The organism is Gracilimonas sp. BCB1 (assembly GCF_040117685.2).
Lineage (GTDB): Bacteria > Bacteroidota > Rhodothermia > Balneolales > Balneolaceae > Gracilimonas.
Genome location: NZ_JBEDYP020000014.1, coordinates 230,685 through 288,355 on the forward strand (window position 1 = coordinate 230,685; position 57,671 = coordinate 288,355).

A 57,671-nucleotide genomic window follows, 5' to 3' on the forward strand; every position below is an offset into this window, starting at 1 on the left:
TGGCAGTAAAGTACTTACCATCAAATAAAAGAGATGTCACTATGCTGTTAATCAGCAACCGGACATTTATCCAGTGAGGTTTTATAAGCCTTCTCAAGTATATCCAGTCCTTCATCAATCTGGTCTTGGGTGATCGTAAGTGGCGGACGGAAACGTACGGTATTGGATCCACAGGAAAGGATCATCAAGCCGTTGTTTACACATTCTTTGATTACTGCATCGCGGGAGTGACCATCCGGCAGGTCAACGGCGCAGAATAGTCCTTTTCCGCGTGGATTGGTAAAATGCTCGTGCTGGTCGGCAAGGGCCTCCAGTCGGGTTTGCAGATAATTACCGACGGTGGCTGCATTATCAACCAGATTCTCTTCTTCTATTACATCCAGAATGCGCCCGAAGCGAACCATATCCACCAGGTTACCGCCCCATGTAGAATTAATCCGGGATGAAACATGAAAGCAGTTGGTTTCAACTTCATCCACTCGTTTTCCGGCAAGAATACCGCACACCTGGGCTTTCTTTCCAAAAGCAAGGATGTCGGGTTTCACGTAATGCTCGTGAGCCCAGAATTTTCCGGTCATGCCAACCCCGGTTTGTACTTCATCGTAGATGAGCAGGGCTTCATGTTTGTCAGCCAAATCCCGAAGCGCCTGGTGGAATTCCGGACGGAAATGACGATCGCCGCCCTCTCCCTGAATCGGTTCAATTAAAATGCAGGCAATGTCATCTTTGAACTGCTCAAAATAACGTTCGGCCTGAGCGATGGCTAAGTCTTCCTGAGAAGCGGTATGCTGTATATTTTCTTTGGTGGCAGGATAGGTCATAGCAGGACTGATAACCCGCGGCCAGTCGAATTTTGGGAAATACTTAACTTTGTTGGGAACCGTATTTGTTACCGAAAGGGTATAGCCGGAGCGGCCGTGAAACGCTTTTTCAAAGTGAAGTACTTTATGCCCTTTTTCTTCCCGGTATCCCTTTTCAAAATTCTTCTGCACTTTCCAGTCGAAGGCAACTTTCATGGCGTTTTCAACAGCTAACGCTCCACCGGATATGAAAAAGGAGTAGGGCATGTAATCGGGAATTCCGACGCGGTCAAAAGATTCCATAAACTCGGCCATATCCTGTGTGTAGATGTCGGAATTGGAAGGTTTATTGATGGCGACGCGTCCCAATTTGGCTAAAAAATCATCATCCTGAGCCAGTTTGGGGTGGTTCATCCCTAAAGGATTGGAAGCAAAGAATGTAAAGAAATCAAGATAGCGCTTCCCTGATTTGGAATCGTACAGATAAGGTCCTTCGCTTTCCTCAAGGTCAAGTACCATTTCGTAACCATCGGTAAGCATATGTTTACTTAACACGGATCGAACCTGATCAGGGGTGATTGTCATACTATCTCGCATTGTTAGCTCCTGCTGTAAATTTCACGTTTCTTGGAAGCTACCAAATAGAGCGTTTTGCCTCAATAGCTTTTAAATACACTAAAGTTAGAAATGCCCATTGTATGGCTGATGACGGTGCACGAAGCAGGAGGCTAATCTTCTTTTTTACAATCGGTAAAAATTTGGGGTGCTTATTCTGAAGAAAGGTTAAATAACAAAACTCCTTCCTATAAAGAATTGCCAAAACTCTGTAGTATTCAGTATTGACTAAAATACTTAGTACGTGAATGTAGCTATTCAACATATGCCGTATTGGAGACTGCAGGTTTTGGCTTCTTTTCCTCTACATATATATGAATGATTACTCCTGTTTAATAAAATATTAAATACAGGGTGCTCTCAGGATCATTTTTAAAATTAAGGACACCAGCCCATCGGCACCTGTACAGTTTCTGAAAGTGTTCGATGCTCAACTAATATCTGAACCTCAGTTTGAGGGTTATTTTTAAAGCCCCCTTCTGTGCCAAGCTCAGCTTCGCCATTCACTACTGAGTATGTGGCAGTGTGTGCCAGTGAGTATTTTACTCCATTACTGAGAGTGACAATGGGGTTAAGTCTTCTGAAGTATAACCCCCGGGTAGATTGGCTGGGAATACATTCAAGGACTACTTCCATGGATTCCGGCTCAGGGTTTTTCATGGGGCTAAAGAAAGCCGCTAAAGGCAGATGTATTCGCTGAAGCCAGTCGGACTGAATATGTGCTCCACTTGGAACTTCATAGTAAAAATTGTTTTGCCCGGGAGTAACACCGTGTTGATCGAGTTCTCTATACAGAGGAACATAGTAATTCCATTCATTGGTGCCGATGTCGAACCAGAATTTTTGTTCTGAATCATAAGACCCTTCAACCTCGGAAAAGATGCTGTAATCAGCTACCCACAGTGAACCGGAAAGTCCGGCTGAATATTTTATTTTATCAGGGAATGTAAGCCCCATCCAGGTTGAGATTAGTCCGCCTAATGAAGCTCCCAAGATGGCAACTTCAGTGGTATCGATGGAATAATTTTCGTCCATGTAAGGAATCACATAATCAAATATGCCTTGTGCATATTCAGAGGCATCAGGAGTATATGGCCCCCAGTTTGTGGTAATCCACCGGTCATCATAGGGAATGTACCAATTCATTCGCTGCCCCTGATTGTAGATGGCTGCGGCAACAACCGGCCTGATTTTTTGATCCGATATCAGATCTTGTAACACCCGGTCCATATTCCAGGAGCCCCCACCGAACATGTCTTCCCCATCATTTAGTAAAAGTAAAGGGTAGGGAGTATCCGGATCATAATCTTCAGGAATAAAAACCTCGATGATCATTCCATTACTCAGGCGAAACTTCTTATCCCATGATGTGCCCGGTTGTTCGTTTCTATCAGTTGAAGCCGGGGTTGAACACCCCAATGTGATACCCGAGAAACAAAGGACTAGTAATATTAAACATAAATGTCTAATCAGCATGGCAGTATCGGTTTGAGGTTAACGAAAATCAGTGTATTCGGTTTACATGGTAATGAACCCATGGTTGCTTAGCTCAGGGCTAAAAATGGAGTGACATTTTTTGTGGATGAAAAGGGATTCATGAAGAAGAAATGCACCATCGCAGAAAAGCTAACGATTATACTTATCAGGCCCATAACTTCATCATAGGAAGGTGAACGTTCATCCTGAAAAATAGAGAAGTATAGCCGGGGACCATTAACTTACCGAAAAATTATACAGACCAGTTGCGATGACTCAATCACTAAAGCTCTTTACGCTCATCACCTTTTTACTAGTATCGGTGAATGTAACCGCTCAATCTTATGTAGAAATTTATAATGAAGGGCAGGAAGCTCTAAAGAACGGGGATGTTCAAACATTCAGAGAACGTATGGTGCGCGCCAACAAGCTTCGCCCAAATCATCCGGTTATCATGTACAACCTTGCCAAAGGGCACATGTTGAACAATGAGAACCGGCAAGCTTTTCAAACCCTTGAAGTGTTGATACATTTCTATGCTTCTCCGTCAATATTAGATACGTCAGAGTTCAGCATTCTTAAAATTTTACCTGAGTGGGAGGAACTGTCAAAAGCCGCATCGGAAAAACAAAGAACCACTATCACCAGTGAGGTAGCCTTTGAATTTGATAAGCCGGGTTTTCATCCTGAAGGAATAGCCTATGATGGGGAAACCGGAGATTTTTACCTGACAGACATAAGAGAAGGATTGATTTACAGGTTCAATCCAAAAGTGGAAGAACTTGGGTTGTTCGTGGATTTGAAAGAATCGGGATATTGGTCGGCATTGGGAGTTGCCATCGATCCGGTTGATTCTGACATACTCTGGGTTACTTCTTCTGTAATGCCCCAATTTTCTGACTACCATGAGGAGATTGACGGGAAGTCTGCCGTGTTGAAAATCAACAAAAAAACCGGGCAGGTAATCAAAAGTTTTCAACCGAAAGGCGAGCGGATTTTTGGTGACCTGACCATCACTGACGATGGTATTGTATATATATCAGATAGTAGAAACCCTGAGGTATTTACCATTGACAGTAATGACGCATTGAAAGTAGTGTATCAACATGAAGGATGGTGGAACCTGCAGGGGTTGGCCTTCTCCGATGACGAGAAATTTTTATACCTGTCGGATTACATCACCGGAGTGTACAGCATTGAAATAAGCTCAGGAACAATTCGGCCGATAATGGATGAAAATGAATGGCTGAGGGGAGGAGATGGCATTTACCAAAAAGGCGGGTTGCTAACTGTTCTTCAAAATGGGACTACGCCAAAAAGAGTGGCTCAGATTCGGTTGGATGACAAGGGAAAGGCAATGGCTGAGACCCTGGTTTTCCCAGATCAAGCCCGGGAAGATATCAATGAGCCAACGCTGGGCACTTGGGTAAATAATGATTTGTACTATATTGGGAACAGCCCCTGGGGGTACTACGGTGAAGACAGAAATCCTGTACTGGATAAATGGCCGATACTCAAAATATTCAAACTTAAAACACAGCCGGCAAGCCCATGAGGTTTAACACCCTGAAAAACAGACTTATCATTTCCTTTGTGCTGGCGATGCCGTCGTACACCTTCTTGTATTTGATAAGGGGGTATGACTTTGCAGATATGACCCTGTATTCGCATGTGGAGTATTCCATTGCTGTTTTTATCATACTGATTGCCCTTTTTGAAGTGCATACCCTGAAAAGCCACCGGCTGGAAGCTTGGCTGCCCTGGCAGCAAAAAATTCCACAGCGATTGTGGTCTGAAATTGCATTAACAGCCCTATTAACACCGGCAATTGTAACCCCTGTTATGGTGCTGTTGTATCAAACCCTGTGGGATATGAGCGTTTGGTTTCCCGGGATGATAGAGTACAATCTCTTTGCCCTTAGTTTCTCGCTTTCTATCGGGGCCTTTGTAAATGCGGATGTGATTATAAAGGAGTGGAAGAAATCGTTATTGGAAAATGAGATCCTTGAAAAGGAAAATGCAAAAGCAAGGTTAAGTGTACTTCAGGCGCAGATAAGTCCTCATTTTTTATTCAATAACTTCAACGTACTGAACGCCTTAATTGACGAAGATCCGAAATTGGCTCAAAAATACCTGGATGCGCTCAGCGATATTTACCGGTATGTACTGAATCAAAAAAATGAAGAGCTTGTTTTATTGCAGGATGAAATTGAGTTCATTAAAAAATATCTGTTCCTGCTCCGAATTCGGTTTAATGAAAAGCTTACTTGCACGATTTCCGTAAACGGGCACGGCGATTACAGGGTACCATCGGCCACGCTTCAGATTTTGGTTGAAAATGCGGTAAAACACAACGAGATTTCTTCCCGTCATCCTTTGGAGATTTCAATCAAGGTAAAGGATGATGAACAGCTTGAGGTTCGAAATAATCTTCAACCCAAAAAGAGTTCCGTTAAAAGCACCGAAGTAGGATTGAAAAATATTTCGGACAGGTATAAATACTTTACGAACAAACCGGTGCATATTGAGAAAAATGAGCATGAGTTTGTGGTTCAGATACCCATACTAAAAATGAATGCGTGATGAAGATTCTTATTTGTGAGGATGAAGCACCTGCCAGCAAGCAGATTTCAAAACATATAAAGGCCGTACACGAAGATGCAGAGATCGTCGCTGCTGTAGAAACAGGCGAAGAAGCGTTATCCGCAATCAGAAAGCATGAGTTGGATTTAATCTTTATGGATGTGGAACTGGCAGACGGCCCCTGCTTCGAGACGCTGGATAAGATCGAGATTAATACCCCCATCATATTCACTACGGCCTACGATGAATATGCACTGAAAGCATTTAAGCTGAACAGTATTGAGTACCTGGTAAAGCCTATTTCGCGGGATGATGTAGCCAGGGGATTTGAAAAATATAAGCGGGTAAAAAAGACATTTGAGGAAGGCCCGGCTTTTACCTTCACCAAAGAAATACTGACTGAAAATAACTACAAAGACCGGTTCCTGGTGAAGCTGGGAAGGAAGCTGTTTCCATTGCGGGTCAACGACATTGCCTATTTTATGGCCAGTGATAAGTTGGTTTGGCTGGTCACGAATGAGAAGAAAAAATATATCATCAATTTTACCCTAACCGAGCTTGAAGAAATGCTGAATCCTGAACTGTTTTTCAGGCTGAACCGGCAGTTTATCGCGCACATCAATTCAGTAAAAGACCTGGAACCTTACTTCAAAGGACAAGTTACGGTAAACCTTACCCCTCCGGTAGAAGACGAAATCATCATCAGCCGAAATAAAACACCTGAGCTAAAAGAGTGGCTCGGGGTGTAGCTACCACTAAAAAGCCGGAAAGTCACTTATCTTTTTTTATATGATACGCTGTTAAGCCTGATCTGATATTACTCATATTTGTAACAATGTGTTTTTTACATTTCCTTAACCCTTGCCGGCATAAACTTTGAAATTATTACAGTATATATAAGTCCGGTATTCAAAGAGGTGGTTAGTATTATGAGATTTACTTCAGGTATTCTGTTTTTCATTTTATTTAGTTTACTGAGCTCCCCATTCCTGTACGCACAGCCCGACTCCATTTTGCGTTTCATTGTTCAGGAAGAGAGCGGCCAGCCTATTGTAAGTGCAAACGTCTTGTTGTTTGAAGCTGAGGAAGAAGACTACACCGACTATGGCGTTACCAGCCGTGATGGGTTTGTAGAATTTCGGGGCCTTAAAGCAGGACGGTACAGAATCGAAATTTCCTTTGTCGGTTTTAAAACCTTTGAGGAGTTTTTTGAAGTAGAAGAAGGAGAGACGGCCATTCATCGTATTTCCATGGAGGAAAGCATCGGTGAATTGCAGGAGCTTGAAGTGGTCGAAAAGGGTGCGAAGACGGGAATGGCAGGGATAACCCGCATCCGTGCAGAAGATATTTCGAGAGTTCCGTCGGCCAGCCTTGAAGGTGATTTAATGGCATATATCGAAACCATGCCCGGAGTGGTGAGTACCGGCGACCAGGGAGGGGATTTATACATCAGGGGAGGAACCCCCTCACAGAACCTTGTTTTGGTAGATAATATACCGCTGGTAAAGCCCTTCCATATTTCGAACTTATTCTCTGCCTTTCCTGAAAAAGCCGTTAATAATGTGTCGGTGATGGCCGGTGGTTTTGACAACAGCTACATGAACAGCACCTCTGCCGTTATTGATGTAAACCTGAAAACCGGGAACCTTCAAAGGTTCGCAGGCAGTGCTTCGTTAAGCCCGTATTTATCAACCGTGTTTATTGAAACCCCACTGCAAAAAGGAGTGTCTTCGTTATTTGTAAGTGGCCGGGCCTCAACTATAAATCAGTTTTCCGGGTATTTGGGATCCGATGAAAAAGACATGCAGTTCTACGATATCATTTCCAGGTACACCCTTCAGGGTAAAAAATTTAACTGCAGTTTGAGCGCTATTTATACCGAAGATGAGGGACGGATTAACACCCGTCGTAATACCCGGCTGGGATGGACAAATACCGGAGCGGGTATCCGCTGTTTTGGCTTCGATGAAATGTTTGCCCATCCTTTTGAAGTCTCTCTGGGATATTCAGGATTTTCGAATACGGAGGGTAATGAATCCGGAATTGAACGAAATTCAAGAGTTGATCAGGGGTACCTTCGGGTCGACATGCAAGAGGAAGTGGCAAACCTGACTTTTGATTATGGAGTGAATGTCTGGTATCAAAGCTTTAGCGGGCAGGCAAACGAACTCTTTACTTCCTTTGATGAGGGAATTGAAGGCATTTCGGCAATCATACAGCTTTACCTGAAAACCAAATGGCAGGTTACGCCCCGCCTGATTTTAGAGCCCGGGGCCGGCACTCAGATCACGCTGAATTATTCATCCGGGCTGGAGCCCCGCTTAAGGGTGCAATACAATCCGTTCAATAATAACCGAACAGAGTTTAGTATAGCAACGGGTTTATATTCTCAGACACTGGAAGGCATAACAGATCCCCGGGACGCGGGCTCCACCTTCACCTTGTATTCACCCACAGGGTATAATGATCCTCTGCAAAAGGCCTTTCACAGTATTTTTTCCTGGAGAAATCGTTTTGGCCGAAACTGGACCACAAACATGGAAGTGTATTATAAAAAACACACCAACATACCGGTTCCGCGCTGGTCACAAACAGTAGGCCTGGAAACAGAAACGGTTCGGGCCGAGGGAAATACCTACGGTGCCGATTTCAGGCTGGAGTATAGCAATGGTCCCATATTCTGGTATGTAGGATACGGATTTGGGGAGGTGGAGTACACAGCTCAGGGTGCCGATTTGGAAAGATGGCTGGGAGAGGAATTACAGAGTTATAATCCGGGTCATGATCAGCGGCATAAAGTTAATACACTGATTAATTATAAGTTCAAAGGCTTTGACTTAAGCTTTAACTGGGAATTTGGAAGCGGGTTTCCCTACACACAAATTTATGCTACAGACCTGCGGCTTGATGTTCCATATGATGACCCCACCAAAACACCCGGTTTAGGTGCAGCCTATTACGATAAACCCTACGGAAAACGACTTCCTGTTTACCATCGTCTGGACGTTTCATTAAAAAAATATTTCGATCTGTCCCCATCGGTTAGGCTGGGCAGCGAAATTGGGGCTATTAATGCCTACGATCAGGACAATATTTTTTATGTGGATATAGTGGAATATGAGGTGGTAAACCAAACCGGTGTGCTGCCTTATTTATCCCTGAGCGTAAACTTTAACTGATGGGTGAAAGAATGAACGCTGTTAAAAATACTTGTCTGCTGCTTGTGCTGCTGATCTTATCTCTTTCATGTGATACTTCTATCGTACCCATCACAGGCGGAGATCAACAATATTCTATTTACGGCCCACTCAATATTGCCGAATCTCCGAATTATATTCGTGTTCATAACAGTAAGGCTGTGTTGAATGCCGATGCCACATTACCATTGAATGTGACTATGGAGATTACCAACCTGAATTCCGGATTTGCTGAAATACTGGATGACAGGCTGGTTCAATTCAGGGGTATCTATACCCATAATTTCAGAATTGATATGCCTATAGAGTTCGATACCCGCTATAGGGTTGAGCTTGAGGATTTAGAGACCGGCGTCACATCAAGTCTGGTAACTGTGACAACCAAGCAATCTGAGATTACGATTCTTGAGGATAGCGTGGGTTGTAATTCCCCATTCAGAATTCAATTGTCCAATATAGATTTAGAGGCCGGTGAACGCCTTGATACTGAAGTAGCTGTGAAGATCGGAGATGATTGGAGGTGGACACCCAGAATTGTAAACAGGGTTTATGATGATGAGGCCAAGACGCTGATTCTGTCCTGGACTCCAAATGAAATTTCCAGTTATATAATGGGGCCGTTAGATTTTCTTGAGTGCTGCGAATTTACCAGTAAGAAAATTCAATTCCGGTTTACTCATATTGGCTACGTTGAAGGAAATGAGGATGCCTCTTTGCCGGATTCGTCAGAATACAACGGGAATTCTGCCAATAAAAAGATCGTGCTTAGTAAATATTCTGATGAGGCAGAGATTCAGATAAACCCGTGTTTAAATGAAAGCAGTCCGGTGGCCTGTAGTTTTAATTAATTTGAGAGATACATAAATACAATGAACAGATATAAACATCTCTTAGGTACATTCTTATTAGTAATAGTTGGAAGCTTTCTTCAAGGATGTGAATCATCCATCGAACCAATAACAGAGGGAAACAGGACATACTCTATCTATGGGCCTTTGAACATCAATGAAGCACCCAACTACATCCGGGTTCATGACAACAAAGCATTATTGAGCGAGGAAAGTACTTATCCACTCGATGTGGAGATGACCTTCACCAATTTAAGCTCCGGAGAGATGGAAGTGTTGGAAGATAGTATGGTAGAATTTGACAATGTCTATACCCACAACTTCGAAATAAACATGCCTGTTCAGTTCGACCAGCGGTACCGGATAAGTATGCAAGATGAGAAAGGGGTTAGTTATGATATAACCTCGGTAACTACCAAAGAAACGGCACTTACCGTATTAAAGGATAGTGTGACCTGCATATCTCCATTTAGAATCCGGCTAACAAACATTGATTTAGAAGCAGGAGAACGCCTGGATGCTGAAGTGGCAATTAAGGTTGGTCAGCAATGGCTATGGACTCCCAGGGAAATGGGGAGGGTACATGATGAGGATACAGAAAACCTCATTTTGTCGTGGACTCCCTACAGCATTTCTGAATTCGTATTCGGACCATTTGATGCCTTATACTGTGATGAATTCTCCAGTGAAAAAGTCCGGTTTAGGTTTACCCATATCGGCTATATTGAGGGTGACGAACAGTCTGACGAGAGGGATGAAAATCGAATACAGCCGGCCCCGGATAAACAAATCGTACTCAGCAAGTACTCAGGTGAAACGGAAATACAAATTCATCCCTGTGAATTTGATGGTGATCCTCTTTCATGTGAAATACACCATGATCCGGAGTAGAATGGAATTATGGTGTTTACGTGCACCTAAAATTGATTCACTGTTCTTCGGATGATACTCACACAATCCATTAGCTCTTCTTCCGTCATAACAAGGGGAGGAGCGAAACGAATGATATTTCCGTGAGTGGGTTTTGCGAGTAATCCATTGTCTTTCAGAGCCACACAAAATCTCCAGGCGGTATCACTCTCCGGAGAATCGTTGATGATAACGGCATTCAGTAATCCTTTTCCGCGCACCTTCACGAACAGGTCATATTCTTCAACCAGTTTATTCATTTCGTCCCGGAATATTTCACCCAGCTTACGGGCATTTTGAGCCAGCTTTTCTTCCTGCACTACATCCAAAGCGGCTATGGCAACTTTACATGCCAGCGGGTTACCACCATAAGTGGAGCCATGCTGCCCGGGTTGGATGACTTCCATAATATGACCGTCAGCTAACACCGCTGAAACCGGATATGCACCGCCCGACAATGCCTTTCCTAAAATAAGCATATCGGGTTTGGTGTAGGTAGATTGTCGCTCACAATGACCGGCGCAGGTGCAATCTCCGCAAACGGCCAGTAAACTACCCGTTCGGGCAATACCGGTTTGGATCTCGTCAGCTATAAAAAGCACGTTGTTTTCTTTTACAAAGGGCAGCTGCTTTTGGGATGTAGTCATCATCAGGCACTACCACTCCGGCTTCACCCTGTATAGGTTCGGCCAAAACACCCGCTATATTCGGTTGATTTAATGCTTCCTCAAGTGAATCAATATCGTTATATGGAATCTTAATGAAGCCGGGGGTATAAGGTCCGAAATTCTTTCGGGCATCCGGATCATTGGAGAATGAGATTACCGTGGTGGTACGCCCGTGGAAGTTGTTCTCCAGTACGATAATTTGAGCTTCCTGCTCAGGAATGCCCTTTTTCTCATACGCCCACTTCCGGCAAATTTTGATGGCGGTTTCAACCCCTTCAGCTCCGGTGTTCATGGGAAGCACTTTGTCGAAGCCGAAATAATCGGTGATGTACTTCTCGTACTCACCTAGCACATTGTTGTAGAACGCGCGGGAGGTAAGGCTAAGCGTGTTTGCCTGTTCCGTTAACGCCTGAATTATTTTCGGGTGGCTGTGCCCCTGATTGACAGCAGAATAGGCCGATAAAAAATCAAAATACTTATTTCCCTCGGGGTCCCAAACATGCACGCCTTTTCCTTTCGATAATACTACCGGCAGGGGATGATAATTATGGGCTCCGTATTCATTTTCTAACGCGATGGCTTGCTTACTGTCGATCATAAAACTCTTTAATTCAAATTTTCTCAAAATTACTAAATCAAACACTCAAAGATTAGTAAGAAATCTAAAAAATCTCTTGATATCGGTTGGGTAAAAGTCGTATATTGTAAGCCTTCACCGCGGGGTGGAGCAGCTGGTAGCTCGTCGGGCTCATAACCCGAAGGTCGCAGGTTCGAATCCTGCCCCCGCCACTACTTAAGCCTTCTGATTTTATCAGAAGGCTTTTTTTATTTTCACCCGTCTCATCTTGTTTGTTATCATAGATATGTTATTTAGATAGTTCCATAATAAAAAAAGCGTTTGTTGGTTATTGAATGGAATTGTTGGAAGCTTATCTTATAATTCGGCTTAAAATTAAACTAAACGGATACCGTTCAATTCTTGATGCAGGCAGCTATTAGACATTTAAAGCTTTTCTTGTTGGTGCTTTTTGCGGGGAGCGTTCTCACCAATTGTTCCGATTATTATATAGATGATATTGAAAGAGGCGGCGGATACAATTACGAGTTTGGTTTTCCTGAGTTAAGGGTTTCCACCGCTGGTTATTATAATATAGAAGGCACACCCGTGATAGATGTATCCGGAGATATTGTGTATGCGGGTTTGATTTATGCCGAAAATGAACAAGGGGATCTTCAGGCAGATGTTTCTATAGATATTAACATCACCGATCAGGAAAGCGGAGATTTTGTAGCCCGCGAAACGATTTCGGATTCACTGGTCAGCGATAACAATAGCGTCATCTTCAGTCAAAATGTGCATCGGTTTACTAAACTCTTTGAAGTGAGGCCGGGTGCCTTTGATGTTGAAATTGTACTGACAGACGAAAAATCAGGCAAACAAACCACTCAAAATAACAAGGTAACCATTCCTGATTATGCTGATCGGATTGCGGCTATATCTGAAATCCAGATCTTCGGGAAAAACAATACGCTGAGAAATACTGACTTTGTCCCTGTTACCACCTATGATGTTCCCGGTCAGCTCGACTCATTAAAGTTCGTGGTTCAGATTACCAACAGCACCAACAATGATATTACCGTTAACTCACGCCTTAAGAAATTCCGGGCCGATACTTCTATAGCCTGGCCCATGAAGTATTCAGGACTACCCCCGATCCAATATAAGGTACCAGGGAATTGAGTACGATGAATTTGACATTCTTCAGTCCGGAAGCCGGACTTTACAGCAGCAGGGAAATATTTTTATTGAATATGCTTACGAAGACCTGCCTAAGGGGAACTATCGCCTGGAAGTTGAGATAACCGATGGGAATGAGGTTGAAACCATATCGGGGCGGGAGTTTGGAATTAAGCCTCCTTTCTATCCCGCGGTGAAAACGGCTCGAAAAATGGCGGAGTCGCTCTTTTATATTATGGAGGAAGATGAATACGAGGCATTGATGGAGATCGAAAACACCGATTCGCTGAAAAGTGCGATCGACCGGTTTTGGCTCAGGAATATAGGAAACGCTGCTTTAGCCAAAGAGGCCATCTCCATGTATTATAACCGGGTTGAAGAAGCCAACAAACAGTTTTCAAATTTTAAAGAAGGGTGGAAGACCGATCCCGGAATGGTTTATATTCTTTTCGGCCCGCCATGGAGTGTTGATGATGTATTTAACTCTCGTATGATTTGGTACTATACCAATAATCTGGATGATCCTGAACGAGGCTTTTTATTCAGAGTATCTGATTTAAAAAGTAAATACTTCCCCTTTGACAATTACATTTTAGACCGTAATATTTTATACCACAATCTGGAATACAGACAAATACAACGCTGGAGAACCGGTAATATCCTTACAGCAGATCTTTAACGCTATAATTTAAAATCCGATATCATGATACTATCAAAACAAATCAAGAGCACTTTACTTTTTACTTTAGCAGCTTTATTTGCCCTTCCGTTATCTGCACAAACTAATGTTACTACGGATGACATACGTGAAATGGTGAGCTTTAACCTGATTCCTACTTTTCAAACAACCAATGTAAAAGGGAACCCATACATCGCCGATAACTTTGTAACGGGCTCTTTTGAGCTGTACAGTGGAGCGAAGACCGAGAACCTGGAAATGAATTACAATATCTATGAGAACAGAATAGAAATTGTTGATGGTAACCAGGTATATGCTGTTTCCGCTGATGACGTTAAAGAGTTTGTTGTAAAACTGAACGGAGAGGAACGTGTGTACAGAAAAGGGTTTGAGTCAAGAAGGCTGGATGCCAACCATTTTGTTGAAGTGAAGGCAGACGGGGCAATGAGCTTTTTGGTAAAGCAGGAGGTTAATTACTCCGAAAACTCCAGCGCAGGGTATGGCTCGGCATCAAAAGAAGAAGTCTATTCAAAAAACAAACGCTACTATATTGAAAAGGATGGCGAAGTGCATGAACTGAGACGGTTAAGACATCGCCGGGTAGTGAAGCATTTTGAGGGTAATAAACAAGTAAACAATTATATCAAAGAGAACGACCTGGATCTATCAAATCCTGATCATATCAATAAGGCTGTGAAGAAGTACAATGAAATCACATCTTAAAAAGTAAATTATTTAATAAATTTTAAAATTTCAGTTACGTATTAAGTAGTATTGTTAGGCTGCAATTTCAGACTAAGTATTAACTAAGGTCTGCTCTGAAAAAATATCATTTAACATTTTTTAATAACTAATGAAATACAAATTATTAGCTGTAGTTGCCACTATATTATTATTTACGGCTTCTTGTTCAACAACTAACAGTTCTCAATTTTTAGCTCCGGACTATTCAAAAGAAAACACTGTAAGAAATTCTACCATAACCATTTTACCGGTAGAAGCAGAATACTTCTTTAATTTATTTCCTAATTATGTATACGGAGAATTAAGGCCAAACGAGTCTCATATCTTTGATTATTACCTGCCATTCTATATAGAAAGGAATACAGATGCTGATGTGACTTCTATATTCAAAGGAGATTCACTGAATGGTTCTGCTTTTGAAATGAAAGTGTTGAATCTGGGTACGGATGAAAAAATGCAAATCATTGGCCCCAAAGAGGAAACGGCGGTAGCTATGGAAGCTATAAATAGCCGTTTTACTCTTATCCTGGATCAGTACAATTATCAAATGTATACCATTGAAACAGGGGGTGGGAATTACGCTGGTCACGAAATGCAAAAAGAAACACGGCTTAAGTTTGAAACCAAATATCTGATCTGGGATAATGACTTGAAAAAAGCCGCCGCCTGGGGTAAAGTCAATTCAGTAAAAAAATACTCTGTAATGGACGGGGATCAGGTTTACAGAAACTTACTGGGTGATGTGTTGGAGAAAATCATTCAAAAAAGTCCTTTTTCTTAATTTTTTTTACCCGTTTCGGTTGGCACTATCTGAAATCTGATTATATTACAGGGTATGGCAGGACATAATAAATTTCTGCGACCCAGCAATGAAAAACATTTAGGTTAACAGAAAATACTTTTCTCGTAATAATTAATAAGTAGGTATAAAATACCTGTACTCCCTGATTTTCTAACTATCACTTATTCGTGAGTATGAAAATTCGGGTATTATTGGTTTTGTATTTTAATGTTAATCTAATATTATCACTCATTGCCTTTATAGCTACTATAACGTGCTATGTAAAACCTATAACTTAAATCAAAGCTACTATGTTTAAAAAGCTACTATTTACAGTATTTGCTTTGTTATTATCAGCGAGTGCGTTTGCACAGAGCGGATCACTGACAGGGCAAGTTACAGATGCTGAAACAGGTGAGCCATTAATTGGTGCGACTGTTTATATTGAATCGCTTAACAAAGGTGCCCAGTCTGATATTGACGGAAATTACACGATTTCCGGAATCGACGCCGGTGCTTACACTGTGTCCTACCGATACGTTGGATACGAAACGGTTACAAGAAGTGTAGAAATCGGCTCCGGTACCGTAACACTTGATATTCAATTAAGTGTGGATGTTGTTGGTCTGGACGAATTAGTTGTTTCCGGTTATGCTGTACAGCAAAAACGGGAAATCACCGGTTCTATTTCAACCATTTCTTCCGATGAATTTGAAAATGTTTCACTGCAAAGTACAGAAGCTCTTCTTCAGGGTCGTGCTGCTGGTGTAAACATTACCACTACTTCCGGTAACCCGGGTGGTGCATTCAAAGTGAATATCCGTGGTAATGGTTCTATTAACGCGGCTACTGAGCCTCTTTACATTGTGGATGGAGTGCAAATTTCTTTTGCTCAAACTTCTTCACAAGCCAGTACTACTCCACTGAATGCTATTAACCCAGGCGACATTGAGTCTATTGAGGTACTTAAAGATGCAGCTTCTGCGGCTATTTATGGTGCTCAGGCTGCTGCCGGTGTAGTAATCATTACCACTAAGAATGGTAGTGCAGGACCAACCCGAATTACTGCAAGAGCTGAAACCGGTGTTCGTTCTCTGGCCCGTAACGTTGACTATATCTCTTCTGAGGAATACGTACGTTACATGGGTGAAGGATTTGCCCTTAATAGTGGAGTGAGTGACGTAAGTGCCGATGGTGCTGACATTTCTTCTTACGAAGATACTTACAGAAACTTCTTCTTAGGTTTCTTTGGCGCAGATCCTGATTCTGACCCGAATGATCCTCAGCTGACAAACACTGACTGGCAGGATTTCATCTTCTCTGAAGGTGTAACTCAGAAGTACAATGTTTCTGCTTCAGGTGGTAACTCAACAACCAATTTCCTGCTTTCCGGTGGATATGAAGATACTGAAGGAACAGCTTTTGGTAGTGACTTTACCCGTCTGAACTTACGTACCAATATTGATCACGACATGACAGACAAGCTGCGTGCCAGTGTTCGTTTGAATATTTCTCGTGCTACCCAAACCGGTGTATGTCAGGATGGTAACTTTATTAACTGTCCTCCATCTCAGGCTATGTTCGAAGCTCCAATGAGTTTCCCATACCTTGCTGATGGTTCTTACAACCCTAACACTCGTTTTGGGCTATCTACAAACCCTGCTGTTGTGAAAAACGAAGTTGACCGTAATAATACAGTTACTCAGGTATTAAGTGCTTTAAAGCTGCAGTACCAAGCTAACGACTGGTTATCTTTCAGTGGTAGTGCTAACATTGATTACCGAAATACACAGGATGAGCAATACCGTTCTGCTGTTGCAGCTCCGGCCCAAAATGGTTGGATCAGCTTTGCAAACCGAAACGTAGAAAACTATCAGGGTAACCTGGTGGCTAATGCTACCCGTACCTTTGACGGTGTTCATGCTGTTTCCGGTTTCGTTGGAACTGAGTTCCGTTCAGATTATTCCGAAAGCCAGGTTACTCGTGGCGACGGACTTCCGGGACCATTCTTCACTGTATTAAGTGCTACTTCCACACCTACTTCAGCTGCAGGTATTAACAGCCAGTGGAAACAAGCCAGTTACTTTGGTAATGCCAAGTATACCTACGATGAGAAATACATCCTTAACGTTGTTGCCCGATACGATGGTAACTCCCGATTTGGTGAAGAGACTCGCTGGGGATTCTTCCCATCTGTTTCTTTGGGTTGGATTATCTCTGAAGAAGATTTCTTAGACATTGAAGCTATCGATCAGCTGAAACTGCGTGCCGGATACGGTACTACCGGTAACTCTGCGATTGGTAACTTTGCTTCCCGTGGCTTGTATTCTGCTTCAGGTTCATACCTTGGCTCAACAGGCTTGCGACCAACTCAGCTTGCTAATGCCAACTTAGGTTGGGAAGAAGCTCAGGAAATCAATATCGGTCTTGACTATGAATTATTTGAAGGCCGAATCTTTGGTTCTGTTGATGCTTACCAAAAAGATAATACTCAGCTGTTATTCGACCGTCCGCTTCCTTCAAGCAGTGGATACGGTGACATTACTGAGAATATTGGTGAAGTTAGAAACACAGGTATTGAGTTTGAAATCAATACAGTGAACGTAGCTGCTGCCGGTTTCAGATGGCAGTCACGCTTTAACGTTGCATTTACTGACAATGAAATCCTTGAACTTCCAAATGGAACACCAATTGATGAAGATGATTTGTTTGAAAGTCTTCAGGAAGGAAAGCCAATCGGTTTAATTCAGGTAGTACGATGGGCGGGTGTAAACCCTGCTGATGGTCGTCCTATGTGGTACGATGCTGACGGAAACATTACCTACACCCCAACCAACTCTGTGGACGCGGTTGAGTACAAAGATGGTGTAGCCAATGTAACCGGTGGTTTTGGAAACACAATCAGCTACAAAGGATTCAGTGCTGATGCGTTCCTACAATTCAGCTTTGGCCAGTGGGCTTTCCCTGGAACCGACTACTACTTTACAAGAACACCTGATTTCTTGATGAACCTGACTACTGAAGTTAATAAGCGCTGGACAGCTCCAGGTGACATTACTCACTACCCACGAGCTATGGAAGCTGGTACCGACTTTGCAGAAACTGCAAACTACCGTACCCAGCTAAGTACTGGTTCAATCTACAATACCAGTTACATTCGTCTGAAGAATGTATCTCTGAACTACGATCTGCCTGACAGATTTACTCAGAGCTTAGGATTGAACAACGTACGCTTGTTTGCTTCTGCAGTTAACCTGGTAACATGGACCGCATGGCCATGGTACGATCCGGAAGTAGCTGCTGACACCGACGACATCTACGGAAACGAAGTTTACGCTTCTTACCCGACTGAGCGACAGGTGAATGCAGGGATTGAAATCCAGTTTTAATCAAAAAATTAGATAGACATATGAATAATTTAAAAACACTAAAATACGTTCTTGTTGCAGCGCTGATGGTAGGTTTTACCAGCTGCGACAGCCTCTTGGACGATGTAGAGCCTTCTACTTCTGTTTCTTCTGAAGTAGTGCTTACAAGTGAAGAAGGAGTGGACGCTCTGAGAGCTTCCATGTACTCAAAAATCCGTGAAAATTTCGGATTTACGACAGAATATTTCATCGGCCCAAGTGCTTTTGCTGATGAAACCCGTAACCGACCCGGTTCAACCCGGTATCAGGCACTAACTGTAGCTACCGGTACAAGCGGTGGTACAGCTCACCTTAACAATTGGGGCCTGTATGAAATCATTCAGGATGCAAACCTGATTATTGGAGCAGTGGAACCTTCAGTATTCGAAGATCCGGCTACCCTTGATCTGTATCGGGGAGAAGCTTTAGCTCTTAGAGCTTTTGCGATGCATACCATGGTTCGTGTGTATGGATATGAGCCCGGTAACTTTTCAGTAGGCCCGCAAGCCAACTGGAATGCCGGTATTGTAATCCGTACAGAGCCTGTATTGGATCTTGCAGATGCTGATACCCGTGCCAGAAGCACCGTTGGTGATGTGTACACTCAAATATTAAGTGACCTGAGTGATGCCAGAACCTTATTAGCTGGAGAAAATGCTGATAACAGATATGTTACAGAAGCTTTTGTAGATGCACTAAGTGCCCGCGTAAATCTTTATGCCGGAAACTGGGCTGATGCTGCTTCTGCTGCACAGGATGCTATCGACAATTTCCCGGGAACCTTGGTTGATACTCAAACCGGTGTTGCGGAAATGTTCGACGAACGTTCCGGAAACCACCCTGAAGCTATCTTCAAAATCGTTGTAAACAGCGATACCGAGAATTCAACAGGTGGTGGTTCTTTTGCTAACAACGGTCCGGCTACTTATACAGCTGACGGATTCCTGGCTCAACTGCCTACACAATTCCTGTTAGACAAGTACGATGCTGCTGACTATCGATTAGGTTGGTACCAGGACTGTACTACTACTCAGTTGAACCCGTTAACTCAGCCAACAAACTGTACTGGTGTTAACACCAATGGTTTGGTAAGTGTTAAGTTTGGCGGAGAGAAAGGAAACTCTGTAGATGACATGCCAATGATAAGACTTGCAGAAATGTATCTTATTCGCGCAGAAGCGTTGGCTAAAGATGCTAACAGTCCTGCAGCTGGTGTTACACCACTTCAGACTCTGATGACTGCTCGTAACGCAGGTACCGTTCCTGCTTCAGCTCTTACTGATATGACTTCTTTTGAAGATTATATTCTGGATGAGAGAATGCGTGAACTGGGAGTTGAAGGACACCGTTTCTGGGACCTGAAGCGTTTAGCTCGTGATGTTCGAAATCCGGATGGATCTATTAAGATGCGTGCCGATTCTTACCGAATTCTTGCAGAAATCGGTTCAGGATTGAGAAACGTAAACGATCTATTGGAAGAGAATCCAGGTTACGACGAATAATCAGCCTACAGAAATTTTCACATAAAATATTTTATCCAATGAAACTTAAAGCACTAATACTTGTACTTATACCGCTTTTGTTCGTAAGCTGCGACAGCCTCTTCGACAAAGGTGATGTAGAAGGAAAGTTCAATGGACCTGCTCAAATTGAGTTCAAGCCTCTTCAACAAGAAGCAAATCAAAACAGCGGTTCATTTGACGTAGCAATTCAACTGATCGGTAAGCAGAGAGGATCTGATCTTCCGGTTAGCTTTAATGTAGATGGTTCTTCAACAGCTGTTGAAGGAACCCACTACAATATTTCTTCAACCTCAGCTACTATCGCTTCAGGTACCAGCACTGTTTCAGTGACGATTGACCTGATTGATGGGAACCTGGCTGCAGGAGAAGAAGTAACGTTAATTCTGAACCTGGAAGATGCCGGTGATGTAACCGCTGCTCCTAACTTGGATCAGTCTACTACCTTTATCTTTGGTTCTTAATTAAGATCCAATTCGTTATACTTAAAGTCATGCTCCGCGAGGAGCATGACTTTTTTTAATTCATAGAAGTTTGTACACCATGAAATTCAGTAAAACCGCCCTGTTACTTAGTTTTGTTCTGGCATTAGTTATTTCATCTTGCAGCATTTTTAACCCCGATATACAGGTTGAGAAACGTGTGGCTTTATTTTTTGAAGTTGATGAAATTGCTGATACCCTGCAGGCAGGACAGGACACACTCAGAGTTGATGAGTTCAAATTTTCCATAGGTCAGTTTAATCTGGCAGGAAATGATATTGAACTGGGAAGCTCAAATAGTATTCGATCCTTTATATTTGGTTTCGATAAAAATGCTACCCAAGAGCGATTGGTTATTAGTGTAGGCTTATCCATTGCGGATAATGCTACTTTTAATAGATATACCATGTTTTTACGTCCTGTTGCGGAAGGCTCTAACGTAATTGATGATGACTTTAGAAGTTCGAACGGGAACTATTCTATTATTGTGAAGGGTGTATATAACGGAAAGAACTTTAATTTCCGAACTCGGACGAATTTTACAAAGGAGTTATTCTTTGAAGATGTAAAGGTTAATGATGATGATGAAACTATTGTAATCATTAAGTCAGTAGACTTGAAAGACGTGTTTTACGACGAGAATGATAATTTGATTGACCCTACCAATTCTGAGAACAGCTCGCAAATCATTGAGAACATAGAAAGCTCTATAGCTCTTGAAGCCTTTGCTTCAAATTTACTTTAGTAAGCTTATTTCGATATTATTTATTGTCTCTTAATGCAATTATAGGTTTCGGGTCAAAATACTCCCGTTAAGCCACCGGTTAATCTGTTGATATTGTATCTGATGATAAAAGCCATTTCGCTGAAGCAGGTAATTGAAGAACGGATAATACTTTGATTTCAGTTTGGACTGGTTAAAAAGAAAAGTTTTTTCCGGATCGTTTTGGTTATAAGAATAAGACCAAACCATCTGATCCGAAAAACTATCACTATACCATGGCGGGCCAAATAAAATATAGATCATTCCGGGGTCTGTTTTCCAGCCTTCCTTAAAATTAGAGAACTGTTTATTGGCCTCTTCCACACGTTCGTAGTAAAGAGAGATAACATTTCGGGCCATGTTGGAATTCTGAATATTAGAAAGCCAGAACCGATCGATAGCTTTTTTCATTTTTTCCGGATCTTCGATGCCCATTAGTTTTTCATACTCATTCTCCTCCATTAAATAGGCAAGGGGCCGCGCCAGCTCTTTAGCCGTTTTTAAAGAAGGGTAGTTGGGGCTCTTGATGCCAAAATCTCTTGCTTTATAAAGTTCATTTTCTTCCCCTTTATTTGAAGTTACTTCAAGCCGGTAATTTCCCCGTTTCAGATTGGCAAACTCGAACTCTATTAGCACACTGCCGGTTTGGTTTAGTGTTCGGGTTGAGGTTTGAATGACCTGATAATCATCATACTCGATACCCCGATACTGAATGCTGGACGGCGAATAGTTATTGAAGTGCATGGGCCGGGCAATTGAAGTGTCCGTTTCGAATTTGATAAGGCGTGATTCTATTTCAAGAGGGTCATCGGGTTTATTGTTGGTAACCTGGAAAACAAATTTCAAAGAATCTATTTTCGATGGAATATCATAGGTAGTTGCCTGATTAAAGCTGCGTTGTGAGCTGCCCGTATTTTTACCCAAAATTCTGATCTCTGTGATATGGGAAACATTATCAGATGGATCAGGTAGTTCGGTTCTGCTTGTTCGTATAGTACTCTTTCCGGTTTTTTGATCAGTCACTATGGTTTGAATTTCGTATGCGCCTGGAGAAACAGTGAATGACTCTTCAAAACGAAAGACTTCCTGATTATTAATAATACTTTGATCGGCTCTTCTTACAGTTTGAACAAATTCTCTTCTTTTAGGAAGTTCATTTTCATCGGAAGTACTTCTGATGATTATTTCCACAAGGATGCTTGCCTCAAATACACTATCTCTCTGGGAATAGACCAGGCTTCCAAATACCACGTTTCCGGAAACAATGATTCTGGGGGTGTTTGATTCAGTGATTTGACCGGTAGTAGCCAATCTCAGTTCGGGCAATCCCGGCTGATAATTATATCCGGATCCCCGGTCAATATCGTCAACATATTGATTTGAACAACCCTGAAAAATCAAAAGTATGAGAAAACTAAGAACAAAGAGGGTAACTCTATATAAACGAATCATGGGGTATTTACTCAATTATAAATTTGTTCTAAATAGTAGCAGAAGTCTTCAAAGAAGGTATAAAAGTAATTACAAGGCATCATTTATCATAACCTATATAGGCGAGAATATATTTCATTCACAATATTTTTTTCCTAAAAGACTACAGAACAATGAGCTAATCATACAGGCTAATTATTGTTAGCAACTAAGAATGTAAATTAGGGTTGAATCAAGGACGTCATTTGGTTATCATCGCTTACATTCTTTAACAGAAACATTACAATAGAGGTATAATATGTTGAAAAAGCTACTTTTCAGTACGATTATGTCCATGGTTTTTATGTCGGCCGCCTTTGCGCAATCGACAACCATAACCGGGACAGTAACTGATGCAGAAACTGGCGATCCTCTTCCACAGGTTGCGATATACATTGTGGATTTGGCTACTGGTGCTGCTACAAATATTGATGGTGAATATTCAATAAGTGATGTTGATTACGGAACCTACACATTTCGTGTGAGTTCGGTAGGTTTCATTACCATTGAACAAGAAATGACCGTCAATGCAAACAATAACACATTCGATTTTGAACTGGCACAAGATCTTCAGCTACTTGAAGATGTTGTTGTAACTGCTTTTGGTGTAAGCCGTGAGCAGAAATCTATCGGTTATTCCGTTCAGGACGTTGACGCTGAGCAACTTGCACAAGTTGATCAAAACAGCGTTGTTGGCGCTCTTGGCGGTAAAGTTGCCGGTGTTCAGGTTGTTGGAAGCCCGACTATGGGTGGATCTGAGCGTATCCGAATCCGTGGTGTTAACGGCCTTTCTGATGGTCAGCCATTATTCGTTGTAGATGGTACACCTGTTGACAATAGTTCATTCTTAGTATCTGGTGGTGGGTCTGCCCGAGGTCGTGACCTTGGTAACCTTGCATCTGATATTGATCTGAGCAGTGTCCAAAACGTTTCCGTACTTAAAGGTGCTGCGGCATCTGCACTTTACGGTAACCGAGCTGCTAATGGTGTGATTCTTATTACTACCAAGAACGGACAAATGGGTGCTGACCAGCCGGTACGCATCGACTTTTCTAACAGTACACACTTTGAGAACGTATACATTCTCCCTGATTACCAAAACCAATATGGTGGTGGTTATACACAGGATTTCTTACAGTATACAGATCCGGCGGATGGCCAAACTTATAATGGTTTGAACTATGCGGCTGATGAGAGCTGGGGTCCAAAAATGGACGGAACGATGTATCGCCCATGGTGGTCTTGGTTTGATCATGACTTTGATGGTGACGGACAAAGCGACTATGGAACAGAAATTCCAATGGAAGCCAACCCGGACAACATTCGTAACTTCTACGATACCGGTGTTCGTATTTCAAATAAACTTTCTATCTCCGGTGGTTCAAGTAACGCAGCGTATCGCGCTGGTGTGAATAACACGAACCAAACCGGTGTATATCCGAACTCCGATCTTGATAAGACAGCTATTAACTTCAATGGTTCATTGAATCACAATAATAAGCTGACTTCAAGTATTGCATTTAACTATGTGAACACTCAGGGTAAAGGACGACCTGCAACCGGATATTCAGCTGCTCAGGGTAACCCTGCACAGTCTATGAATCAGTGGTTCCAGCGTCAGCTTCGAATGGATTACCTGAAGCAGTACGAGCAGGATAACGGGACTAAAATGTCCTGGAATATTCGTTCCAACACCAACACCCGCCCGCTTTACTGGGATAGCCCATATTTCTCTGTATATGAAAATGTACAGCAGGATGATAGGGACCGTGTTTATGGAAACTACAATCTTTCCTATAACGTAAATGAAAACATTGAACTGCTTGGTAAATTACACCTTGACCAATATTCATTTACTGTAGAAGATCGGATTGGCAGTGGAGGTCTTGAAGAAGACTGGTATTACATTGCTCAGCGTTCCCGCCGAGAGGTGAACTATGAGTTTGGTGCTCGTTTTAACCAGGACTTCGAAGATATCTCAGTTTCAGGTTATGCAGGATCAAATATTCTTACTCAGGACTACAGTTCTGTAATCCAGCAAACGGTTGGTGGTCTTTCCACTCCGAACTTCTTTAATATTGATGCTTCGGTAAACCGACCAGCTGTAACCAGTTATAAAGAGCAGAAAGAAGTACGTAGTTTATTTGGTACAGCTACTCTTGGTTACAGAGACTTTATCTATGTTGAAGGTTCTCTGAGAAATGACTGGTCCTCTGCACTGCCGGAAGACAATAATTCATACCTGTATTATGGACTGTCAGGAAGTTTAATCTTCACTGAATTTAGCATGTTCGATAATCAGGATATCCTGAGCTTTGGTAAGCTGAGAGCTTCTATTGCACAGGTAGGTAGTGACCTGGATCCATATCGTATCCTTCAGACATTTAACAGTGGTACGCCTTATGGAAGCCAGCCTACACAGTCTATTCCTAACGTTCTTTCTAACCCTGACCTGAAGCCGGCAATTTCTTCCGACTACGAGTTTGGTGTTGACTTACGTTTCTTTAACGGAAAACTGCGCACAGACGTTAACTACTATAACTCTGTACGAGAAGATGAAATCATCCAGCTGGATGCTCCGGGATCAAGTGGTTATAGTGCTACTTTAGTTAATGCCGGAGAGTTTGAAACTACCGGTTGGGAAGTTGCAGTTGGAGCCACTCCAATTGAATCCAGAGATCTGTCTGTAGATATGACGGTGAACTGGTCTGCAAGTACCTCCAAAGTAAATGAACTGGCAGAGGGTATTGACACCCGCTTGCTTGAAAGTGCATTCTTTGGCCTTCAGTTATATGCTGAGGAAGGTAAAGAGTGGGGTAGAGCTATTACTTCCGGTGGATATGGCGGAACGTCATACCACGAAAATGGTAAGCCCATTGTTAATGCTTCCGGTACTGCTTATGAGCTGGAATACAACAAAGACTTAGGAAACATCCTTCCGGACTGGAATGGTGGTTTTAACCTTGACGTGAACTACAAAAACTTCTCATTAGGAACATTTGTACAGTTCCAGAAAGGCGGGAAGTTCTATTCTATTTCAAGAATGTTTGGTGCTTACTCAGGTCTGACCCAAGAAACAGTTGGAAACAACTCGTTGGGTAACCCTGTTCGAGACCCTGTTCTTGACTCTAATGGAAATGAAGTAGTTTCCGTACCAGTAGGAAGTGCAAATTCTGCTTCCGGTGGAATGCTTCTTGAAGGTGTTGATGCCAACGGTAACGATGTTGCTTACCTGGTAAATGCACCTACTTACTGGGTGAACAAGTTCTACAACAAAGAAGAGTGGCTGGAAGATGCAAGCTACATCAAGCTTAGAGAAGTATCACTTACCTACAATATTCCGGTAAGTACTATCGAGCGACTCCCTCTGTCTCGTGCAAGCGTTTCGCTTGTAGCCATGAATCCACTCTTGATCTATTCAAGCGTTGACGGTGTTGATCCTTCTGCGATCCAGAACAACGCGAATGGATTCGGATTCTGGGAAGGTGGAACCCTGCCGGGTACCCGCTCCTTCGGATTTAATATCAACGTAGGATTTTAAATCATAGGAGACAGATTATTATGAACTTTTTAAACAACAATTATATGAAAGCTGTAAAAAGCATAGTTCTAGTTACATTAGTGACCGTTCTATTTGCAAGCTGCGATGACTTTGGAAACATCAATACGGATCCAAATAATCCATCTCAGGTAAGAACTGAGTTATTACTCACCAATGCCCAGAAAGGTATGGGCGATAAGGTGGGTGCCGTAATGGGAACTCTTTGGATTCAGTATATGGGGGAAACCCAGTATACCGATGACCAGGAGTACCGAAACGTGAATGCTAACTTCAATGGATGGTACACGGGTGAATTGCAAGACCTGCAGACCATTATTGACCTGAACTCTAATCCGGAAACAGCCGGTGATGTACTTTCAGGTGGTAGCAATGAGAATCAGATCGCGGTTGCCCGTATTCTGAAGGCCTATTTCTACATGATGATCACTGATCGTTGGGGAATGGTTCCTTACTCTGAAGCTCTTCAGGGTAGAGAAAACCTTCAGCCAGCATATGACGCTCAGTCAGCTATCTACTCCGACCTTATTGCGGAGTTGAAAGCAGCCGCCGAGCAGATTGATCCTTCTTCCGCAGCTGTTGTGGGAGATATCCTCTTTGAGGGTGATATGGATCAGTGGGCAGCTTTTGCCAACAGCCTGCGTGCACGAGCTGCACTTCGCTTGTCTGAGGCAAATGCATCATTGGGTTCAACAGAATTCGCAGATGCTGTAAACGATGGCATCATTCAGGAAGATGTTATGTATCCGTACTTAAGTAACGCGGATAATGAAAACCCATGGTACAGCCGGTTCCGTACACGAACTGACTATGCTATCCATAAAACGATAGCGGATACCATGAAAACCCTGAATGACTACCGAATTCTGGTATATGCTAACCCTGCACCGGATCAAGACAACGGAGACAGTGAAGTGACCTTCAATGAGATTGTAGGAATACCGTTTGCTGAAAACGCGGGTGATATACCTAACTCTGAGATTTCATTCCCAGGATCGGCAATAGGTGCCGGTGGTCCTAGTGTAGGCCAGCAAGATGCTCCCCTTCCGATTATTACCTTAGCTGAAATGGAGTTTGCGCAAGCAGAAGCCGTTGAGCGAGGTTGGATTGCCGGAGTGGCTGCTGATCACTATAACGCAGGTATCGAAGCTTCATGGAACCAATGGGGTGTATTCGATCAAGCTAATTTCACCGCTTACCTTGCTAATCCAGAAGTTACTTATGACACTAATACATGGGAAGAGCAGATTGGTTATCAAAGATGGCTGGCTCTGTTCCCTAATGGTTATGAAGCATGGTCTGAGTGGAGACGCTTGGGTTATCCGGATTTAGAGCCTAATGAGTGGGGGGTATTAAATCAAATACCTGTACGTTTTACGTACCCATCTTCTGAGGCGACTAACAATACGGAGAACTACGAAGCAGCTGTAGATGCTCAGGGACCTGATGCCCCTACAACTAATGTTTGGTGGGATCAATAGTCCTTAATTAATCATTTCGATTAAAATTGAAGAGCCACTTTCTTGCGAAAGTGGCTCTTTTTTTATGCCTGATATCTAATCAGGATTTACTAAGAGGGCTCTGGGATAAGATCTAAAGCTCAAAAGATTCCAACAAGCACCTGAGGATACTGATAATGGATTCTATGCCTGCGGGTTGGTCAATAAATAGAACCTCTTATTACTGTCTTGCTTTTCAATTCCATTCGATATGTCATCAATGAAAGGAAGGATATAGAGTATGATATGCAATATCAGAGTCTTTACAGTCTATTTATAATTCTGCTATACAACGTTCCAGATGGCTGACTAAGTATTATGAAGGGTATGAAGAGGAGGAGTTATTAAAATCATCATTCAGGCCAGAAAGAATGCTCGCCTTATTTTTAGAAGGGCAAAATTTAAATTTCCCATCCCTTACAAGTGCAAAGCGATGGGCGAGTTGAGCTCGACTGCTTAAACCTTGAAATAGATCAAATACTGGAATTTAAGATGTTTCCAGACAACCAGAGTTCCTTCACTCTGTATTCTATTTGAAAATAGGTGTTATCTCTTTGCAGGATGTAATGGTCGAAAGGATAGAAATCGGATTTAGATTTGCTCCGCTTAAAATAAAACGTGTACTCAGGTAAGCTCGCATTATAATTGTAGGACCACTGTATCTCATTTAGGCTTCGATTTTGGTAAAGTGGGGGGCCCAGCAAAATGTAAACCATGCCCATATCTGTTTTCCATCCTTCTTTAAAATTAGAAAAAAGCTTATTTGCTTCCTCTACTCTCTGGTAGTAAAGGGAGATTATATTTCTGGTAAGTGCCGCATTTTGAATATTACTAAGCCAAAAACGATCGATAGCTGCTTTTAATGAGTCTGAATCATCAATGGTCATCAGTTCTGCGTATTCCTTGTCCGTCATCAGGTAAATTAAAGGGGCAGCAAGTTCTTCGGCCGATTTCACAGCTGGATAGTTGTTACTTTTGATGGAAAAATCCCTGGCTTTGTACAGGGTTTCTTTATCATTGAGGTTTGGACTCACTTCAAACCGATAATTACCTCTTGAAAGATTTTCGAAGGCAAATTCGATGGTTACATTTCCGGGTTGATTGAGCTGCCGCTGAGTACTTTGTATAACTTCAAAGTTGCGATAGTCAATGCCTTTATACTTAATGCTTGAAGAAGACCTGTTTACAAAGCTCATGGGGGAAGAGTAAGAGCTGTCTGACCGGAATTTTATTAACCGGGCCTGTAAGGTAACCGGGTCGGGGGTAGAATTGAAAAACTGAAACTCGAATTTTAAGCTATCAGCCGCCAGGCTCACATCGTAGGTGGTAACAGGGAAAAAATTATCATTTAGCTCCTCCGCTTTAGCAAAAATCCGGATGTTGGTGATGTTCGTTACATCTTCTCCTAAGTCAGGCAGGTTAACATCGTCGCTTCTTAAAGTTGTTTTCCCGGTAGCCTTGTCGGTAGCTGAGACAATAACGGAGTAGTTTCCTGGGGACACATTGTACTCTTTGTTAAACAAATAAATATCGTCTTCAAAGCCGCTGGATGCCAAACTCCGGTCTAATTTGACGGGGTAGTTGAAAGTCTCAGCCTTATTCTGATCTTTATTTCTAATTTCAATTTCAATGCTAACATTAGCTCGTAAGTTGTCCTCTTCTTTTTTGAATATAAGGCTGTTCTTTGGGATGCTCCCTGAAATTAACAATTTGAGCTGTTGGTTGGAGCTGATCACACCGGCAATTTCAGTTCTTAGTTCAGGGTGCCCGGGTTGGTATGCATAATCAGAACCTCTTTTTACATCCTCTATGTATGAGCTGTTGCAACCTGAGACCACAATAAGTAAACAGATAAAGGAAAGGGTATAAAAAAAATCTCTGGGAAGTAATTTCATGGCGAGGCCTCTTTTTTTAGAAAAACAATTCACAATGATTGTAACATTTAACCTATCTTAGCTATGTTAAAACACTTGCTCACTTTAAATAAACACTCTATATGATATCTGCAAGGCGCCGAACAAAAATTGTATGTACCATTGGCCCCAGCTGTAATACACTTAACAAGATAGAAGAACTTTTATTACATGGTATGAACGTAGCCCGTGTGAACTTTTCGCACGGAACCCACGAAGATCATGCAAAAGTAATTAAGCATATCCGGAAAACAGCAAAGAAATATGAGTATAGCGTCCCGGTTTTGATGGATTTGCAAGGTCCTAAAATCAGAGTGGGCCAGATGAAAGGAGGTGGAGTTGAATTAGAGACCGGCTCTGTTGTAAAAATTACCGGTGAAGATGTAACCGGAGACAGTTCGGTGATTCCCATCGACTATAAAAACCTGTTGCACGAAGCTGAGGTGGGCAACTCCATTCTGCTCGACGATGGCCTGCTTGAATTTAAGGTTATTGAGAAAAAGCCGGATTCTCTTCAGGCGAAGGTAGTTATTGGTGGTGAACTTAAATCCCGGAAAGGAGTCAATCTGCCGAATGTGCGAATTTCAATACCTTCCTTAACCGAAAAAGATCTTAAGGATCTTGAATTCGGGATAGAACAGGACGTGGATTTGATAGCGCTGTCATTTGTAAGATCAGCCAAAGATGTTCGTGATATAATTTCGAGAGTTCGGGCCGCGGGAAGTCAGGCAGCTATTATTGCAAAAATTGAAAAACCGGAAGCTCTGGATGTAATCGATGAGATTATTGAGGAAGCTGACGGCATCATGGTTGCCCGGGGCGATTTGGGAATTGAGATACCCACCGAGCAGGTTCCCATCGTTCAAAAAATGATTATTGAGAAGTGCCGGATGGCAGGTAAGCCGGTAATTACAGCTACACAAATGTTGGATTCGATGATCAATAATCCACGTCCAACCCGAGCTGAGAGCTCCGACGTTGCCAATGCGGTACTGGATGGTACTGATGCCGTAATGCTGTCCGGAGAAACAGCAGCCGGTAAATACCCGATGGAAGCTGTGAATGTGATGGACCGGATCTGCCGATCGGTAGAGGAGAAGCGTCCGCAAATATACAACAGCCTGGGTTATCGAAAACCGGAATGGAAGGAAAAACAGGTGATAGAATCTTTGGCCTATTCCTGCGTTACCATTGCTGATAATGTGGAGGCTAAAGCCATTAGCACGATCACTCATTCCGGAAACACAGCGCGTCGAATTGCTAAATTTCGTCCCAGGGTACCCATAGTTGCTTTTACTGAAAGCCAGAAAGTACGCCGCCAGCTAAATCTTGTGTGGGGTGTATATTCGGTACGCCTGGATGAACTGTTTGATACAGACAGAAGCGTTCGAATGATGGAAAATTACCTCCACGAAAACGGCATGGTCAAAAATGGTGATCGTGTGATTGTTGCAACAGGTATGCCTATTGCCAAACGTGGTCGCACAAACATGATCAAAGTAAGTACGATTGAATAAAGCAGTGCGTTAAAGCAACGATATGATAATGCGGAGACTCCTTCTATTTTCTTTTGTTTTGATTCTATTGACAGGTTGTAAAACCTCATTTCAGTCAAAATGGAAAAATTTCAACGCTTATTATAACACCTATTATAATGCTCAGAAGAGCTATCAGTCAGGGCTCCGAAAGAACCTGGATCAGCAGCGTGAGTATAATCCTCTTCAGCCCATCAGAATTCACCCCAAACCGGTAAACGCCGGTGCTTCGGATTTTGATAAAGCCATTCAAAAAGGAGCGGATGTACTTCGGCGCTATGAAGACACAAAATGGGTAGATGATGCCATCGGTTTAATTGGTAAGTCGTATTATTTCAGGCAGGAATATTTCTCAGCAGATCAGAAGTTTAAAGAGCTGTTCGTAACTACCAAAAACCCTGACATGCAGCAGAAGTCGATTTTATGGCAGGGTAGAGTACTGCTTGATATGGAGCTGTACAGTGAAGGAATCGCCTTTCTGTCTGAACAGCTAACACTTCTTGAAGGGGAATGGAATGAAGGCTATCGTGCAGAAGTAAAGACGTTGCTTGCCCAGCATCATGTTAAGGTAGAGAATTGGCAGGTTGCGGCTAACGTACTTTCTGAGGCTCTTCCTATACTTGAAAAGAAAGAATACCGGGAGAGAGGCTACTTTTTACTTGGGCAGGTTTACGAACGCTTAGGCAACCCCGAAGATGCTTTTGATGCGTATAACAAAGTTCAGAATCATTATGTGGAATACCGCATCCAGTATTTGTCTCAGCGTAAAAAAGCGGAGGTTGCACGGGCTCTTGGCCGAAATGAAGTTGCCTTCCAGATTTTCGACGATATGGTTCGGGATGACAAAAATCTTGAATATAAAGCTGAACTCGATTTCGAACTGGCCCGAACAGAACACGAACGCAATAATTACAAGCGTGCAGAAAAGCTGTACAACAATGTGCTTCACAATAATCTTCGTCAGCCTGCCCCGGATATTACAGCCCGGGCTTATTATGGTCTGGCCGAGATTTACCGTTTTTCTTATGACAATTTTGAGAAAGCCGCCGCTTATTATGATTCCGCTGCCCAAAAGAATGTAGCAGCTGAAAAACTACCGGAAGGGTTTCAGGCAAAAGAGCTGGCGGAATCGTTTGGTAACTATGCCCGGTTTAAATCACAAATAGCTCTGCAAGACAGTCTGCTTCGTCTTGGGCGCCTTTCTCCGGAAGCCTTCGATTCTGTTTTAGTGGAATTGAGAAAGAACAAAATCGCTGAAATGGAAAGGCTTCGAGAACAGCAGGAACAGCAGCAGAACCAACTGGTAACAGTAAACAGGAACGAGGATGAATCGGACGCTACCAACAATATGAGTAACGGATTTCTGAACTCCAATAACCCGGTTGTTCAGGAAAATCAGCAGCAACAGTTCTATGCTATCTGGGGCGATCGGCCTTTAGCTGATAACTGGCGGGTTGAAAGTATGATTGATTATTCAGCTATTTCGAACGAAGCAGATGGTACTGTGGCTGGATCAGGAGGTGCATTAAATCAACAGCAGGTTAACGTAAAAATCGATTTAAGTGCGATTCCATTTACACCCCAGGAGCAGGATTCAGTACAGGAACTTGTTGCGTCTTATCAGTATCAATTGGGGAACTTGTTTTTTCTATCGCTAAACTCACCAGACAGTGCCATCTATTATTTCCAGAAGGCGATAGAGAATCCTTCTAAAGTGAGTATCAATACGGTTTCTCTTTATTCACTTTCTGAGCTTTATTCTATCCAGGAAAACGAAGAAGAAGCTCGATATTATGCCCGCCGTCTCATTGAAGATTATCCTGAAACGGAATATGCCCGCCGGGTATCCGAGAAATTTGGAATCCCTTTCACAATCCGGGAGAAGGAAAACACAAAGAGTCCTTTCGAAGTGTATAATGAAATCAACTCAGAAGACTCGTTGTCACATTCCGAAAAAGCGAACAGGTTGAAACAGTTATCACTCAGTAGACCAACACACCGGATGGCTCCCAAGGCACTTTATGAGGCTATTCAGTCTTATATGTTGGCCGGGAAAGAAGCTCCTGACTATCAATCTAATATATCGGATTGGGTTGAACGAAATGAAAGGTGGGAGCAAAGGCTAACGGCTTTCCAAATGAAACAGGATTCTGCACAGGCTACCCTGAATGACACTACCATTACGGAAAAATCACGCCAGGAGCTGCAGGCCTTGGTTGATTCTTCTTTGGCAAAACCGGTATTCGAAGATTCGTTTCCCTATGAAGGAGCGATGTGGGACAGTGCCCGGACAGTGACAGAAGCTTTCTTAAATATGTTTACAGAGTCGGACTATGTAGGAAAAGTGAGCAGAATAAAGGAAGAACTTGCTGTACCTGTTGTTGAAGAAAAGATTCAACCGGCAGAGCAACCTGAAATTACAGCTGAAGAGGATACATCATCGGCCGAAGGTTATACACGTTGCGAAGATATCGGAGCAGAGCTAAGGGTACGGGGTGGGCTGCAGTCGTTCATGAGTAACCTGACCATCCCGAAAGATATTGAGGTTAATGAGTTAACCTACTTATTCCGGGTGAATAGGCGGGGTATTGTGGATAATTTCGTACTGGAGACCGAAAATGCGCCGGCTGAGCTCACTTCAGTGATAGAGCAGGGGATAGAGTCAGAATTAAGTTTTGAGCCGGTTATGAGCCAAGGACAGGCTGTCTCGGTGGAATGCAGGCTTACATTTCCGGTCAATAATTAATCAGTTGGGTTTAAAGCTGTCTTTTAATCTTTTTCACCAATCCGGGACCCTCATAAACCAGTCCGGTATAAACCTGAATCAGGCAAGCTCCGGCTTCGATTTTCTCGATAGCAGCGCGTGGGCTGTCAATTCCGCCAACGCCGATAATCGGCTTCTCATTCCGGGTGATCTCAGCCAGCCACTTTACAACCTGTGTACTCCTTTGATGAATGGCCCTTCCGCTTAATCCGCCATTGCCGATTTTATTTAACACAGATTCATCGGTAGCTAATTGATCCCGAACAGAAGAAGTATTGGTAGCCACATAGCCGGCCACACCAAAATCCTCACAAATCCTGACCAGATTTTCCAAACTTTCTTTCTCGATATCTACCGTGAATTTGACCAAAGATGGTTTTCGCCCTTCTTTTTCGGGCTCGAGAGCAGCAAGTAAATCCCGAAGCGCGGCCGGGTCTTCAAAGGTTTTACCCTCTCCGGTATTGGGGCAGGAAATGTTGATGGTTATATAATCGGCTATCTTTTGGGCCTTTTCATAGCTGTGTAAATAATCCTGAAGGGCTGCATCGCCATGAATGGATACATCGTTTGTTTTTGCAATGTTCACGCCCAGTGGAATATCCAAATTCAAAGAAGAAAGCCGTTCACTGACTGCATCAGCTCCTTCGTTATTCAATCCCATTCGGTTGATTAACGAGTGATCATCGGGAAGCCTGAAGGCGCGGGGCTTTGGGTTTCCCTCAGAAGGTTGTGCAGTAATACTCCCCACTTCCACAAATCCGAAACCAAGAGCTTGCATTGCCTTGGGAGTGGTTCCATTTTTATCAAACCCGGCTGCAAGTCCAACAGGGTTGGGAAACGTGAGGCCAAAAATTTCCTGTTCTAATTCCGGGCGGGTTTCGTTATACAGGGTTGCTGCCAATGTTTGCAGCAGTGGAGAGTTATTGGTTTTGGATGCAATAGAGAGGGCCCACTCGTGAGCTTTTTCTGCATCTGTTTTAAATAAAAGGGGTTTGAGAAGCTTTTTGTAAATCATTGGCACAATGATACGAAAAAACGTTCAAAAAGAGTGAAAGAAGCCTTATAATCGGTCGCCTATTTTATATGAATAAAGCAGAACAACACATATCGACTTTAGTGCGCGAATCACGGGATGCGGGGGATGTTATTCTGCTTGAATCACAAATGACCGGTCATCCGGCAAGCACAAAAAGCTATCTGGCAATGCAGCCTGCGGCTTATATAAAAGCCAGGGGCAACGAAACCGAGATATGGGACGGAGAGTCGGTACAAGTATTTACAGGCGATCCCTGGGATTATCTGAGCCGGTTCAAAAAAGAGCATAACGAATGGTTGTTTGGCTATCTGGGATATGATCTGAAAAACCATATTGAGAACCTGAAGTCCAATAATAAAGAGCTGATAAACGCACCTGATTTATACTTCATGGTTCCGGAGATCTTAGTTGAGGTTGATGCAACCGGCAAGGTCAAATATATAAAGGGTGAGCCTAACCAGACGTTGAAAAAAGGGAAGGAATCCGGAGAAATATCCATCACCCTGAAAAATCAGATTTCAGAGTCCGAATATATCCGAAAGGTAAAACAGGCGAAGAAGGATATTTATGAAGGCAGGTATTACGAAATTAATTTGTCTCATCCCCTGGAATTTGAAATAAAAGGGGATAGCTGGGATTTGTACGAAGCAATGAAAACAGCAGGGCCGGTTCCTTTTGGTGGCTATGCAAATATCGGTCATTTGTCTATTTGCTGTTCATCTCCCGAGCGATTTTTGGCAAGGTCCGGTAACCGTGTGTGGTCGCAACCGATAAAAGGAACCGCATCACGCAAAGCAGGAAAAAAGGTACTGGTTGATATCGAAAAACTTAGACAATCGGAAAAAGAAAGGGCTGAGAACCTGATGATTGTTGACCTGGTGAGAAATGATCTCAGCCGGGTGGCAGAACTCCAAAGCGTGAAAGTATCCAACTTGTTTGAGATCCAGAGCTTTGAGACGGTTCATCAAATGGTATCTACGGTAGAGTGTACCGTGCCTGATCAAACCGATAGCATCGAAATCATAAAGCATTGCTTTCCTATGGGGTCTATGACAGGTGCCCCGAAGATCGCTTCTATGGAGGCCATCGAGAAGTACGAAGATTATAAACGCGGAATCTATTCCGGGGCAATGGGATATATAACCCCCGAAGGTGATTTCGATTTTAATGTGATCATCAGAACGGCCATTTCGGAGGGTGAAAAGCTGGTATATCCGGTAGGCGGGGCAATCACCAGCGATTCGGACCCGATGGCGGAATGGGAGGAAACGCTGATTAAAGCCCGGGCGATTACAACGATTCTTGAGAATTTGGAGGAAGCTGAATGAAGACTCTTTAATGTGGGTTATGAAAAACAGAAGTTAAAATTACATCACATCGAAGGATCAGAATGAAGGCGAGTACATTAGGTGAACTAAAGGAAAGTGGTTGGGAATCAATATCGGTTAAGGAAGAGATACGAAAGAATTTAATCAGGAAGATGAGGTCCGGTGAGGAACTTTTTCCCGGTATCCTCGGATACGATAAAACCGTAATTCCCCAAGTTCAGCATGCGTTGCTTTCCAGACACGATATGATTCTCCTTGGACTGCGTGGGCAGGCAAAAACCCGAATGTTAAGGCTGCTGGTTAATTTTCTGGATGAGTATATCCCCATTATTAAAGGTTCAGAAATTAATGACGATCCGCTTAATCCGTTGTCGAAATACGCCAAAGAACTGGTAGAGGAAAAGGGGGATGATACACCTATTGACTGGCTTCACCGCTCTTACCGTTATGGTGAGAAACTGGCTACTCCGGATACAACAGTGGCTGATTTGATCGGGGATATTGACCCGATTAAAGCTGCTACCAAAAAACTGACGCTGGCAGATCAGAATGTGATCAATTTCGGGCTGATACCCCGAACCAATCGGGGAATTTTTGTAATTAATGAGCTGCCTGATCTTCAACCCCGAATACAGGTGGCTTTGTTGAATATTATGCAGGAGAGGGATATTCAGATCAGGGGCTTTAATGTCCGTATTCCGCTGGATGTATCGATGGCTTTTTCTGCAAACCCGGAGGATTACACCAATCGGGGGAATATAATTACTCCGCTCAAAGACCGAATCGACTCTCAGATTATTACTCACTATCCGAAAGAGCTGGGCGTGGGAATAGATATAACCAGGCAGGAAGCCTGGCAGGAACGGGAAAGTGGAATCAAGATTCACATCCCCGACTTATATCGTGAAGTAATTGAAAAAGCCGCTTTCGAAGCGCGTGAGTCTGAGTATGTTGATCAAAAAAGTGGAGTTTCTACCCGAATGACAATCACTGCCCTGGAACAGGTGGTATCGTCTGCTGAACGTCGGGCAATTCTTAATGAAGAGAAGGAAACATCTGTTAGAGTAGCTGATTTATATCACATGGTTCCTGCTCTCACGGGTAAAATTGAACTGGTGTATGAAGGTGAGCAGGAAGGGGCCATTAGTGTGGCCAAACATATATTAGGGAAGGCGATCAGTAAGATGTTTAAAATACATTTTCCGGATCCTCAGTCTAAAGCCGAAGATCAGAAATCTTCCTATAAAGAGATTATGGATTGGTTTGCTGACGGGAATGAAATCAGTATTTCGGACACCCTTTCAAACAAAGAATATGAGAAGTCGCTGAACAGAGTGAAAGGGCTGAAGGAGTTGGTAAAGTCTCAGGTTACCGATGCCGGTTCATCCGAAACATTAATCTGGATGGACTTTGTGCTGGAAGCGCTGCATCAGAATTCGATGCTTAGCAAACAAGATCTGGACGACCAAACATTATACACCGATATGTTGGGTTCTATGTTTTCCTCGCTGGGAGATATTGACGAAGAAGGCTACGATGAATTTGAGTGATAATTAGATTGAATTCAGTTTTTGTTAGCCTTATATTTAAAGCCTTTGCAAATTTCAAGCAAGTATAAGACCATGAAAAAAGGAATTCATCCAGATTACAAAGAAATTACGGTAGTGATGAGCGATGGTACCGAGGTAAAAACCCGCAGCACTATGGATACCAAAGACGGAGTGTATCGCAGTGAGGTTGACTCTAAAAACCATCCATTCTATACCAAGAGTAACACTTTTACGTCTACAGCCGGACGTGTTGACCGCTTTAAGCGTCGATACGGTAAAGGCGACGACAAGTAATTTTAGCAATCGTTTTTTAAGAAGGATGTATCTGTAAAGGTGCATCCTTTTTTTATGCAGCCTATGGAAATTCAAAAATTTGAAGTCGGCCCTTTCCTCGAAAACACTTATCTGCTCACAAAGAACGGGCAGCACCTGATTATTGACCCCGGTTTCTCAAATGAGACCGAGTATCAAAGGCTGAAGGAACAAATGAACGGTGAACTGAAGGCGGTTGTGCTTACCCATGCTCATGTTGATCATGTGTTGGGAATAAGCCGACTGAGAAACGACTTTGATGTACCGGTTTATTTGTGTTCAGAAGATCGTTTTCTATGGGGAAATTTCGGTAGTCAAGCTCAGATGTTTGGGATCAGTCAAACAGGGTTTGGGTTTGAACCGGATGATTTGCCAAATGAAGGCTCATTCTCTATCGGAGATTTTGAGTTTGACTGTTTATACACACCCGGACATTCCCCCGATCATATCTCTCTCTATTTTCGGGACGAAGAGTTGGTGATAGCCGGAGATGCCTTGTTCAAAGAAAGCATTGGCCGCACGGATTTATATAAGGGGAATTTTGAATTGCTGGCAAAAAGTATCAAAGAGAAGCTATACACCTTACCTGAAAACACTACCGTTTTCCCGGGGCACGGTCCTGAGACTACAATCGCTCACGAGAAACAGCATAATCCTTTTGTGAAGTAGGAAGTAAGGCTTGATCAATCGGTAGATTCCTGCTTGCTCTTGAGCTTATCAATCTGCTTTTGATAATGCTCTGCCTTATCCTGATCCTTATCGATGAGCCGTTCGTACATTTTAATAGCTTCTGATTTCCGGCCTTGCTTTGAATGAATTTTGGCCAGCGTTTCGGTAACCACATCATCAATTTCTTCGGATTCCTTACTCAGGTCGGAATCATCAAAATCCTCATCATCGACAGGGATCTGAATACGTTTTGATTCAACCGCTTCCAGCATTCCAATGAGTCTGTCCAGGTCCAATACCGGTGAAGTACGTGAGCCCTGCTGTAATTTAAGTTTAGAGGAGGTGTAAGAAGTAGTAGGAATAGCAGCTTCGAATTTTTCGGGGTGTACCAGGAAATAATGTAAGTGTTCCATCAACGGGCTACCGGGTGCATACGTTTTTGCTTTCAAAGCCTCTTTAATAGCATCCTGTTTATTATCCTGAAGGTGGTAGAACCATGATAATAAAAAATGACCAACCGCATCAGGGCCTCGTTTCTTCAAGTGCTTCCTGAGTTTATGGGTAACCTCTTCCGGGTTTTCCTCAAACTTCTCTACATAGGAAGACAATGACTTTGGTATGTTGAATGGCAGTTGTTGCATGGGCTGTATTAAGACTGAACTATAATAAAGTGAAGTAGGGTTACAATCAAAGCTAATTACCAGTTACTTACCGCATCATTGAACATATTATTTGCTGCTTGTTCGAGGGCACTGTTTGCGGCTTGGTTTTCTCCGTTGATGGGGTCGTCAGTAGGATCGTAGGTAAACTTTCCGGAAAAGGTATTGGTCCATTCCGGTTCCTCTTTTGATGCATATTTAAAGGTTGCCCGAACGGTAATTGTAACCTCATTTTGGTCAGACTGTTCATCACCTCCTATACTGAAGGGGCGGTTGGTGTACCCGGTTATTACCCCGTCCAGTACGGCATCAGCATCACTTTCATTATTTGCCAGTTGTAGTTTGCTTTGATTTACGAACCTGTTTATCAGCGCTTCATTCAGCCGATTGCTTAAATCTCCAAGTCCGCTATTCGATTGATCCGGAAAGAAAGGAATGAAAATCGTATTAACGCCCGGTGGAATAGAGGCTCCGGTAAAGCTATATCGCAGGCAGCTGCTGAAGCTCAGGCAGAAGGTGACCGTCAATAAAAGGAGAATTCTATTCCAGGCCATACTGATCCAGTTTGCGGTATAAGGTTCGTTCACTTACACCCAGGGTTTCTGATGCTTTTCTGCGGTTTCCATCAAAGCGTTTGAGGGCTTGTTGTATAAGAAATTTTTCAGCATCCTCTATTGAGGGGATCTCATTATTTTGGAGGAAATCAACGAGCTCTGTTTCTTCATCTTCGTCTAAATCGGGTTGATCGGGCATGGATTGCAGACCCAGAGTGGCATGATCTCCAAGATCAACATTCACACCTGAAATTTCTGATTTATCCATTTCATCTCTCACCGAGGCAGGTAAAGCTTTCAGGTTTTTATTTGAAAAAGTGGAGTAAAGAAAGTTGGCAAACATCTTTTTAACATCAGCAATATCATTTCTTAGCTCAACCAAAGCCCTGTAAACGAGTTCACGGTCTTTTCTTTCAAAATCACTGCCACCCTCCCTGTTCTGCTTTTGATAGGCATCATCAGCTACCATTGGGAGGTTATCTGTTCTGCCCTGTCGCTGCCGGCCTTTAAGGTACTTTTGAAGTTTGTCTTGATCGATGAACTGAGATTTTTCAAGCACAACCAATTGTTCGGCTACATTTCTTAATTCTCTGATATTTCCCGGCCATCGGTAGGATATCAGCAATTCCCGGGCTTCATCAGAAAACCCCTTAAAAACAGAGTCATACCGGGATGAATATTCTTCGACAAACTTTCGAAAAATAGGGATGATATCTTCCTGCCGGTCTCGCAAAGGGGGGAGTTTAATCTGTACGGTATCCAGACGGTAGTAAAGGTCTTCTCTGAAAGAACCATCCTGTACCATTTGCCATAAGTTCTGGTTGGTTGCAGCAATAACACGTACATCAGTGGTTTGAACTTTACTGGAACCCACCCGGAAAAATTCCCCGTTTTCAAGTACACGAAGTAATTTTACCTGTACGTTCTTTGGGGTATCACCAATTTCATCAAGGAAAATCGTGCCGCCGTTAGCTTTTTCAAAGTATCCTTCCCGGGAAGTTTCGGCACCGGTAAATGCCCCTTTTTCGTGGCCAAATAATTCACTTTCAATAATTCCTTCCGGGATGGCTCCACAGTTTACAATAACCAGGTTGTTACGGCTGCGGTCGCTCATGGCATGGATGGCCCGGGCGGTAACATCTTTACCGACCCCGCTTTCGCCCTGTAAAGTTACGGTGATATCAGTTTTAGCGACCTGCATAATCTTGTCGATAACCTGTCGCATGGCTTCTGATTTACCAAGTAAACCAAACTGTTCTTGAAATACTTCTCGATCCATAAAGAAAATAGAATTAAAGTATCAGCTCAGTGTCAGGCAAACTGCATAGATAGTACTGATACCTTTTGAATTACATACTGTCAGAATGACGTAAGTTAACGATTCCTGCTTAAGTAAGTAAATGAAATGTAAAGGGAAATTAGAGCTCTTCTATTTCTTTATAAGCTCCACAGCATGTTCTACAGGTAGCGACCTTGTTTCTTTAAAGCTGGATAGTACAAGGTTCGAGCGGGTTTTGCTTACACCTTGCCAAGCCTGTATTCTGGAAAGCAGGCTCTCAAAAGATCCCGTGTTTTTTGTTCGGACTTTCAGAAAATGTGAACCGTCTCCGGTAATGGAATGGCATTCCAAAATTTCTCTTTCTTCAGCAGCTCTCTCTACAAAATCTTGGTAGTTCTCCGAGCCGTCAACCTGTACAAAAATAAAGGCCGTAATATCGAAGTGAAATTTCTTACTGTTAAGGATGGCTTTATACCCTTCGATAAGACCGCGTTCTTCCAGCTTTTTCATTCGTTCGGAAACCGAAGGGACTGATAAGTTTACCAATTCAGCAATAGTGTTTCGCTGTGCCCGGCCATGCTCCTGAAGGTGGTTTAAAATAGCCAGGTCGGTATCGTCTAATAAATGACTCATGTTTTACCTTAAATTCCCTAAAAATTCTTTGATTGTTGGATGATAGCCTTAATTATTTAGGTAATCAATATAAAAAGCGCTTCCAGCAGAGCTGTTTAACTGAAATTATTAGGTTCAAAAAAGGTGTAACAAAAAGTCGAATACCTCTTATCTTTGATGCTTAAATCAAAAGAAATTTATCGTACTGAAACATGCTCGACATCAACTTCATCAAAGAAAACCGCAAATTGGTAGAAAAGGCGATTATCAATAAGGGGGAGAAGGATACTTCTGTAGTAGAAAAAGTGCTGGCCGTGGATGAAGACTGGAGGTCGAAAGTGCATGAGGGTGATTTACTCCGAAGCGAAAGCAATACCAAAGCCAAGGAAATTGGCAAACTGATGGGGCAGGGAAAGAAGGAAGAAGCTCAGGAGATTATAAAGAAAACCTCTGAAATGAAGGAGCGCATCAAGGAAATTGAAGAAGAGGTGAAAGAGCTTCGTGAAACAAGGGATGACATGCTGCTTCGCATCCCGAATGTTCCTCACCCGAGCGTTCCGGTTGGTGCCACGGAAGATGATAACGAGACGTTCAAAACCTGGGGCCAGCCCAACGATGAGGACTGGAGAAAGCCGCACTGGGAGTTAACCGAACGTCATGGATGGGTAGATTTTGAGAGAGGGGTGAAAGTAACCGGAGCCGGATTTCCTTTTTATGTAGGTGGGGTTGCTCAACTGCAAAGGGCACTGCTTAACTATTTTATTAATGAAGCAGGGAAGGCTGGATATACCGAGCTTCAGGCTCCATATTTTGTAAATGAAGATTCAGCGCGGGGAACGGGGCAGATTCCGGATAAGGAAGATATGATGTATGAAATTCCGCGGGATGAGTTTTTTACAATCCCTACAGCTGAGGTGCCGGTTACGAACTTCCATCGAGATGAAATTATTGAGTTAAAAGAGCTGCCGTTAAAATATGTTTGCCACACTCCCTGTTGGAGACGGGAAGCCGGTTCATACGGAAAAGATGTTCGTGGATTGAACAGGCTGCATCAGTTTGATAAAGTAGAACTGGTGAAAATAGTAAAGCCGGAAGATTCTTACGATGAGTTGGAAAGCCTGCGCGAACATGCAGAAAAGCTACTCGAAGCACTGGATCTACCGTACCGAACCTTGTTAATGTGTACCGGGGATATGGGCTTTACCCAGAGCAAAAAATATGATCTTGAGGTATGGAGTCCGGGGCAACAGCGCTGGCTGGAAGTAAGCTCATGCTCCAATTTTGAAAGTTTTCAGGCCCGCCGGATGCAACTCCGCTACCGAAAGGATGAAAAGGATATTGAGACATTACATACATTAAACGGATCTGGGTTGGCATTACCGCGCGTGGTTTCAGCAATTTTGGAAGCATATCAGGAAGAGAATGGGAAAGTCAAAGTACCGGAGGTACTTAAGCCGTTTATTGGAAGGGATTATTTGTAGAGAAGTTAGGAAGCAGGTTCTCTACTTGTTGTTTTTTTGGGACAACCAAACGATTCCCCATACCAAACCTACCAGAGCTAATGCAATCCCAAATCCTCCGAGGAATGCATACAGTAAATAGGGCAGAATAACACTAATAACGATACCGGTAATGGCTTTAAGAGGGGAGGCTGCTACGGCGGAAGCTCCAAGCAATGATTTAAAAAGTCTGGCCAATCGTGCTAACATGTAAAGTAAAATTTATTCGGGGTGCGCAACAGTACGCCCGGGATATCAAAAAGATTCAAAGTATTAATGAAGGGTGATAGGGTGATAGGGTGATAAAGTGATAGAGTGATATGGTGAAAATTTCTTTCTAAAAATCACTCTATCACTTTATCACCTTTCACTTATCACTTAAGCTACCGCATGAATCTCGGTCTCGTCAAAGTTGTGCAGAAGTTCCAGAATGGGATCCATCTCATCGTGCTCCATAAGCTGCATCCGTAAATTCTTTCCATTACGAACGCCTTTCAGGTACTGTCCGTAATGTTTCTTCATGATGATGACACCATAGCGTTCTCCGTGTTGTTGAACAGAAAGCCGTAGTTGTTCAGCACAAAGCTCAACCCGTTGACGAACGGTTGGTTCCGGAAGGAGTTCTCCGGTCTCCAGATAATGACGGGTTTGTTCAAAAATCCATGGATTGCCTATAGCTCCACGGCCAATCATCACGCCATCAACTCCGGTCTCCTCGAACATTTTTTTAGCGAGTTCGGGAGAAGTCACATCCCCGTTTCCGATAATCGGGATTTCGAGTCCGGGAGTGTTTTTAAGTTTCTTCAACCAATCCCAACGGGCATCCCCTTTATATTTCTGAGCACGTGTACGAGCATGTACGGTAAGTGCCTTAACGCCGAGATTTTGAAGCATAAGAGCCACTTCCTGAATTTTTATGGTGCTATCGTCCCAGCCAAGTCGGGTTTTAACAGTTACAGGGCGGTCCTGGACGGCATCAACCACCGTACCGGCCATTCGTTCCATCATGGCCAGGTCTTTAAGGCAGCCCGCTCCGGCTCCTTTTTTAACAATCTTATAAACCGGGCATCCAAAGTTGATGTCTACCAGGTCCGGGTTTTGATCAACAGCTACTTTGGCAGCTCCTTCCATAGCTTCTTCACGCCCGCCAAAAATCTGTACACCAAAAGGGCGTTCCATCTCTTCGAAGTCCATTTTTTGCATAGCTATATCAGATGCACGAATGATGGCTTCAGAACTTATAAATTCTGTGAATACGATGTCGGCTCCTTTACGCCGGCAGAGCTGTCGGAATGGGGAGTCTGTTACATCTTCCATAGGTGCAAGAAAGAGAGGTTGGTCAGGTAGTTCTATCGGACCGATATTCATTACTATAAAAAAGGTTTTGGCTTAATTTTAGTTTAAAGATACAGCTTTTCTAAAGGATTTATAAGTGAGCATCTAATCAACAAAAGCGCAATACCCGATTGAAGGTTATTTTGTAGAGATGGTAAATGAAAGACCAGACTTTCAGTCAGGAATTCGTAAAACTTCCCTTTAGCCATTTCCCTCATTTAGGCTTATATTTTCTGCCCACTTACTCACTCATAAAAAACTAATTCTAATAAGGGAAAACTGAATATGTCACTTGGAATTAATAGTATCGAAGAACTTCTTGGAGATGAAGCTTCGGATCTTCTTAACCATAAATGTCAGACCATTAGTAGGGATCGGCTTGTAAAGCCAACAGCCAACTACGTTGATGATGTTTGGTACCATTCTGACCGCAACAACCGGGTGTTGCAAAACCTTCAAAGACTTTTAAATCATGGGCGTTTAGGGGGAACCGGATATGTATCCATTCTTCCGGTAGACCAGGGTATTGAGCACTCAGCCGGCGCCTCTTTTGCAAAGAATCCCGATTACTTTGATCCTGATCATATAGTAAATCTTGCTATGGAAGCCGGATGTAATGCCGTCGCTTCTACTTTTGGAGCCCTGGCTTCCGTTTCCAGAAAATACGCTCACAAAATTCCTTTTGTGGTTAAAATCAATCACAACGAGCTATTAACGTATCCAAACAACTACGACCAGATCATGTTTGGAACCATTGATCAGGCGTACGACATGGGCGCGGCTGCTGTTGGGGCAACCATTTATTTCGGGTCTGAAGAATCCAACCGGCAAATTCAGGAAGTGGCTCAGGCTTTTGCTTATGCACATGAACTTGGAATGGCTACTATATTATGGTGCTATACCCGAAACTCAGCCTTTAAAGTAGATGGTGTTGACTATCATTCTTCGGCAGACTTAACCGGTCAGGCTAACCACATCGGTACCACATTAGGTGCGGATATCATCAAACAAAAGCAGCCGACTAATAACGGCGGTTACAAAGCGCTGAATTCCGGCGATTCCAGCTACGGTAAACTGGATGAGCGCATCTACTCCGAATTATCATCCGACCACCCTATTGATTTGACTCGCTACCAGGTAGCGAACTGCTTTATGGGACGTGCCGGTTTGATTAACTCAGGCGGTGCTTCCGGTTCAAACGACTTTGCTGATGCGGTTAAAACAGCCATCATCAACAAACGAGCCGGCGGTATGGGACTTATAAGTGGACGTAAAGCATTCCAGCGACCACTGAAAGAAGGGGTGAAACTACTGAACATGATTCAGGACGTTTACCTTAATGATGAAATCACCCTCGCCTGATCGTGCATAATAATTATGGCCTTGCAGGGTTACCCTGTAAGGCTTTTTTTATTCAAGCCCATCTTTATCTAATATCTGTTAATTGAGTTCTGAATCCGTAAATATCAGCCAGCCGCAATCCCTGATTTCCAGGAAGTACCTGATCATTTCCATATTATTGAGTCTTGCTACCATGGCAGGGGTTATTTATTGGACGTACACTCCGGGGGTATTAGAATTTCTATCCAAAAGCCGGCTTCCGGGGCTGATCATTGCTCTTGTGGTATCACTGATAAGAGTTTGGTTTTCAGCAGCAAAAATCCGTTTTCTTTCTGAAAAGAAATTGAATTGGTATGCTTCAATAAGGGTAGTGCTGGCCTGGGATTTTACCTCAGCAGTTACCCCTTCAACCATCGGTGGTGCTCCTATGGCTACCTATGCCATGACCAAAGAAGGACTTAAACTCGGGGATTCAGGAGCTATTATTCTGTATGGAGTATTGCTCGACCAAATCTGGTTCGCGATTGCCATCCCCATTCTGTTAGTTTCGGGCTTATTTTATGAAGTCGTTCCACCGGAAATTGGCCTTGTTGGAGATGTATCCATGGGGCTGTTGTATGTTGGATTATTGAGCTATGCAGGTTTGCTTGCCTATGGGGTTTTGGTCAATCCCACTGCCATTAAAAGGGTCGTAAAGTTTGTGTTCAAGCTGCCGGTGCTCCGAAGAATGGGAGATAAGGTGGAAGAAGAAGCGGAAAACCTGGAAGAGTATGCGCAACAGTTGGGGCAGAAACCCTTAAGTTTTTTACTGAAGGCATTCTTCCTATCAACCATGTCATGGTTGGCGAGAATTGCGTTGCCTACTATCGTGGTTTTGAGCCTGCTGCCTGCGCCTGAGGTACTTTCGGTGCTCAGGAGCCTGGCAATGAACCTGGCATTTTTGGTTGTTCCGACTCCCGGCGGCAGTGGTGGGGTAGAAGGACTATTCGTTCTGTTTCAGGGGCCTCTTATTTCAAGGGAAGGATTTATCGGGCTTGCTGTATTTCTGTGGAGGATCATCAGTTACTACATTAGCATCGGGTTGGGGATGATGGCTACCACCTGGTATGTGAATCAAAAAGTTGTCGAAATTAAAGCACAGGATTAATCCATGGCCAAGGTGAAAACGCAATATGAATGTTCCAGCTGCGGATATACATCACCAAAATGGAATGGAAGCTGTCCGTCTTGTGGAGAATGGCATACCTTTGTTGAGAAAACGGTCAGCAAGAATAAGTCATCATCAAATCATAAAGCCAAAGTAGAAGGACTGGATTCATCCGCCGCCCCTCAGAAATTGGATGAGGTAGAAACCTCCGAAAAAAGCCGCTTTAAAAGTAATATAACCGAGCTCGACCGGGTATTAGGCGGAGGTTTTTTACCCGGATCTTATGTTCTTATCGGGGGGGAGCCGGGTGTAGGGAAGAGTACTCTCACCCTCCAAATTGCTAAAGCCAATCCGGATTTAACCATTCTGTATTGTGCCGGCGAGGAATCAGCCGGACAGATTAAACAGCGGGCAGCGCGACTTGGGGTGAAATCAGACAAGCTGTTGGTTTATAATGAAACGCAGGTTGATAATATCATTGCCGAAGCACAAAAGATGAAGCCGGATTTATTGATTGTGGATTCCATTCAAACAGTGTACCGAACCGAACTCTCGAGTATGCCCGGTAGCATTCAACAGGTAAAAGAATGTGCGGCTTTGTTCCAGCAGCTGGCTAAGAAAAAGGATATAACTACGCTGGTAATCGGACATGTAACTAAAGAAGGAGACATAGCCGGCCCGCGAGTTCTGGAGCATATGGTAGATACCGTTCTTCAGTTTGAAGGAGACAAGCAGTACACCTATCGCTTATTGCGAAGCTTGAAAAACCGGTTTGGAGCTGCGCAGGAAGTGGGTGTTTTTGAGATGAAATCGGATGGGCTGATCGAAGTATCCAATCCATCTGAACTATTTATATCGGACAAGACATCCGGGGTAAGCGGGAATGCTGTAGTATGCACCATGGAAGGAACCCGTCCGCTATTGATTGAAGTGCAGGCGCTTGTGACTCCGTCGTCTTATGGTTCACCCCAGCGAACAGCCAACGGTTTTGATAGAAACCGACTTGCTTTACTGCTTGCCGTGCTGGAAAAGAGAGTGGGCAAGAATTTCTCCAATCACGATGTGTATTTGAATATTGCCGGTGGATTCAGGCTCAACGACCCTGCAGGAGATTTAGGGGTTTGTTGTGCTTTGGTATCCAGTTTAACCGATGATGCCGTCTCACAGAATATGGCCTTTATAGGCGAGGTAGGTTTAGGAGGAGAAATCAGAACGGTTCCGCACCTGGAGCAGCGGGAAAAAGAAGCTAAAAAATTAGGATATAAACAGGTTGTATTACCCGGTTCCAAAGAAAGAGATGGAGTTCGGTACGTACATCAGGCCATAAAAAAAGCCCTCGGTTAAAAACCAGAGGGCTTAAATGAGTTCACTTCGTTTAGAAGTTGTCGCGCTGGCGACGTCGTTGTTCACGTTTCGCTTTTTTCAAAGCTTCGCGTCGCTCAACAGATGGCTTCGTATACTGTTGACGATCTTTGTATTCATTAAGAACACGTGATCTTGTTACCAGTTTCTTGAAGCGATTAATTGCGCGGTCAACACTTTCGTTGTCTTTAACTTCGACTCCTAACATGAAGTATCACATCCTTTCGTTTAATTTTGTTTCCCATAATTGGGAGCATTAAATATACATACTCCAACTGAGAATTGGAAGTATCTTGCGTATATCAATCCACCTCTCTGTTTATGATGTACTTTTCAGGTATCTCAGACCCTAAAACACCTATTCCGAATAGTGCATAATCGTATTTTGCCGGGTCTTCAGGATCTAAAAACTTTAGTCGTGCATTGAGCTCGAGCACCGATTTCCAATCGTTTTGTTTTCTGGAGAGAAGTCCGAGCTTACGTGCCTGCCGGGCTACATGAACATCAAGAGGAATTTTCAACCCGGCGGGGGATATAAAATCCATAATACCCGGATCAACCGGACTATTTTTACGAATACACCATCTCAGGTACATATAAAGGCGTTTAGCAGAACTGTTCTTCTCAGGGTTGGATACATGCTTACGGGTTCGCTGAGGCATTTCGGGGTGAAATGAGAAAAACTTCTTATGAAACACAGCTACCAGCTCTCTATTCTGGCGTATGGCTTCGTCGTAGCAATGCTTCCAAAACCGTTCGAAAGAACCAAACTTCAGCAGTATGGTTTGCAGAATTATGGTTAGCCAGTGTATGTCAACAGGCTTAAAAGTGCGATGCTTAAAACCATCAAAAGCTGAAAAATCAGCCTCGGTATACTGCTCTATAAACGCAGCTGGTTTGAAGTTCATACGCTGAAGAAGTTCTTCAACTTTTGCATTCACAATATCGCGGCGGCCCCAGGCCATGGTTGCTGCAAAAAAGCCGGCCAGTTCCTGATCAGACCTATCCTCAAAAGCATGCATAAACTGAACAGGATCATCGTTGATATAATCCGGCTGCTCAATTTTACCAACCAGATCGTCAAGAAATGGCTTAAGTTCAGTCAAATTCTTTCGGGTAAGCGTTTTAAATTTTTTCCTTTTTTGGGGCAATGTGCTTCTATGAATTATATATTATAAAGTATTGGTTATGCAGGTCGATAATTAAGGAGTAGAACTGTTCCCTTTTTCCCTATCAAACAAAAACAAAGCGAATTGATTCAGTTTATCAAAAATCGATTTTTCGCCGTAGTGGATAACTATATGCATTCACAATATGGTAGCCGTAAAGAAATTTTATTTGATGACCACCCAAATGTTGTTGTTGAGATTGGGGCAGGATATGGAGCAAATTTTCGTTACTTGAGAAAAGGAACAAAAGTTAAAGTGATTGAACCCAATGCCGGTTTTCAGGACGTGCTCAAATATCAATCCGAGAGGTATGGAATCAATCTGGAGATTTATGAATCGGTTGCAGAGGAAATTCCACTTTCAAATGAATCAGCAACAATGGTGATAAGCAGTTTGGTACTTTGTTCAGTAAAAAACCCGCCCAAAGTATTGTCCGAAGTTAAAAGGATTCTTCAGCCGGAAGGAAAGTTTATCTACCTTGAGCATGTGAGAGCACATAAACACAGTTGGGTATGCAAAGTGCAGCGAATGGTAAAAAGATCATGGAAATGGTTTTTTGACGGCTGTAACGTAACCCGGGATACCAGCAGAATTATATTGATGGCCGGATTCAGTGAGATTAAGCAGGATGAGTTTCAGCTTCCCACATTTTTTGTTCCCATCAGGCCTCATATAGCTGGTATTGCTGTTAAATAGCTACACCCCAAGCTCGCCCTGTCCTTTACCCATCAGTCGTTCGGTTAACACTTTATTAGCTTTGGGGATGGGATACCTTTCAAGTTCATTTCGCTCTACCCAACGTATTTCCTGGCTGGATTTTGGTTGAGGATCTCCCGAAATCAGCTTACACATCCACGCATGCATGGTGATGGAGAAATGAGAGTAGGTGTGTTTCAGGCTCATTAATTCTTTAAAGGCTTTAACTTTCACTCCCAGTTCTTCGTGTAATTCCCGTTCAATGGTTTCCTGAATTTCTTCTCCCTCTTTTTGCTTACCGCCGGGGAACTCCCAAAGTCCGCCCAGCATGGAATCTTCAGGCCGTAAAGCGATTAATAATTTTCCATCATCATCCTCAATTATGCCTACACCAATAGTATGATGTGGTTTTTTCTTAGACGGAGATTTATAAGGGATGACATTCGTTTTAGCGGTTTTGGCAGCCACACAGCCGGACTGAACAGGGCAATTATTACAATCAGGATTTGTTGGCTTACAAACAACGGAACCCAATTCCATCATAGACTGGTTAAAATCGGCCGGATTATCTTCGTCGATCAGTTCAGTGGCAAAATCCTGAACTTTGTTCTTTGTCTTAGTGCTGCGAATGTCTTCCTCGATCCCAAAATATCGGGTAAGTACACGGATCACGTTACCATCCACTACTGCATTCGGTTTGTTGAAGGCAATACTGGTAACAGCCGCCGCTGTGTAAGGGCCAATCCCTTTCAGCTTTATGATTTCATCGTAGCTTTCCGGGAGTTTTCCATCATAGTCTTCTACAACTGTTTTTGCTGCTGAATGAAGATTTCTGGCTCGGCTGTAGTATCCCAGTCCTTCCCAGGCTTTCAATACTTCCTGCTGTTCAGCATTTGCCAGATCAAACACAGTAGGGAATAAAGAAATAAAGTTCTGAAAGTATGGAGTAGCCTGTTCTACCCGCGTTTGCTGCAGCATAATTTCCGATACCCATATTTTGTAGGGATCGGCTTCACCCCGCCAGGGCATTTGGCGTTTATGGTCTTGGTACCAGCTTAGCAGGTGATGAGAAAATTCTTCGTTAGTCAAAAGTGAATCTGCGTTCTGAAAATTATTATTCGCCGCCGCGGGAAATGTCCAGCACATTAAGAGTAACATCGATGGAAGATGCCGCGCCGAGCCTGTCCGTAGCAATGACTTTAAACGTTGATTCACCTACCTGCCGTTCGGTTGGCGTCCAGCTAAATTCACCGGTTTTTTCGTTGATGGTAGCACCATCCGGCATATCAACACCAATGTATCTGACCAATGAATTTTGCGGGCTCTCAGGATCGGTAGCATTAAACTGAATGATATATTCCTCATTAACCGCTATTGAAGTGGAGCGAACCGGGCTGAATCGGGGAGGGGCATTAAACGAGCGTACATCCACCACAAAACGGGTACTGTCGGATTGTCCCTCAGAATTAGTAGCTACAATACTAAACCAGAAATTTCCAACCTGATTAATGGTGGGCTGCCAGAAAAAACCCTGCTTACGGATTTTAGCATTCTGTGCATTGGATCGGTAAGAAAACTCAACCTGGTCAGTCGGATAATTCCCTTCCATTTCAAAAGCTTGAATAAGTGGGTTAGGATATGTTATTACCTGATTGGGAATCGGTTTTATGCTGAACTCTCCGGGAGCAGAAGTGCTGGTAGTGGATGATTGAGTGCGCATCATAATCTCAGAGACGTTGTCATTTTCTGAAATCCAGATTCGGTTGGCGCTATTAGCCAGGTAATTTCCTGCATTGGTATCATCTTTCCACAACCCTAAAAGACCAGATTCATCAGTAGTCCAAACCCTTCCCGAAACCGTTCGCACAAAAAGCCGTTCATTCCAGCGTGAAATGTGGTCAACGGACTCGTTTGTAACTCCAATTTTTTTCCCGATTCCGGTAGACCTTATCTCAAAAATCTCTCCGGTTGCTGTGCTTCCCCATACACTTTCCTGATCTACAAAAATGTGATCCAAAGGCCTGCGCAATGAAATGTTCGCCGAGTTTAGCAGGGTGCTGTCCTGTTGATTAAACACGAGGAGGGAAGGAGCGGCGGTAAGCACAAAAAGCTGATTGCTTACATTGGAAGAACGGAGGTCAATCACGCTTGCGCCATCCACCAGACTCTGTGCTACAATTTCGGGAGCAGTGTCCACGGATTCGGGAGACTCGAGGGAAACCCGCCCTAATCCTTCATTTCCCATAGCAATATATAAGCTGTTATTCAGCCGGGCCGCAGCTTTGGGTTGAACCGGCAGGATGGTGGAAGAATAAACCCCTAAAACGGATGTAGGCTCAAGAACGGTCAGTCGTCTCGAATCTCCGAACAGGTAAGCAAAACGGATATCAGCAATGATGGTATTACCCCTGCGTTGCATTCCTGAGGAAGTGTACAACCACTGGAGCGAATCAGGATAAGATCTGAATACAGCCATTCCTTCACTTTCGGAAAGTACGTATAAATGAGAAGGAGAGGCTTCCATCGCCTTTACATCAGGTATTTCCATCATTCGGGCATAATCCTGTACCAATTGTTGCTGCCCCATAGCCTGTGTAGTACAGATAAACAGAAAGGTGAGTATCAGGGTAATCCTTGAAATAAATTTCATATCACTATAACCAATTATGCATTTTGTACCAGTGGATGGTTCGGGAGATTCCTTCAGCAAGTGAAACTTCCGGAATGTAATCTAATTCTTTGTGAGCTTTCTCGGAGGAACAGGTCCATTCCAGGATCAGCTCATTTGCTTTCTCCTTGTTAATAACGGGATATTTTCCAATTAATGATGCCATGTTTTCGATTACGCTGGCTGCTTTTTTAACCAACCCGGGTTTAATTTTTAGCGGGATTGCTTTCCTGCCCATCACTTTGGAGGTAACCGCCCGAATTTCGTTCCAGGAATGAGTGCCTTCCCCGGAAATAAAATAGGTGTGAACACCTGTATCATTCTTCTGAGCCGCCTTCAAAATCCCGTTCACTAAATCACTTACGTACACCATAGAAACACGAGGATTGTTCCCGTCGCCCACAATCGGGCAAATGCCTTTAGAAAATGCCTGGAAGAACGAGAAAATCTGATCTTCTCGCGGACCATAAACCGCAGGTGGACGTATAATTTTTATGCTATCCTGATCACCTACAGCCTTTTGGATACGAGCCTCCATTTCCTTCTTTGATTCCCCGTACATACTGACAGGATTCATGGGCTCACCTTCGGTTTTGGGTGAACCGTTACTTGGGCCGGCTGCGGCCAGGGAAGATAAAACCACCATATTTCTGACGCCCTTTTTTTGTGCCAGGCGGACAAGATTTTCAGTGGCATCTACATTAGCATGCGTAAACTCTTTTTTGGTTGGGGCCTTTACAATGGCTGCAATGTGAAACAGAACATCGGCACCCTCAAGTCCTTTGGATAGCGCATTAAGATTTTGAAGGTCTCCGGGTATATTTTTGAAATCGAGGCCGGAAAGCCACTTCTCATTACTTCTTACCAGGCATCGGACTTCATCATAGTCGTCAGATTTGATTATAGCTTCAGCTAAATGGCTTCCTATAAAACCTGTTCCTCCGGTTACAAAGGCTTTCATTTATTTCCTTATATTTGGCGAATCGTTTGGAATAAAAAAAGAGTTTACAGCGAGGATTATCGCAGAGCAAATAAGATACAAATCTACCCTCTGCTTTTAAATTTTTATGAAAGAATTACGAGTCGCCCTTTTTACAGGCAACTACAATCACATTAAAGACGGTGTTTCACTTACCCTGAACAGGTTGGTGAAGTTTTTGGAAGAGCAGGGGATACCGGTTTTGGTATTCGGGCCAACGGTAAAAGAGCCAGCTCTTGATCACAACGGACGACTGGTTTCGGTGCCTTCTATCCGTATGCCTGTCTCCGGACGAGGAGAGTATCGGGTACCCATAGGGATTTCTGAAGAGGCAAAAAGGGAACTGAAAGAATTTAATCCAAGCCTGGTACACATTGCAACGCCCGATCGTGCCGGATATAAAGCTTTGCTTTGGGCTCAGAAAAACAATGTTCAGGTTGTCGGGTCCTATCACACCCACTTCACCAGTTATTTTAAGTACTATGGTCTTACCCCCATTGAGTTTTTGGCCTGGCGATATCTGAGCTGGTTTTATAACTCCTGTACGCACGTGTATGTACCTTCTCAGTCAATGATTGACGAACTCGAAACCCATGGTTTTAATGAAGGAATGAAGATTTGGGCACGCGGAGTGAATACAAAACTTTTCTCCCCTGAAAAGCGGGATATGGAATGGAGAAGAGCTGCTGGTTTTAAGGACGATGATATTGTTGTGACTTTTGTATCACGTCTGGTATGGGAAAAGGAATTAGATACGTTTCGACACAGCGTGCAGCAGGTAGCTTCCAAAAACTCAAAAGTAAAACCACTGGTTGTAGGGGATGGCCCGGCAATGGATGAATTGCAGAAGCTGATGCCGGAGGCACATTATACGGGTTTTCTGGATGGGGAAGACCTGGCCAGAGCGTATGCGAGCAGCGATGTTTTCCTGTTTCCGTCGCACACAGAAACTTTCGGTAATGTAACATTGGAAGCTATGAGCAGCGGCTTGCCTTGCTTGGTTGCTGATGCCACAGGGAGTAAGTCGTTGGTGGAACACGGGGTGAATGGCGGATTAGCTGAACCTGAAAACAAAGCGGATTTCACCAAGAAATTAGCCATCATCGTTTCTGATCAGGACCTGCGTAATCGAATGAAAAAAGCCTCCAGGGAGAAAGCATTGAAGTACGAGTGGGATGAAATAAATGGAAAGCTTGTGCACAATTATAAAGAAGCCTTAGAACTTCCTGTTCCTCAAACCTACTTATAAAAACTATTGTCCATGAAAATCATCGACGTCGCAGAGTTTTATACCGATCAGGGTGGAGGAGTGAAAACCTACATCAACCAGAAACTTAAAGCCGGGAAAAAGCATGGTCATGATATTGTGATTGTGGCTCCGGGTGAAGACTGGGGTGAAGAAGAACGCTATGGGGGAAGGGTGATTTGGGTAAAAGGCCCCCGCCTTCCGGTCGATTGGCGCTACTATATACTTTGGCGGGAGAAAGCCGTCCATGAAATTCTGGATCGCGAAAAGCCGGATGTAGTAGAAGGTTCTTCTCCATGGACCGGTGGCTGGTTTGCAGGGCGCTGGAAAGGCGATGCGGTAAAAACCTTTATCTTTCATCAGGATCCCGTTGCGGCCTATCCGCATACCATATTTGGAAACATGCTGGGTTTTGATCGTGTGGATAAGATGTTCGGTTTTTACTGGAAATACCTTCAACGCCTCAGCAATAATTTTGATGCTACTATTGTAAGCGGTGAGTGGCTTGGAGAACGAATAGATAATTACGGAGTAAACAACCCCATTCCTGTTCCATTTGGAATTGATAAAGACTTCTTCTCACCCAACCGAAGAGATTCAGAACTCCGGAAAAAGCTGCTTTCTGAATTCAGCCTGCCTGAGTCAGCAAGGCTGATGATTGCTATCAGTCGCCATCACCCCGAAAAAAGGTTGGGTTCTTTAATAGAGGGCTTTCATGCTGCAGCCGAAGAAGAACCTATGGCACTTATTGTATTTGGCGACGGGCCAATCCGTAAATATGTGGATTTTAAAGCAAACCGAACGCCTCATGTGAAGCTCATGGGGTTCACCGAAAACCGGGACGAACTTGCTAACATTCTTGCATCCTGTGATTACTTTGTGCACGGCTCATCAGCAGAAACCTATGGCATTGTGGTAGCCGAGGCCGTTTGTAGTGGATTGCCGGTAGTTGTTCCGCAAAGAGGCGGGGCCGGAGATATTGCCAACCCTGATATCGCTGAAACTTTCAATGCAGGAGATTCAGCATCCCTTAAACAAGCAATCCTTGATATTACCTCCAGAGATAGAGAGGAATTGGTTGCTGCCTGCAAACGGGCGGCCCGGGATGACATCGGAACGATGGATGATCACTTTTCACTTCTGTTTGAGAAGTATGAAAAGCTGGTGGAACAGAAAAATACGGTTCAATAATCGCTGAGCACGGAGTTTTTGAATTCTGTGAATTTTGATGTTATTTACACTGTTTAGAATTCAGTAGCAGACCGATATATTTCTTATCTTCAGCACGAAATTTAAACTTATTTCACAGCAACCAGTTCGTAACAACGAGTTAGCGAAAATTTGATAGAAATTTAATACTGGGTATATTTCGCTGTTTATTTAGAATCTTTGTTAAGGAATTACCGAATGGCCGATCAAAAATCCAGCGCCACAAAATCAGACATTTTTTCGAAGGCTTTTAATTTTACGAAAGCGGATGAAGTCAAAGAAATGGGGCTGTATCCGTACTTTAAGCCCCTCGAAGCAACGGATGGCACAATTGTTGAAATCGAAGGTAAAAAAGTAATTATGGCCGGGTCTAATAATTACTTAGGCCTCACCAATGATCAGCGTACGATTAAAGCAGCTCAGGATGCCCTGAAAAAATATGGTACAGGGTGTACCGGCTCTCGCTATTTAAATGGTACACTCGATAGTCACCTCGAACTGGAAGAAAAGTTAGCCAAGTTCATGGGTAAGGAAGGATGTGTGCTTTTCAGTACCGGTTATCAAACCAATGAAGGCGCTATTCAGACCATTGCCGATCGTAACGATATTATTTTCTCGGATAAAGACAACCATGCTTGTATTGTAGTGGGAACCCTTGTTTCGAATGCTAAGACCATGCGTTACAAACACAACGATATGGATCAGCTCCGAAAACTCCTTGAAAGATCCGATCCTGACGCCGGAAAAATCATTGTGACTGATGGGGTGTTTTCAATGTCAGGAACACTGGCTAAAGTACCTGAACTGGTTAAGTTGGCTAAAGAATTTAACGCCCGATTATATCTTGATGACGCCCATGCCGTTGGAGTAGTTGGTGACGGAGGAAGAGGCTCGGCATCTGTATTTGGATTAACTGATGAAGTAGACTTGATTAGCGGAACATTTTCAAAATCATTTGCGTCCCTCGGAGGGTTTTTAGTTGGTGACAGACCTGTAATTGAATACATACGTCATAAATCACCAGCGCATATATTTAGTGCATCCATGCCACCGGCAAATGTGGCTACGGTA

47 protein-coding genes, 1 tRNA gene and 1 pseudogene (2 of these 49 cut by a window edge) are annotated in these 57,671 nt (G+C 43.2%); 32 read left to right on the top strand and 17 right to left on the bottom strand.

The genetic code is table 11. The features are described from left to right. Positions 1-28, top strand: partial view of a DoxX family protein gene (locus tag ABFW99_RS11810; RefSeq protein WP_349354221.1) — the end only. It extends 368 nt beyond the left edge of the window; 28 of the gene's 396 nt are visible here — the last part of the coding sequence; its start codon lies off the left edge, out of view; it ends in the stop codon at positions 26-28. A 19-nt stretch (positions 29-47) separates the two neighbouring features. On the opposite strand, the gene lat is transcribed toward ABFW99_RS11810, so the two are convergent. Beyond that, the gene (gene lat / locus ABFW99_RS11815) at positions 48-1,385 is read right to left on the bottom strand and encodes an L-lysine 6-transaminase (RefSeq protein ID WP_349354222.1); all 1,338 of its coding nucleotides are present in this window, start codon (positions 1,383-1,385) and stop codon (positions 48-50) included. A gap of 408 nt (positions 1,386-1,793) precedes the next feature. Continuing rightward, positions 1,794-2,834, bottom strand: coding sequence for an alpha/beta hydrolase (locus tag ABFW99_RS11820; RefSeq protein WP_440707502.1), 1,041 nt, complete (start codon positions 2,832-2,834; stop codon positions 1,794-1,796). A 328-nt stretch (positions 2,835-3,162) separates the two neighbouring features. Between ABFW99_RS11820 and ABFW99_RS11825 the strand changes: the two genes are divergently transcribed. From ABFW99_RS11825 to ABFW99_RS11850, 6 genes are all read left to right on the top strand, one after another. Further along, a complete protein-coding gene (locus tag ABFW99_RS11825; protein ID WP_349354224.1) occupies positions 3,163-4,446 on the top strand; it encodes an SMP-30/gluconolactonase/LRE family protein in 1,284 nt (427 codons plus the stop codon). Continuing rightward, a complete protein-coding gene (locus tag ABFW99_RS11830; protein ID WP_349354225.1) occupies positions 4,443-5,474 on the top strand; it encodes a sensor histidine kinase in 1,032 nt (343 codons plus the stop codon). The genes ABFW99_RS11825 and ABFW99_RS11830 overlap by 4 nt, the downstream gene beginning before the upstream one ends. After that, a complete protein-coding gene (locus ABFW99_RS11835; protein ID WP_349354226.1) occupies positions 5,474-6,223 on the top strand; it encodes a LytR/AlgR family response regulator transcription factor in 750 nt (249 codons plus the stop codon). Before ABFW99_RS11830 ends, ABFW99_RS11835 begins: the two co-directional genes overlap by 1 nt. Positions 6,224-6,403: 180 nt before the next feature. Beyond that, positions 6,404-8,653 carry a TonB-dependent receptor gene (locus tag ABFW99_RS11840; RefSeq protein ID WP_349354227.1) on the top strand — a complete coding sequence of 750 codons (2,250 nt, stop codon included), beginning with the start codon at positions 6,404-6,406 and terminating at the stop codon, positions 8,651-8,653. Positions 8,654-8,664: 11 nt separating this feature from the next. Further along, a complete protein-coding gene (locus ABFW99_RS11845) occupies positions 8,665-9,519 on the top strand; it encodes a hypothetical protein (protein WP_349354228.1) in 855 nt (284 codons plus the stop codon). Between the two features lie 147 nt (positions 9,520-9,666). Then, complete coding sequence (locus ABFW99_RS11850; RefSeq protein WP_349354229.1) at positions 9,667-10,410, top strand: hypothetical protein; 744 nt, start codon at positions 9,667-9,669, stop codon at positions 10,408-10,410. A 26-nt stretch (positions 10,411-10,436) separates the two neighbouring features. Here the strand turns inward: ABFW99_RS11850 and rocD are convergent. Next, positions 10,437-11,694 (bottom strand): annotated as a pseudogene (gene rocD, locus ABFW99_RS11855) (ornithine--oxo-acid transaminase). Positions 11,695-11,812: 118 nt separating this feature from the next. Between rocD and ABFW99_RS11860 the strand changes: the two are divergent. The 9 genes from ABFW99_RS11860 to ABFW99_RS11900 all read left to right on the top strand — a co-directional run bounded on the left by ABFW99_RS11860 (position 11,813) and on the right by ABFW99_RS11900 (position 21,192). Further along, positions 11,813-11,885 (top strand) — tRNA-Met (locus ABFW99_RS11860). A 193-nt stretch (positions 11,886-12,078) separates the two neighbouring features. Then, entirely contained in the window at positions 12,079-12,837 is a 759-nt protein-coding gene (locus tag ABFW99_RS11865; protein ID WP_440707503.1) for a hypothetical protein, read from the top strand. Between the two features lie 145 nt (positions 12,838-12,982). Continuing rightward, positions 12,983-13,513, top strand: a complete 531-nt coding sequence (locus tag ABFW99_RS11870) for a GWxTD domain-containing protein (protein WP_440707508.1) — start codon at positions 12,983-12,985, stop codon at positions 13,511-13,513. A gap of 24 nt (positions 13,514-13,537) precedes the next feature. Then, a complete protein-coding gene (locus ABFW99_RS11875; RefSeq protein ID WP_349353584.1) occupies positions 13,538-14,236 on the top strand; it encodes a hypothetical protein in 699 nt (232 codons plus the stop codon). 130 nt (positions 14,237-14,366) lie between these two features. After that, positions 14,367-15,038, top strand: a complete 672-nt coding sequence (locus ABFW99_RS11880) for a hypothetical protein (protein ID WP_349353583.1) — start codon at positions 14,367-14,369, stop codon at positions 15,036-15,038. A gap of 311 nt (positions 15,039-15,349) precedes the next feature. Next, positions 15,350-18,427 (top strand): SusC/RagA family TonB-linked outer membrane protein, encoded by a 3,078-nt coding sequence (locus tag ABFW99_RS11885; protein ID WP_349353582.1) that lies wholly within the window; start codon positions 15,350-15,352, stop codon positions 18,425-18,427. A 20-nt stretch (positions 18,428-18,447) separates the two neighbouring features. Beyond that, on the top strand, positions 18,448-19,947 hold the full coding sequence (locus tag ABFW99_RS11890; protein WP_349353581.1) for a RagB/SusD family nutrient uptake outer membrane protein: 1,500 nt from the start codon (positions 18,448-18,450) through the stop codon (positions 19,945-19,947). Between the two features lie 38 nt (positions 19,948-19,985). Continuing rightward, complete coding sequence (locus tag ABFW99_RS11895; RefSeq protein ID WP_349353580.1) at positions 19,986-20,429, top strand: hypothetical protein; 444 nt, start codon at positions 19,986-19,988, stop codon at positions 20,427-20,429. A 79-nt stretch (positions 20,430-20,508) separates the two neighbouring features. After that, positions 20,509-21,192, top strand: a complete 684-nt coding sequence (locus tag ABFW99_RS11900) for a hypothetical protein (protein WP_349353579.1) — start codon at positions 20,509-20,511, stop codon at positions 21,190-21,192. A gap of 39 nt (positions 21,193-21,231) precedes the next feature. On the opposite strand, the gene ABFW99_RS11905 is transcribed toward ABFW99_RS11900, so the two are convergent. Further along, a complete protein-coding gene (locus ABFW99_RS11905) occupies positions 21,232-22,662 on the bottom strand; it encodes a GWxTD domain-containing protein (protein WP_349353578.1) in 1,431 nt (476 codons plus the stop codon). Between the two features lie 277 nt (positions 22,663-22,939). On the opposite strand from ABFW99_RS11905, the gene ABFW99_RS11910 reads away from it, so the two are divergent. Continuing rightward, complete coding sequence (locus ABFW99_RS11910; RefSeq protein WP_349353577.1) at positions 22,940-26,221, top strand: SusC/RagA family TonB-linked outer membrane protein; 3,282 nt, start codon at positions 22,940-22,942, stop codon at positions 26,219-26,221. A 44-nt stretch (positions 26,222-26,265) separates the two neighbouring features. Further along, positions 26,266-27,720: a SusD/RagB family nutrient-binding outer membrane lipoprotein gene (locus tag ABFW99_RS11915; RefSeq protein WP_349353576.1), complete on the top strand. Its 1,455-nt coding sequence runs from the start codon at positions 26,266-26,268 to the stop codon at positions 27,718-27,720. Between the two features lie 491 nt (positions 27,721-28,211). On the opposite strand, the gene ABFW99_RS11920 is transcribed toward ABFW99_RS11915, so the two are convergent. After that, entirely contained in the window at positions 28,212-29,633 is a 1,422-nt protein-coding gene (locus ABFW99_RS11920) for a GWxTD domain-containing protein (RefSeq protein ID WP_349353575.1), read from the bottom strand. A gap of 101 nt (positions 29,634-29,734) precedes the next feature. Between ABFW99_RS11920 and pyk the strand changes: the two genes are divergently transcribed. Further along, the gene (gene pyk / locus ABFW99_RS11925) at positions 29,735-31,168 is read left to right on the top strand and encodes a pyruvate kinase (protein WP_349353574.1); all 1,434 of its coding nucleotides are present in this window, start codon (positions 29,735-29,737) and stop codon (positions 31,166-31,168) included. A gap of 28 nt (positions 31,169-31,196) precedes the next feature. Beyond that, the gene (locus ABFW99_RS11930) at positions 31,197-33,932 is read left to right on the top strand and encodes a tetratricopeptide repeat protein (RefSeq protein WP_349353573.1); all 2,736 of its coding nucleotides are present in this window, start codon (positions 31,197-31,199) and stop codon (positions 33,930-33,932) included. Between the two features lie 10 nt (positions 33,933-33,942). On the opposite strand, the gene ABFW99_RS11935 is transcribed toward ABFW99_RS11930, so the two are convergent. Then, complete coding sequence (locus ABFW99_RS11935) at positions 33,943-34,965, bottom strand: quinone-dependent dihydroorotate dehydrogenase (RefSeq protein WP_349353572.1); 1,023 nt, start codon at positions 34,963-34,965, stop codon at positions 33,943-33,945. 68 nt (positions 34,966-35,033) lie between these two features. On the opposite strand from ABFW99_RS11935, the gene ABFW99_RS11940 reads away from it, so the two are divergent. From ABFW99_RS11940 to ABFW99_RS11955, 4 genes are all read left to right on the top strand, one after another. Beyond that, on the top strand, positions 35,034-36,314 hold the full coding sequence (locus ABFW99_RS11940) for an anthranilate synthase component I family protein (RefSeq protein ID WP_349353571.1): 1,281 nt from the start codon (positions 35,034-35,036) through the stop codon (positions 36,312-36,314). Positions 36,315-36,376: 62 nt separating this feature from the next. Next, positions 36,377-37,864 carry a sigma 54-interacting transcriptional regulator gene (locus ABFW99_RS11945; protein ID WP_349353570.1) on the top strand — a complete coding sequence of 496 codons (1,488 nt, stop codon included), beginning with the start codon at positions 36,377-36,379 and terminating at the stop codon, positions 37,862-37,864. A gap of 72 nt (positions 37,865-37,936) precedes the next feature. Then, a complete protein-coding gene (gene rpmE / locus ABFW99_RS11950) occupies positions 37,937-38,158 on the top strand; it encodes a 50S ribosomal protein L31 (RefSeq protein ID WP_349353569.1) in 222 nt (73 codons plus the stop codon). A 63-nt stretch (positions 38,159-38,221) separates the two neighbouring features. After that, positions 38,222-38,845, top strand: a complete 624-nt coding sequence (locus ABFW99_RS11955) for an MBL fold metallo-hydrolase (RefSeq protein ID WP_349353568.1) — start codon at positions 38,222-38,224, stop codon at positions 38,843-38,845. A 14-nt stretch (positions 38,846-38,859) separates the two neighbouring features. Here the strand turns inward: ABFW99_RS11955 and ABFW99_RS11960 are convergent, their stop codons facing one another. The 4 genes from ABFW99_RS11960 to ABFW99_RS11975 form a co-directional block, all read right to left on the bottom strand. After that, on the bottom strand, positions 38,860-39,486 hold the full coding sequence (locus ABFW99_RS11960; RefSeq protein WP_349353567.1) for a tetratricopeptide repeat protein: 627 nt from the start codon (positions 39,484-39,486) through the stop codon (positions 38,860-38,862). Positions 39,487-39,542: 56 nt separating this feature from the next. Continuing rightward, the gene (lptE, locus tag ABFW99_RS11965; protein WP_349353566.1) at positions 39,543-40,058 is read right to left on the bottom strand and encodes an LptE family protein; all 516 of its coding nucleotides are present in this window, start codon (positions 40,056-40,058) and stop codon (positions 39,543-39,545) included. Beyond that, positions 40,045-41,337, bottom strand: a complete 1,293-nt coding sequence (locus ABFW99_RS11970) for a sigma-54 interaction domain-containing protein (protein ID WP_349353565.1) — start codon at positions 41,335-41,337, stop codon at positions 40,045-40,047. Before ABFW99_RS11970 ends, lptE begins: the two co-directional genes overlap by 14 nt. Before the next feature lie 150 nt (positions 41,338-41,487). Further along, a complete protein-coding gene (locus tag ABFW99_RS11975) occupies positions 41,488-41,970 on the bottom strand; it encodes an Lrp/AsnC family transcriptional regulator (protein ID WP_349353564.1) in 483 nt (160 codons plus the stop codon). Between the two features lie 191 nt (positions 41,971-42,161). Between ABFW99_RS11975 and serS the strand changes: the two genes are divergently transcribed. Then, positions 42,162-43,430, top strand: a complete 1,269-nt coding sequence (serS, locus tag ABFW99_RS11980) for a serine--tRNA ligase (protein ID WP_349353563.1) — start codon at positions 42,162-42,164, stop codon at positions 43,428-43,430. A 21-nt stretch (positions 43,431-43,451) separates the two neighbouring features. Here serS and ABFW99_RS11985 read toward each other — a convergent pair whose 3' ends face one another. Continuing rightward, positions 43,452-43,658 (bottom strand): hypothetical protein, encoded by a 207-nt coding sequence (locus tag ABFW99_RS11985; RefSeq protein WP_349353562.1) that lies wholly within the window; start codon positions 43,656-43,658, stop codon positions 43,452-43,454. A gap of 168 nt (positions 43,659-43,826) precedes the next feature. Continuing rightward, positions 43,827-44,816 (bottom strand): tRNA dihydrouridine synthase DusB, encoded by a 990-nt coding sequence (gene dusB / locus ABFW99_RS11990; RefSeq protein ID WP_349353561.1) that lies wholly within the window; start codon positions 44,814-44,816, stop codon positions 43,827-43,829. Between the two features lie 252 nt (positions 44,817-45,068). Between dusB and ABFW99_RS11995 the strand changes: the two genes are divergently transcribed. From ABFW99_RS11995 to radA, 3 genes are all read left to right on the top strand, one after another. Then, a complete protein-coding gene (locus ABFW99_RS11995) occupies positions 45,069-46,145 on the top strand; it encodes a class I fructose-bisphosphate aldolase (RefSeq protein WP_349353560.1) in 1,077 nt (358 codons plus the stop codon). Between the two features lie 82 nt (positions 46,146-46,227). Next, on the top strand, positions 46,228-47,271 hold the full coding sequence (locus ABFW99_RS12000) for a lysylphosphatidylglycerol synthase transmembrane domain-containing protein (protein WP_349353559.1): 1,044 nt from the start codon (positions 46,228-46,230) through the stop codon (positions 47,269-47,271). Between the two features lie 3 nt (positions 47,272-47,274). Further along, the gene (radA, locus tag ABFW99_RS12005) at positions 47,275-48,615 is read left to right on the top strand and encodes a DNA repair protein RadA (protein WP_349353558.1); all 1,341 of its coding nucleotides are present in this window, start codon (positions 47,275-47,277) and stop codon (positions 48,613-48,615) included. A 31-nt stretch (positions 48,616-48,646) separates the two neighbouring features. Here the strand turns inward: radA and rpsU are convergent, their stop codons facing one another. Beyond that, the gene (gene rpsU, locus ABFW99_RS12010) at positions 48,647-48,841 is read right to left on the bottom strand and encodes a 30S ribosomal protein S21 (RefSeq protein WP_255135103.1); all 195 of its coding nucleotides are present in this window, start codon (positions 48,839-48,841) and stop codon (positions 48,647-48,649) included. 94 nt (positions 48,842-48,935) lie between these two features. Beyond that, a complete protein-coding gene (locus ABFW99_RS12015) occupies positions 48,936-49,739 on the bottom strand; it encodes a TIGR02757 family protein (protein ID WP_349353557.1) in 804 nt (267 codons plus the stop codon). A 195-nt stretch (positions 49,740-49,934) separates the two neighbouring features. Between ABFW99_RS12015 and ABFW99_RS12020 the strand changes: the two genes are divergently transcribed. Continuing rightward, positions 49,935-50,498, top strand: a complete 564-nt coding sequence (locus tag ABFW99_RS12020; protein WP_440707504.1) for a class I SAM-dependent methyltransferase — start codon at positions 49,935-49,937, stop codon at positions 50,496-50,498. On the opposite strand, the gene mutY is transcribed toward ABFW99_RS12020, so the two are convergent. Genes mutY through ABFW99_RS12035 form a run of 3 tightly spaced genes read right to left on the bottom strand, consistent with a single transcriptional unit; the run spans position 50,499 to position 54,127 of the window. Continuing rightward, the gene (gene mutY / locus ABFW99_RS12025) at positions 50,499-51,587 is read right to left on the bottom strand and encodes an A/G-specific adenine glycosylase (protein ID WP_349353555.1); all 1,089 of its coding nucleotides are present in this window, start codon (positions 51,585-51,587) and stop codon (positions 50,499-50,501) included. It lies immediately after the preceding gene. 25 nt (positions 51,588-51,612) lie between these two features. After that, positions 51,613-53,148, bottom strand: a complete 1,536-nt coding sequence (locus ABFW99_RS12030; protein ID WP_349353554.1) for an Ig domain-containing protein — start codon at positions 53,146-53,148, stop codon at positions 51,613-51,615. Between the two features lie 4 nt (positions 53,149-53,152). After that, positions 53,153-54,127, bottom strand: coding sequence for an NAD-dependent epimerase/dehydratase family protein (locus ABFW99_RS12035; RefSeq protein ID WP_349353553.1), 975 nt, complete (start codon positions 54,125-54,127; stop codon positions 53,153-53,155). A gap of 106 nt (positions 54,128-54,233) precedes the next feature. Between ABFW99_RS12035 and ABFW99_RS12040 the strand changes: the two genes are divergently transcribed. The 3 genes from ABFW99_RS12040 to ABFW99_RS12050 form a co-directional block, all read left to right on the top strand. After that, complete coding sequence (locus ABFW99_RS12040; RefSeq protein ID WP_349353552.1) at positions 54,234-55,394, top strand: glycosyltransferase family 4 protein; 1,161 nt, start codon at positions 54,234-54,236, stop codon at positions 55,392-55,394. A gap of 12 nt (positions 55,395-55,406) precedes the next feature. Next, on the top strand, positions 55,407-56,582 hold the full coding sequence (locus ABFW99_RS12045; protein ID WP_349353551.1) for a glycosyltransferase: 1,176 nt from the start codon (positions 55,407-55,409) through the stop codon (positions 56,580-56,582). A 216-nt stretch (positions 56,583-56,798) separates the two neighbouring features. After that, a protein-coding gene (locus ABFW99_RS12050; protein WP_349353550.1) for an aminotransferase class I/II-fold pyridoxal phosphate-dependent enzyme crosses the window boundary here: on the top strand, positions 56,799-57,671 show its 5' portion. The gene runs 366 nt beyond the window's last position; 873 of the gene's 1,239 nt are visible here — the first part of the coding sequence; its start codon is at positions 56,799-56,801; its stop codon lies beyond the right edge, outside the window.

Excerpts from the sequence above, each read along its gene's own strand:
- lat (WP_349354222.1), bottom strand. The coding sequence starts at position 1,385 with ATGACAATCACCCCTGATCAGGTTCGATCCGTGTTAAGTAAACATATG.
- ABFW99_RS11825 (WP_349354224.1), top strand. The coding sequence starts at position 3,163 with ATGACTCAATCACTAAAGCTCTTTACGCTCATCACCTTTTTACTAGTA.
- ABFW99_RS11830 (WP_349354225.1), top strand. The coding sequence starts at position 4,443 with ATGAGGTTTAACACCCTGAAAAACAGACTTATCATTTCCTTTGTGCTG.
- ABFW99_RS11835 (WP_349354226.1), top strand. The coding sequence starts at position 5,474 with ATGAAGATTCTTATTTGTGAGGATGAAGCACCTGCCAGCAAGCAGATT.
- ABFW99_RS11840 (WP_349354227.1), top strand. The coding sequence starts at position 6,404 with ATGAGATTTACTTCAGGTATTCTGTTTTTCATTTTATTTAGTTTACTG.
- ABFW99_RS11845 (WP_349354228.1), top strand. The coding sequence starts at position 8,665 with ATGAACGCTGTTAAAAATACTTGTCTGCTGCTTGTGCTGCTGATCTTA.
- ABFW99_RS11865 (WP_440707503.1), top strand. The coding sequence starts at position 12,079 with ATGCAGGCAGCTATTAGACATTTAAAGCTTTTCTTGTTGGTGCTTTTT.
- ABFW99_RS11875 (WP_349353584.1), top strand. The coding sequence starts at position 13,538 with ATGATACTATCAAAACAAATCAAGAGCACTTTACTTTTTACTTTAGCA.
- ABFW99_RS11880 (WP_349353583.1), top strand. The coding sequence starts at position 14,367 with ATGAAATACAAATTATTAGCTGTAGTTGCCACTATATTATTATTTACG.
- ABFW99_RS11885 (WP_349353582.1), top strand. The coding sequence starts at position 15,350 with ATGTTTAAAAAGCTACTATTTACAGTATTTGCTTTGTTATTATCAGCG.
- ABFW99_RS11890 (WP_349353581.1), top strand. The coding sequence starts at position 18,448 with ATGAATAATTTAAAAACACTAAAATACGTTCTTGTTGCAGCGCTGATG.
- ABFW99_RS11895 (WP_349353580.1), top strand. The coding sequence starts at position 19,986 with ATGAAACTTAAAGCACTAATACTTGTACTTATACCGCTTTTGTTCGTA.
- ABFW99_RS11900 (WP_349353579.1), top strand. The coding sequence starts at position 20,509 with ATGAAATTCAGTAAAACCGCCCTGTTACTTAGTTTTGTTCTGGCATTA.
- ABFW99_RS11905 (WP_349353578.1), bottom strand. The coding sequence starts at position 22,662 with ATGATTCGTTTATATAGAGTTACCCTCTTTGTTCTTAGTTTTCTCATA.
- ABFW99_RS11910 (WP_349353577.1), top strand. The coding sequence starts at position 22,940 with ATGTTGAAAAAGCTACTTTTCAGTACGATTATGTCCATGGTTTTTATG.
- ABFW99_RS11915 (WP_349353576.1), top strand. The coding sequence starts at position 26,266 with ATGAAAGCTGTAAAAAGCATAGTTCTAGTTACATTAGTGACCGTTCTA.
- ABFW99_RS11920 (WP_349353575.1), bottom strand. The coding sequence starts at position 29,633 with ATGAAATTACTTCCCAGAGATTTTTTTTATACCCTTTCCTTTATCTGT.
- pyk (WP_349353574.1), top strand. The coding sequence starts at position 29,735 with ATGATATCTGCAAGGCGCCGAACAAAAATTGTATGTACCATTGGCCCC.
- ABFW99_RS11930 (WP_349353573.1), top strand. The coding sequence starts at position 31,197 with ATGCGGAGACTCCTTCTATTTTCTTTTGTTTTGATTCTATTGACAGGT.
- ABFW99_RS11935 (WP_349353572.1), bottom strand. The coding sequence starts at position 34,965 with ATGATTTACAAAAAGCTTCTCAAACCCCTTTTATTTAAAACAGATGCA.
- ABFW99_RS11940 (WP_349353571.1), top strand. The coding sequence starts at position 35,034 with ATGAATAAAGCAGAACAACACATATCGACTTTAGTGCGCGAATCACGG.
- ABFW99_RS11945 (WP_349353570.1), top strand. The coding sequence starts at position 36,377 with ATGAAGGCGAGTACATTAGGTGAACTAAAGGAAAGTGGTTGGGAATCA.
- rpmE (WP_349353569.1), top strand. The coding sequence starts at position 37,937 with ATGAAAAAAGGAATTCATCCAGATTACAAAGAAATTACGGTAGTGATG.
- ABFW99_RS11955 (WP_349353568.1), top strand. The coding sequence starts at position 38,222 with ATGGAAATTCAAAAATTTGAAGTCGGCCCTTTCCTCGAAAACACTTAT.
- ABFW99_RS11960 (WP_349353567.1), bottom strand. The coding sequence starts at position 39,486 with ATGCAACAACTGCCATTCAACATACCAAAGTCATTGTCTTCCTATGTA.
- lptE (WP_349353566.1), bottom strand. The coding sequence starts at position 40,058 with ATGGCCTGGAATAGAATTCTCCTTTTATTGACGGTCACCTTCTGCCTG.
- ABFW99_RS11970 (WP_349353565.1), bottom strand. The coding sequence starts at position 41,337 with ATGGATCGAGAAGTATTTCAAGAACAGTTTGGTTTACTTGGTAAATCA.
- ABFW99_RS11975 (WP_349353564.1), bottom strand. The coding sequence starts at position 41,970 with ATGAGTCATTTATTAGACGATACCGACCTGGCTATTTTAAACCACCTT.
- serS (WP_349353563.1), top strand. The coding sequence starts at position 42,162 with ATGCTCGACATCAACTTCATCAAAGAAAACCGCAAATTGGTAGAAAAG.
- ABFW99_RS11985 (WP_349353562.1), bottom strand. The coding sequence starts at position 43,658 with ATGTTAGCACGATTGGCCAGACTTTTTAAATCATTGCTTGGAGCTTCC.
- dusB (WP_349353561.1), bottom strand. The coding sequence starts at position 44,816 with ATGAATATCGGTCCGATAGAACTACCTGACCAACCTCTCTTTCTTGCA.
- ABFW99_RS11995 (WP_349353560.1), top strand. The coding sequence starts at position 45,069 with ATGTCACTTGGAATTAATAGTATCGAAGAACTTCTTGGAGATGAAGCT.
- radA (WP_349353558.1), top strand. The coding sequence starts at position 47,275 with ATGGCCAAGGTGAAAACGCAATATGAATGTTCCAGCTGCGGATATACA.
- rpsU (WP_255135103.1), bottom strand. The coding sequence starts at position 48,841 with ATGTTAGGAGTCGAAGTTAAAGACAACGAAAGTGTTGACCGCGCAATT.
- ABFW99_RS12020 (WP_440707504.1), top strand. The coding sequence starts at position 49,935 with ATGCATTCACAATATGGTAGCCGTAAAGAAATTTTATTTGATGACCAC.
- ABFW99_RS12030 (WP_349353554.1), bottom strand. The coding sequence starts at position 53,148 with ATGAAATTTATTTCAAGGATTACCCTGATACTCACCTTTCTGTTTATC.
- ABFW99_RS12035 (WP_349353553.1), bottom strand. The coding sequence starts at position 54,127 with ATGAAAGCCTTTGTAACCGGAGGAACAGGTTTTATAGGAAGCCATTTA.
- ABFW99_RS12040 (WP_349353552.1), top strand. The coding sequence starts at position 54,234 with ATGAAAGAATTACGAGTCGCCCTTTTTACAGGCAACTACAATCACATT.
- ABFW99_RS12045 (WP_349353551.1), top strand. The coding sequence starts at position 55,407 with ATGAAAATCATCGACGTCGCAGAGTTTTATACCGATCAGGGTGGAGGA.